The sequence below is a fragment of the Kribbella sp. NPDC049584 genome, assembly GCF_040675555.1.
GTDB lineage: Bacteria > Actinomycetota > Actinomycetes > Propionibacteriales > Kribbellaceae > Kribbella.
In genome coordinates, this window is the sequence record NZ_JBFAPF010000001.1 from 650,835 (window position 1) to 706,450 (window position 55,616).

A 55,616-nucleotide genomic window follows, 5' to 3' on the forward strand; every position below is an offset into this window, starting at 1 on the left:
GAGGTGCGCTGGTCAGCCAACTACTGCCTCGCCCAACACGGATTCGACCACGAGCCCGTCTGGCCGGACAGCGACGCCACCGAGTAGGACGCCCACCTGAAGCCTCCGGGCGAGGCACCTAGAGCCAGGACGGTTCGTACTGGGCTACGTAGGCGCGTGCGCGTTCCGTCGGATCTGCCCAGTACTGGTGTGGCTGTCGATGCACGTGCTTTTCGCAGAACTCCCGAAGGTCACTGGAGATCGTCTCCACCTCACGGACAGGGAGACCCTCGAACTCGCTGTTGACCTGCAGGAGTTCGGACTCAGCGTTCCACCCCGACGCATCGAACGCCCACGTGCCCCACCTCGCATACACATGAAGCGGATGCTCGAAGTCCCCCAAGTACATGGCCGCCAAGTCGATCCCCTGCCCGGGATAGAAATCCCTGCACACCCAGGCCAGCACATGACACGCCCCACTCGAAAAGAACGCCCGATCCGTCCGCTCCCAGGAAACCCGCTGATCCGCCCGCTCAACCGCAGTCCGCCGAAACACCCCAGAAGCCGTCACCGCCACCACCCGATGCTAGCGAAGCGGCTCCCCCTCCCCACTGTCAGGCTCCCCGCACCCGATGCTCGACCTAGACGGCTATTTCTGCCGACAGATGCGCGAGGCCTGTCCGCTCGGCGATCTGCACAGCCGCAAGACACTGATCGCGGCAGATCCGGTCGTTCGACGTGTCCCAGGGGCGGCGAAGTAAGCTTCCGCGTCTGATCGGCAGCTTTACAGCCCTGGTTCAGGGAGACTGAGCCGGTGATCAGATCGAACGGACGTGACTGGAGCATCTCGCGCGAGTTTATTGGACAGGCGCTTCGCGACAAGGCGGCCTGGGTGCATGACCGCCTGCATCTTGCAACCGCGCTCTCTGTGCCGGCCGGTGAAGAGACGATTACCGAGACACTCCTGCTTGATCTGCGGGTTGCGCTTGGCCGTCATCTCGAGATCGAACCGTTCACGAAATACCAGGAGAGCCGGACGACCGGCGCCGATTGGGAATGGTGGTTCTGCGACGGCGTCGGGCAGCGGATGTACGGGATGCGTGTCCAAGCCAAGAAGTTGAAGGTCAAGGCCGGAAAGCCGTACTACGACTTTGCCTATAAGCCACGGCTGAGCACGAAGCGCCAAGTCGACCGGCTCATCAGCGCCGCCGACCGTGATGGGGTCCCGGCGGTCTACGCCCTATACAACGGTCCGGAATTAGACCTGAGCTGTTTTGCATGGCGTTGCTGCACGGAACCCAAAGGGGCTCACGTCTTTGGCGTATCGCTTTTGTCGGGCGAGGCCGCACTTCGCCTCGCCGACTCAGGCGATATGTCGCTCGCGCAGGCTGGTTCGCTCAGTAGGCCATGGTCGTGCGCAGCGCTTTGTCCCATCGCCTTGCGCGTGGATGAAGCTTCTCCCTTCTGGCCTGGCGGTGGACCAGACTCCCTAAGTTTCTACGCAGCAGACCTCGTGACCGACCTGATCGCACAAGAAGCGGAGGCGCGGCAGGAGTCCACAAGGCAGCAGGCTCTCCGAGCCGCGCGCGGCTATCGAAGCTGGGATGAGTCACCGCCATACGTGCGAGAACTCGTACTTCGGGCGAGTGCGTCGCCCGAAGTACGTTCCGAGCGGCTCGACACAACTCGCCTCCCACGCACGCTGGGCGGCGTTGCAGTCTTCGTCGCGCCTCCTCTGTCGGAAGACAGGGAAGGCATCCAATAGCGGGTCGCCGATAGGGGCATCCGCGCGCTGATTGGGCACTCCACAGCCACTCATCACCGGGCTCGCGGCGAACCGACGAATTGCTGGCTGAGAACGGCACGACCGGTCGTCCAGGCGCGCTACGGGACACATAGGCGTCGAGCAACCGTCAACCGCTAGGACGCCTCCTGACCCTTCGCGTCGGCGCAGTCGCTCTGGGTGCACTGGGGGCGGGGCCTCGAGCGCCGGCCGGGGCCGTGCGACTTCCAAATCGCATCCATGTCCTGTCTGGCGATGGCGTCGCGCATGCGGGTCATGGCGTTGTCGGAGTAGCGCGGGTGCTTCTGCGACCCGAACTCGAAGATGTGCAGGCACTCGGAGTCCTTGTCGATGCCGAGGTGCTCACGGAGTGCAGTCGCCCGGGGTCGCGAGATTCTCAGCTTGTCGGCCAGGTCGAAGAGCGACCAGTGGAACTTCTTCTGGAGGTCCACCTCCCGGACCGCTGCGGCGTCCACGGCCTCACCGCCGTCGCCGTCACGCACTAGCCGCACTGGCAGAGCGTCCACCTGCTTAACGATCTTGACCTTGACCGTCAGTCCCTCTCCGCTGATGTCGGCGGCGAGGGAGCTCAGTTTCGGGAACACCTGCTGGCGCGTCTTGCCGGCCTTGATGCCCTTCTCGACGCGGTTCACGTCGGAGTCACTGACCTTCGTGTCCTCGGCGACGTGCGCCTCAAGCGCCAGGAGCGTACGGATCTTGGCGCGTGCCTCCCCGCGGGCTCGCCGGCCCGGTTTAAGCAGCTCGGAGATGTTGGCATACTCGCTGTCCACGAGCGCGAGAATGTCTTGAGGAGGCTCCGTCGAGACCGGAAGCACGCGGTTGGGCAGGTGGTCCGCCAGCCGCTGCTTAAAAGCGCGGAAAAGCAGCTCGTCGAACAGCGTCACCCCAGCCCGGGCGTGGAGGTAGAGCAAGCCCTCGGAGACGTCGTTGAACCAGTGTTGCTCGTCGTCCCGGAGGGCGTCGATGGCCCGAAGTGTCCCGGCCTCGTCCTGGGTCACCTTGAAGCCCGCCAGCTGACAGGACTGGTTGATCGCCGCCTCGAAGCCGATGCTGCGGCCAGACTTCTTGTCGAAGACCTTGGCTCCTCTCTGGAAGAGTGCGGCCTTGAGGAGCATCTCGAACGCGTGCTGAAGATGGAGGAGCACGACCGTGGGTCGGCCGTCGTCGTGCGGGCTGTTGAAGGCGGTCATGGCCGTGCGCATGGAAGACAGCGCCTTCCCGTGCAGCGTCTTGGCGGTGGCCCTCATGTGGACCATGGTGCGTCACGTGACCTGAATGTGCACTAACGTTTCGTGGTGTGCAGCGCGGACGTTAGCCGTCTGTGGCCGGGGCCCGCAGCCGCGCGTCCGGGACGACTGTCGGTGCCCGGAGCGACCTGCCAGCGGCCCGGAGACGTCAGACGGGACGCGGCGGCCCGAAGCAGCTTGACTCCGGACATGTCTTGCGGATCCTTTGGAGGATCACAGCCGACCTAGCTGGTGCGGATTGTTCACCGATTCCGCTGATGTGAGCCGACGACGGCCCCCCCAGAGTGCGACACGTAGGCCTCATGTGCCCGCGAAGCTGTGAACGGCATGAGCACCAGGTCGCGAACTCCCCTAACACGATGCGCCCACCGGACACCCGCTCACCGGCCCATCCAGCCCACAAACGGCGGACCAGCCCACGACGGATGCGGTCACGCGCGATAAGCGCGCAGATAGCGCGATGAGCGCGGGGTGGGTGGGAGCGGCGCGTAGCACGGCGAGGAACGAGTCGCGCGTAGCACCGCGTGGGGACGAACCCCATCCACCCCACACACCGCGGACTTGCGCAAGTACAGAAAAGCTCCCCCGCCAGGTTTCGATCCTGGTCTTCGAGATTCAAAGTCTCGCGGGCTGCCGATTACCCCACGGGGGATCGTGGTTGCCGGGACAGTTTGCCATGAGTGGGGTGGATGACACGCCCAGGGGTTCCTTACCTACGGTTCCGTAGGTTACGGTGGCGTAGGTAAGGAACCCGGACCAGAGGGATGAAACAGCTATGACCCCACCCGTTGCCACGCCGGAAGCGCCCACCCGTATCGCGCCGGTTGTCGAGGATGTGAACACCGGCACGCTCGGCGGTGAGCAGAAGAAGGCCTGGGAGCAGATCGCGCTGGCGTTGTTCATCGGCATTCCGTTCCTGGCGGTGCTGGCGGCGGTGCCGATCGCGTGGGGCGGTTTTCTCGGCTGGCGGGACGTCGTGCTCGCCGTGGTGTTCTACACGGTCGCGGGGCACGGGATCTCGATCGGTTTCCACCGGCTGTTCACGCACAAGTCGTTCAAGCCGAACCGGCCGATGAAGTACGCGCTTGCCATCGCCGGCTCGCTGGCGATCGAGGGGCCGGTGATCCGCTGGGTGGCCGATCACCGCAAGCACCACAAGTTCTCCGACCGCGACGGCGACCCGCACAGCCCGTGGAAGTACGGCAACACCCTCGGGGCGCTGACCAAGGGCTTCTACCACGCTCACGTCGGCTGGCTGTTCGACACCGAGCAGACCCCGCAGCGCCAGTACGCACCGGACCTGCTGAAGGACAAGGACATCGTGCGAGTGTCCCGCATGTTCCCGCTCCTGGTGGCGGTCTCGCTCCTCGCGCCCGCGGTCATCGGCGGCCTGTGGTCCTGGTCGATCTCCGGCGCGCTGACGGCGTTCTTCTGGGCCAGCCTGGTCCGCATCGCGCTGCTGCACCACGTCACCTGGTCGATCAACTCGATCTGCCACACGATCGGCGACCGGCCGTTCAAGAGCCGGGACAAGTCCGGCAACGTGTGGTGGCTGGCGATCCTGAGCCAGGGCGAGTCGTGGCACAACCTGCACCACTCCGACCCGACCTGCGCGCGGCACGGCGTACTGAAGGGTCAGCTGGACACGTCGGCACGCTGCATCTGGTTCTTCGAGCAGCGCGGCTGGGTCTCCGATGTCCGCTGGCCGGTCAAGGAGCGGCTGGAGGCCCGACGTGTGGACTCTTCGGCGCGTACGCTCAAGGCTGCCTGAAAACTCCCAACGGCGCTACCCGAAGTGCGGCATGATGCTGACGTGATCACGACGTGACGGAACCCAAACCGCGGCGGTCCGGCCGGATCCGGATGACCAGTGCCGAACGTCGCGAACAACTCATCACGATTGCCCGCGGCCTGTTCGCGCAGAAGGGGTACGAGGCCACCTCGGTCGAGGAGATCGCGCACCGCGCCGAGGTCTCCAAGCCGGTCGTCTACGAACACTTCGGCGGCAAGGAAGGCCTGTACGCCGTTGTCGTCGACCGCGAGGTCCGCAGCCTGCTGGACGGCGTCACCGGTGCGCTGACGGCCGGTCGCGCGCACGAGCTCGTCGAGCAGGCGGCACTCGCGCTGCTCGACTACATCGAGAAGAACGCCGACGGTTTCCGGATCCTGGTCCGCGACTCGCCGGTCGGATCGTCGACCGGTTCGTTCATCTCGATCCTGAGCGATGTCGCGACCCGGGTCGAGCACATCCTCGCCGAGGAGTTCAAGCGCCGCGGCCTGGACCCGAAGAACGCGCCGATGTACGCCCAGATGCTGGTCGGCATGGTCGCGCTCACCGGCCAGTGGTGGCTGGACGCCCGCAAACCCAAGAAGCCCGACGTCGCCGCCCACCTGGTCAACCTGGCCTGGAACGGCCTGTCCGGCCTCGAGGCCAAGCCCACGCTCTCGACCAGACCGCACAAGTAACAGCCTGAGGTCGTACGGCGAAATCCGCCCGTGGCATGACCTCGGCGCGAAATCAGCCCCGTACCCTGGCTCGCATGACGGGGATGCTGACCGCAAGGCCGCTGCCTGCCCGGAGCAAGGCGTTCGACCTGCTTCTGGCCGGCGGGCTTTGCATGACCTTCGGCTTCCTGTCGCTGGCCCAGGTGCACTGGGGCGGCATCCTCGCGTTCGGGATGCTGGTCCCGCTGATCTGGCGCCGCACCCACCCCGAGCTGACGTTCTTCGCGGTCTGCTCGGTGGCCGCCGTGCAATGGCTGTTCGGCATCGAGTTGCAGGCCGGCAACGTCGGTCTGCTCGTCGCCCTCTACGCGATCGCCGTGTACGGCGACGTGCGGCTGAGCCGGATCGCCCTCGGCATCGGCGGCCTCGGCGTGCTGATGGCGGTCTCGCGGTACTGGTCGAACTCGGACTGGAAGCAGCAGATCACCACGATGGTCGGCCTGGCCGCGGTCGTCTTCGGCGTCTGGGCGTTCGGCGACCGCCGCCGTACCCGTGGTCTGTACGTCGCTCAGCTCGAGGAGCGCGCCGCACAGCTCGAGCGGGACCGCGACCGCGAGTCGAAGCTGGCCGTGAGCAACGAACGGACCCGGATCGCCCGCGAGATCCACGACGTGGTCGCGCACGGCCTGTCGATCATGATCGTCCAGGCCGACGGCGGGCTGTATGCCGCGGACCAGTCCCCCGAGGCGGCGAAGAAGGCGCTGGCCACCATCGGCGACACCGGCCGCGCGAGCCTGACCGAGATGCGCAAGATGCTCGGCCTGCTCAAGCAGGACGAGCAGAACGAGCTCGACCCGAACCAGCCGCGCCCGCAGCCGGGCGTGTCCAGCCTGCCGGAGCTGATCGACAACGTCCGAGAGGCCGGGCTGAATGTCACGTACGACGTCACCGGCCACCCACGCGATCTGCCCGCGCTGCTGGGACTCACGGCGTACCGGATCGTGCAGGAGGGTCTGACCAACACGCTGAAACACGCCGGGCCGGGAGCGCGCACCTCCGTCTCGTTGGACTTCGGGCGCGAGATGCTGACCGTGGTGGTCACCGACGACGGCCGTGGCGCCGGCGTCGCGCCGAGCTCCGACCCTGGTCACGGCCTGGTCGGGATGCGGCAGCGCGCCTCGGTCTCGGGCGGTACGGTGAGCGCCGGACCGAAGGCGGGCGGCGGTTACGAGGTGATCGCCAAACTGCCCTACAACTTGCCGAGTGGAGAGTAATGGACGACGTGATCCGGGTGTTCCTCGTGGACGATCAGGAGCTCGTCAGAGCAGGTTTCACGATGCTCGTGGACTCCCAGCCCGATATGCGCGTGGTCGGCCAGGCGGGCGACGGCGGTGAGGCGGTCGAGAAGATCCAGGTCACCGCGTGCGACGTCGTACTGATGGATGTCCGGATGCCGCGGCTGGACGGGGTCGAGGCGACCCGCCGGCTGCAGTCGTTGCCGGACGCACCGAAAGTGATAGTGCTGACCACGTTCGACCTGGACGAGTACGCGTTCGCGGCGATCAAGGCCGGGGCGGCCGGCTTCCTGCTCAAGAACACCCCGCCGGCCGACCTGCTGTCGGCGATCCGCCAGGTGCACTCCGGCGATGCCGTGGTCTCCCCCAGTACGACGAAGCGCCTCCTCGAGCACTTCGCCGGGGCACTGCCCGATACCGAGACCGAGCGCCCCGACCTGGCGGATCTGACGGCCCGCGAGCGGGAGGTCCTGGTCGAGGTGGCCCGCGGCCTGTCGAACACCGAGATCGCCAAGCTCTTCACGTTGTCCGAGGCAACGGTCAAGACCCACATCGGCCGCATCCTGGCCAAGACCGGCCTGCGCGACCGGGTCGCCCTCGTCGTCCTGGGGTACGAAACGGGTCTGGTCCGACCCACCAAGTAATACCCAGGTAGGACCCGTAGTCCCCACTCTGGTCCGACGTAACCGGGCCGCCGGATCACTAACTTCTTGGACAACATCGGAGTTGAACCAAGGAGTGACATGAGCTTGCAGACCGGAGAGCTTGCGGCCGGGCGGTTGCCGCAGGACGGGGAACCGCGGACCGCGATCCGGGCGCACGAGCTGCGCAAGGTGTACGGACAGGGCGATACCGCGGTCGCCGCTCTGGACGGTGTCTCGGTCGACTTCGGCGTCGGCCAGTTCACCGCGATCATGGGCCCGTCCGGGTCCGGCAAGTCGACGCTGATGCACTGCCTGGCCGGCCTCGACACGCCGACCGGCGGTCAGGTCCTGCTCGGCGAGACCGAGCTGACCCAACTGCCCGACTCGGAGCTGACCAAGATCCGCCGGGACCGGGTCGGCTTCGTGTTCCAGTCGTTCAACCTGCTCCCGATGCTGACGGCCAAGGACAACATCCTGCTGCCGCTCGAGCTCGGCAACCGCAAGCCCGATCAGCAGTGGCTCGACACGCTGATCGACGTACTCGGTCTCGAGGATCGGCTCACGCACCGGCCGTCGGAGCTGTCCGGCGGTCAGCAGCAGCGGGTCGCGGTCGCGCGGGCCCTCGTCGGCCGGCCTGAGGTCGTGTTCGCCGACGAGCCGACCGGCAACCTGGACTCGCGGTCCGGCGCCGAGGTGCTCGGCTTCCTGCGTCGTTCGGTCCGCGAGTTCGGCCAGACCGTGGTGATGGTCACCCACGATCCGCTGGCCGCGTCGTACGCCGACCGCGTCGTGATGCTTGCCGACGGCAAGCTTGCGGGCGAGCTGCGGCAGCCGACCCCGGAGAGCGTCCTCGACGCCCTGCGCCAGCTGGGAGCCTGACGTGCGACGTTCCATCCTCTCCTCGCTGCGCGCCCACGTGGGCCGCCTGGTCGCCGCCTGTCTGGCGATCGTTCTCGGGGTCGGTTTCGGTTCGCTGGCGATGATCGTGCACTCGTCCGCGTCGCACGGTGTCGACGAGACGATCGGCGCGCAGTACAAGGGTGTCGACGCCGTCGTCTACCCGAACCAGGCGTCGATCTCGCCCGCCGACATCGCCAACGTGCAGAAGCTGCCGCAGGCCGCGTCGGTCGTCACGCTGACGACGGCGTACATACAGGTGTCGTACCCGGACCTCGTCCGGCCGACCACGCTCCCGATCGACGCGCTCTACGACACCACTCGCATCGCCGGGCTCGGTACCTCCTCGGGACGGTTGCCAACCACAACGAATGAGATCGCGCTGCCGGCCCGCGCCGCCGCCAAGCACAAGGTCACCGTCGGTCAGACGCTGCGGATCAGCTCGTACGAGGACAAGTCCTGGAACGTCACGGTCGTCGGGCTCCTCGACGACTCGAAGTACGTCGGTACGGCGTCCGCGGTCGCGACTCCGGCCGCGGTGAAGATGTTCGAACCGGGCGCCTTCGTCCGAGGGATCGCGATCGCCGCCAAACCCGGCGTCACGCAGCAGCAGCTGGCCGACGCCGCGGGACCCGTTGTTTCCAAGGGATTGGAGACCTTCACCGGAACGGGATTCATCGAACACGAGGTGAAGAGCTACACCAACGGCATCGACGTGCTCGGCGGTGTGTTCGGGATGTTCGCCGTGATCGCGCTGTTCGTCGCGTGTCTGGTGATCGGCAACACGTTCACGATCGTGATCGCCCAGCGCACCCGCGAGATGGCGCTGCTGCGGTGTGTCGGCGCGTCCCGGCGGCAGGTGTTCTCGTCGGTGATCGCCGAGGCGAGCGTGGTCGGCGTGATCGCGTCGACGGTCGGTGTCGTCTTCGGTGTCGCGCTCTCCGCGCTGGGCCTGGCGCTGTCCCGCGAGTTCGACTGGGGCATCCCGCCGGTGCCGCTGCACCTTGACCTGTCGTCGGTGTTCCTGCCGCTGCTGCTCGGAACCGTGGCGACCCTGATTGCCGCCGTCGTACCGGCTCGTCGGGCGACCAAGGTCGCGCCGCTCGCAGCGCTGCGTCCCGAGGCTGCTCCGGCGGCCGCGTCCAAGGCCGGCGTACTGCGTCTTATCGTGGGTTTCCTGCTCCTTCTCGGCGGTGGCCTGCTGCTGGCGTCCGGAGCGGCAACACACCAGGTCCTGGTCGGTGTCGCGGGCGGTGCGATCTCGTTCCTCGGCATCCTCGCGGTCGGTTCACTGCTCGTGCCTGCGCTGATCCGCGTCATCGGCGCGCTGCCCGCTCGGAGCGGCGGCGTACCCGCGAGGATCGCGGTAGCGAACGCGGTCCGGAATCCGAAGCGTACGGCGGCCACCACGTCCGCGCTGCTCATCGGCGTGACATTGATCAGCCTGACTTGCGTCGGGATCGCCTCGGTGCGGAAGACGTTCGACGTGTCGATGGACGGCCAGTACCCGGTCGACCTGATGGTGACGACGTACAAGGAGAAGATGCCGGCCAACGCCGAGCAGCAACTCCGCAACATCAAGGGCATCACGCAGGTCGTCCCGGTCAGCCAGGTACTGGTGAAGTCCGGCGGCCAAGAGGTCCAGGTGACGGGCATCGACCCGGCGAAGGCAGGCTCGGTCATCCACAACCCGGAGGCGGCCGCGAAGCTCAAGCCGGGTACGGCGTTGTTGGACCGGTCAACGATGATCATGCTGAAGCTCGAGAACGGATCGCCGCTGACGATCGTGTCCGGACAGCACAAGCTGACCGTCACAGCCCAGCAGGCGACCGGGCTCGATCCGATCACCGTGAGCTCGTCCGATCTCGCCAAGCTGGCGCCGACCGCGCCGCTGACCGGGTTCTGGCTGGCCTCGGACCCGAAGGCGGACGGCTCGGACGTGCTCGACGCCGTGGACCAGTCGCTCCCGACCGTGAAGGACCTCTCCGTCACGGGCGGCCTGGCCGAACGGACCAGCTACACGAAGGTCTTCGACGTACTGCTGATCGTCGGCGTCGGTCTGCTCGGGGTCTCGGTGCTGATCGCACTGGTTGGCGTGGGCAACACGCTCAGCCTGTCGGTCCTCGAGCGGACACGGGAGAACGCACTGCTCCGCGCGATGGGCCTGTCCCGCCGCCAGCTGCGCAGGATGCTCGCCGTCGAATCGTTGCTGATGGCACTGGTCGCGGCAGGCCTCGGGATTGTGCTCGGTCTGGTCTACGGCTGGACCGGGACGAGCGCGCTGATGGGCGGCCAGACCGTCGACGGCGGCGTCGAGTACGCCGTACCCGGAACCCTGCTGATCATCATCGCCGCCGTCGCCGCCGTCGCCGGCCTGCTTGCCTCGGTCCTACCCGCGCGACGGGCCGCGAAGGTCGCTCCGGCAGGTGCCCTGGCGACCGAATGAGCCAGCGGCTCGCCCGGCTTGAGGGGGCCGGGCGAGCCGCTTGCACCTCTACCTCGCTTCGCTCGGCTCCGGCGAAGCGGTGCGCGCTGTGCTTTTTGGTTCACTCGCTACGCTCGTTCACAGACAATCTCCACGCGATTCCCGTGGCCGTCGGCGGTGTGAAACCGTCGGCGGCCCGGGATCGTCTCGTTGTCCCAGGTGACCGGATAGCCGAGGTTGGCGAGCTTTGCCGCCAGTCCATCCAGGTCGTCAACAGCCAACGCCGGATGCGCCTTCTTCGCCGGAGTGAACCCCGCCTCCACTCCGACATGGATCTCTGCGTCGCCGGCCTTGAACCAGCATCCGCCACGCGGTTGGAGCAGCTCCGGCTTCTCCACCTCGGTCATCCCGAGCGCCTCGCCGTAGAACGCCCGCGCCACGTCCTCGCCGCCCGGCGGGCACGACACCTGAACATGATCGAGCCGCATGCTCATCCCTTCTTCTGGGCCATCTTCTGGGCAACGGCGAAGATCCGACGGAACGGCAACAACGTCCCGTACGGCTGCTGCGGATAAGCCTCCGCCAACCGAGCGCCGTACTCGGCCTCGAACTGCTTGCGCAGGTCATCCGGCAACGACTGCAGCACCGGGCGCGCACCGGTCCCCTTCACCCATTCCAGTACGGCGTTGTCGCCCGCCAGCACATGGAAGTACGTCGTCTCCCACGCATCCACCACACAGCCTTCCGCGCTGAGCACATCGACGTACTCCGCCGGCCCGGGCACGTCCGGACGCAGCGACGCGTCCTTCGCATACTCGGCGTACGGCTCGGTCTCAGCGAGCTCACGCAGGATCGCGTGCGACGGCGCGTTCCCGTTGCCCGGGATCTGGATCGCCAGCCACCCGCCCGGACGCAACGCCCGCACGAACCCGGGCAGCAGGTCGACCTGCTCCGCGATCCACTGCAGCGTCGCATTCGTGACGATCACGTCGACCGATCCCGGCTCGGCGGCCCATTCGCGAACATCACCCAACTCGAAGCTCAGGTGGTCGTCCGCGTACTCCGCTGCGGCCTCGAGCATCTGCGGTGAGCTGTCGATGCCACGGATCTCGGCCTCCGGCCAGACCTCGCGCAGGGTCGCGGTCAGCGCGCCCGGACCGCAGCCGAGATCGACGACAGTCCGTACGTCGGTCGCGTGCACACGCTCGACCAGGTCCCGGAACGGACGGGCCCGCTCGTCGGCGTACGTGCCGTACTGCACTGGACTCCACACCGGTGACGTCCGCATCGGTCTGCACCTCTCTCCGCGATTTATCTTGACATCGAGATACTCTAGTCCTGCGACTTGTCTTGATGTCAAGAGTCTTGATGGGTAGTCTCGAACCATGGAGGACGAGGTCGATCGGCTGATCGAGGCCTGGCGCCGTGAGCGCCCCGACCTCGACGTGGCGCCGATGGAGGTGCTGTCCCGGGTCAGCCGGCTCGCGCGCCACCTGGATCGCGCCCGCAGTCAAGCGTTCGACACCCACGGCCTGGAGTCGTGGGAGTTCGACGTACTCGCGGCCCTGCGCCGGGCTGGTGCGCCGTACCAACTCTCCCCCGGCAAACTGCTCAAGGAAACCCTGGTCACCTCGGGCACGATGACGAACCGGGTCGACCGGCTCGCCGCGCGCGGCCTGGTCGAGCGCCTGCCGGATCCCTCGGATCGCCGCGGCGTGCTGGTCCAGCTGACCACTGCCGGACGCGACGCGGTCGACGCGGCGATGGCCGACCTGCTCACCCACGAGCGCGCGCTGCTGGGATCGCTCAGCGAGCGCGACCAGCAGAAGATCGCCCGCGTACTGCGCGAACTCGTCCGTCCGTTCGATCTCGAAAAGCACTGACAATAGCCGCACAAACGCGCCGGGGAATTGTGCCGGAATAATCCGAAAAGACGACCCGTCACTTCTGCCCGGCCACGATCGTTGCTAGTTGCAACGAGATCGAGAGATTGCTGTAGCCGACGACTATCGACACTGAGTGAGCGCCCGCACTAGGGTCATCACCGTCGGTGGTTGGCCGACTACAAAACGTCAGATCACGGTGACTTCGGCGGCAAGAGGTGGTCCGCCGAAAGTGGCCGCGCGGTGTCCGGGGCTCGGGGCCCGAACAACGCCGGCCGGCACGGGGCCCGCTCACCCAAGAGCCCGGCGCCCCCTCCGAATCACAGGGGATCGGAGGGGCGCCGCGGCTCAACCCGCGTCTCGGCAGCATCTCCTGCGCCAGCTCGGCAGCGTTTACTGCGCCAGTTCGGCAGCGTCTACTCCGCCAGTTCGGCGGCTTCGAACCAGGCGGTCTCGAGCTCGGTCCGCTCGTCGGCGAGTTTGCGCAGCTCGGTGTCCAGCTCGGCCAGCCGCTCGTAGTCGCTCGCGCTGGCGGCCAGCTGGTCGTGCAGCTTCGCCTCGGTCTCGGTGAGTTTGGCGAGCTGCCGCTCGATCCGGTTCAGCTCTTTCTTCGCCGCCCGCGTCGCTGCCGGGTCAACGGACAAATTGCTGGACATCTCCGCCGCCGGTGTCAGCGCATTTGACGGCGCCCGGCGTGGAATTCCGGCCTCGAGTTCCTCGAGATACTGATCGACACCGCGCGGCAGATGCCGCACCTGGCCGTCACCCATGATCGCGTAAACCATGTCGCTCACGCGTTCGAGGAAGTACCGGTCGTGGGTGACCGTGACGACGACGCCGGGCCAGCTGTCGAGGAAATCCTCCAGCACGGTCAGCGTCTCGACGTCCAGGTCGTTGGTCGGCTCGTCGAGGATCAGCACGTTCGGCTCGTCGAGCAGGATGCGCAGCAGTTGCAGCCGCCGCCGCTCGCCACCGGACAGATCCGAGATCCGCGTCGTCAGCTTGTCCCCGGTGAACCCGAAGCGCTCGAGCAGCTGCGACGACGTCAGCTCACCGCCTCGGCCCGCAAGCGCCGCCGTACGGCGGATCGAGGTGATGTGCTCGAGCACGGTCGCCGCGCCGTCGACCTCGTCGAGGGTCTGGGACAGGTTCGCGACGCGGACCGTCTTGCCCTGTTTGACCACGCCGCGGTCCGGGGCGAGCTGACCGGTGAGGACCCTGAGGAACGTCGTCTTGCCGGCGCCGTTCGGGCCGAGCAGCCCGATCCGGTCGGCCGGGCCGAGGCGGAACGTGACGTGGTTGAGCATCACCCGCTCGCCGAAGCTCAGGCTGACGTCCTCGACATCGAACACGTCCTTGCCGAGCCGGGCCGTCGCCAGCTGCGAGAGCGCCACCTTGTCGCGTGGCGGCGGCTCGTTCTCGATCAGGGCGTTGGCCGCGTCGATGCGGAACTTCGGCTTGGTGGATCGCGCCGGTGCACCACGGCGCAGCCAGGCGAGTTCCTTCTTCAGGAGGTTCTGCCGCTTGGTCTCGGTGACCTGCGCGGAACGGGACCGCTCGGCCTTGGCGAGGACGTACGCGGCGTACCCACCGTCGTACGACGAGACCTGGCCGCCCTGCACCTCCCAGGTGACCGTGCAGACCGCGTCCAGGAACCAGCGGTCGTGGGTGACGACGATGAGGGCGCCGGCGCGGTCGACGACGTGCTCGGCGAGCCAGCTGACGGCCTCGATGTCGAGGTGGTTGGTGGGCTCGTCGAGGACGAGCAGGTCGACCTCGGTCAGCAACAGCCTCGCGAGCGACGCCCGACGGCGCTCGCCGCCGCTCAGGCTGCCGACGAGCGCCTGGTGGTCGACCTCGCCGAGCAAGTGCTCCATCACCGAGCGTGCGCGTGGATCGGCGGCCCAGGTGTAGGTCTCGACATCGCCGAGCACCGCGTGCAGCACGGTCTGCCCGGGATCGAGGTCGTCGCTCTGCCCGAGGTACCCGAGCCGCAGGTCGCGGTTGTGCGTGATCCGGCCGCTGTCGGGCTCCTCACGCCTCGCCAGGACCTGTAGAAGCGTCGATTTGCCGTCGCCGTTCCGCCCGACCACGCCGGCCCGTTCTCCCCGCCCGATCCCGAGAGTGACCGAGTCGAGCAACGTCCGGGTGCCGAAGCCTTTGGAAACAGCTTCCATATTGACCAAGTTAGGTGCCGCCATAACGCGCCCAAGGGTATCCGACCGGGACAGCCGTGCCAGGATCGTCCAGGTGCTGACTCCCGCCTGGCTCGAGGGCCTGTCCCTGGGCGACCCGATCGCGGCCGATCCGCTGGAGGGCGGGTACGCCAGCAAGACCTACCGCGTGCGTACGTCGCTGGGCCGGACGGTGGTCGTGAAGACCCAGGACAACCTGCCGCTCGACCTGTATCCGCTCGAAGCCGATGGCCTCGACGCACTGCGGGTCCCGGGCGGGTTCGCCGTACCAGAGGTGCTCCGGGTCACGTCGTCGTTCATCGTCCTGGCTGACCTCGGTACGACGGCAGCGTCACCGACGTACTGGGAGGATGCGGGGCGGGCGTTGGCGCTGCAGCATCAGCAGACGTCGGACAAGTTCGGGTACCACCGGGACAACTACCTGGGCACGCTTCCGCAGCGGAACCCGTGGACGACCGACGGTCACGCGTTCTTCGCGGAGCAGCGTCTACTCCGGTACCTCGAGGAGCCCAACTGCTTCGGACAGCTCACGTCGGCCGATCGCCACCGGCTGGAACGCCTTACCGGTCGCCTGCCGGAACTGGTCCCGGACCAGCCGCCGTCGCTCCTGCACGGTGACCTCTGGCACGGCAACCTCCTGCCCGGCCCCGACGGGCAGCCCGGCATGATCGATCCCGCCGTCAACTACGGCTGGCCCGAAGCCGACCTGGCCACGCTGCTCGTCTACGGCAACCTGTCCGACGCCTTCTTCTCGGCGTACGAGGAGGTGCACCCGCTGGCCGACGGCTGGCGTGCGCGGATGCCGCTCCTGCACCTGCGTGAACTCCTCTGCATCACGGCCCACTGGCCCGACCGTGCGCAAACCGTCGCCGAGATCCACACGATCCTCAAGAGCTTCGATTGAGGTTGAGCACGTACTCCTTCTGATTGAGGGGGTTGCCGTCGGTCCGCGGCCGGGTGGGAGCCGGGCCGGAGACCGGTTGATAGCTGTGGAACGTGGTGGCGAGGAGGCCTTCGCCGTGACTCAGGGACGGCAGCAGACTCTCGAACGGATGGGTGGCCGCCGCTGGGATCGTGCCCTCCAGGTGGGCCTGCGTCTCGGTCAGGGTGGTCTGGGAGACGAGACCGCGATGTTCGGCGACGTGAGCGAGAACGCGTGACACCGTGTCGGCCGGAACGTCGAGCTCGAAGTGGTTGACCGGCTCCAGGACCGTCGTGCCGGCTCGGGCGATCGCCTCCAGCAGGACGATCGGCACCAGCCGCCGGAAGTCACCGGCCGTCGTGCCGACGCTGTCGTAGGCCGTATGCGTGAGGTCGACCCGGATGTTCGGGATCTCCCAGCCGTACAGGCCTTGATGGAGCGTCAGGCGTACGGTCTCCTCGATCGCGGTATGGAACGCGCGCGGCAGCCCCCCGAGCTCGACCACCAGGTTGTACTCGATGCCCTCGGCAATCGGCGCGACGTGGAATCCGACGCCGGCCAGCCACAAGTTGCCCGGCGCCATCATCTCGCGGATCGCGTCGCCCTCGCCGTCGAGCCGTTCGACGTGGATCGGTGTGGTCTCGCTGAACGTGACGTCGACGCCGTACTCCGTTGCCAGCAAGGACGCGATCACCTCCTTCTGGACCTCGCCGTACAGGCTGACCGTGAGGTCGTCGGCCTTACGGACCCGGATCAGCGGGTCCTGCTCGGCGAGCTGCGTCAACGCCTGGAACAGCTTGACCCGGTCCCGCGCGCTCACGACCGTCTCCAGCGTCGGCGGCGCGAACAACCGTCCGACCTGCTTGGTACGCACACCGAGCTGATCGCCGATCCGGATGCTCTTCAACCCGCGCAACGCCACGATCTGACCGGCCTCGGCCCTGTCAACGGGTCGACCTGACACCTCGATCGCGCTCGGACGAGCCTGGTACTCCGCTCCGTCCACCGGCTGTACGTCGACGTACGAGCGTGCCGTCAAGTTGCCCGCGAACATCCGGGCCAGCGCGATCTTCTGCCCCGCCGCGCCGCGATCGACCTTGAAAACCCTTGCCTGCAAAGGATTCTGCGGTGATCCGGTGGCCCGGGGCAACCATGACCGAATGCCCTCGATGACCTCGGGTACGCCGACACCGGTCATCGCGGAGCCGAAGTACACCGGATGCACCCACGCCTTGGCGACCTGGCGCCGCAGCTCGCCGGCGAGGTCCAGCGCATCGCCGGACAGGTATCGCTCGAGAAAGTCATCGTTGCGCTCGGCAAGCAGCTCCGCCAGCGGCTCGTCGTCGACGGGCGTCAGGCTGGCGGACCGCGTCCCGAGCTCCGTGACTCCGGCCATCGGTACGGCGGCCGGGGTCAGCAAGCGCTTGATATCGGCCAGCAGCTCGTCGTACCGCGCACCGACGCGGTCGATCTTGTTCACGAACAGCAGCGTCGGGATGCGCAGCCGGTCCAGCGTGCGCATCAGCAACCGCGTCTGCGGCTGCACGCCTTCGACCGCGGAGATCACCAGCACCGCGCCGTCGAGCACCGACAGTGCCCGCTCGACCTCGGCGATGAAGTCGGAGTGTCCCGGGGTGTCGATCAGGTTCACCGGCAGGTCACCGAGCGCGAACGACACCACAGCCGAGCGGATCGTGATGCCACGTTTCCGCTCGAGGTCCATCGAGTCGGTCTGGGTGTTCCCGTCGTCGACCCGGCCGACCCGGTCGATGACCCCGGCGGCGTACAGCAGCCGCTCGGTCAGGCTGGTCTTACCGGCGTCGACATGCGCCACAATGCCCATCGTCAGAGAGTTCAAGAGTCCTCGCGAATGCGTCGAAACGATCAGAACCAATGAGGTCGATCGATCCGCGGCGCATCCCGGTCTCCTGTCTCTGCACTAAGGGGCAGTCGGACCGTAACACCACACCCGGTGTGTGGACGAGCGATTTTCAGGCTTTGAGGACTGGTACGTCGTACCGCTGGATCAGTCCGTCGCGAGTCACCAGCGTCAGTTTCTCAACGAGAGCCTGGGCCACCAGCATCCGATCGAAGGGATCCCGATGGATCGCCGGCAACCGCCCCGCGAGGTCGGCATGGGTCGCGGAGATCGGCAACTCGCTGAGACCACCACGCTCGATCCAGTCCAGCAGGTTGTCCGGCAGTTTGATCTTCCCAGCAGCCTGCTTGATCGAGAGTTCCCAGACGGACGCAGCGCTGACATAAACGTCGAGCTCTGTGTCGATCCGGACCCTGAGATCGTCCGAGAGCTCTGGGCTGGCTTGTAACCACCAGATCAGCACATGCGTGTCCAGCAGAAGACGCGCCGCTCCAGACAGTTCCGTCACGAGGGGATGCCGAAGTCATCGGCGATCTGTGCGTTCGTCTGTGGCGAGTCCCAGTCGTCAGCCAGGCTGATCTGGCCTGCCAGCGAGCCCCATCCAGTGCGTCGACGGGCAGTAGGCAGCGGAACTACCTTTGCAACAGGATGGCCGGCACGGCTGATGATGACTTCCTCGCCATGCTCTACCCGCTCGATAATCCGAGACAGCTGCGTCTTCGCTTCATGAATGTTGTACTGCGGGGCAGGCTCGCCCATCATCCCTCCTTAGTCCACTTGGCTAAGTGTACTAGTGAGAGACGATGGCGGGAAGGATTCGGGCGCCGGGGACGGGGCCCTCGGCCTGGCGGACCATTCGGCACAGGCCGGACTCGGCGAGTTCGACGGCCAGGTCTACCGCGCTGCGGCTGTCGGCGGCGAGGAACAGGCAGGTGGGGCCGGATCCGGAGATCTGCGCGGCGAGCGCGCCCTGGTCGAGGCCGAACTGGAGGGTGTCGCCCAGCTCCGGCCGCAACGACAACGCGGCCGCCTGCAGGTCGTTGCTGAGAGCAACAGCGAGGGCGCCGGGCTGACCGGACAGCAGCGCGGACAGCAGTTCAGGGCGGACCTGCGGTGCCTCGACGCGGCGCAGGGGCCGCAGGCGGTCCAGTTCGGCGTACACCTCGGGGGTGGACAGGCCGCCGTCGGCAACCGCGAACACCCAGTGGAACGTGCCGCGGGACATCACCTCGGTGACCTGCTCGCCGCGGCCCTGGCCGAGCGCCGTGTGCCCGACCAGGCAGAACGGCACGTCACTGCCCAGCTCCGCGGCGTGATGCTGCAGCTCGGTCTGCGTGAGCTGCAGACCCCACAGCCGGTTGCACGCCACCAGAGTCGCTGCGGCGTCAGTCGATCCACCGGCCATTCCGCCGGCCACCGGGATCGTCTTGCGGATCGTCAGGTCGACACCCTCGTCGACGTCGTACTCCGCCTGCAGCAGCCGGGCCGCCTTCACCGCGAGGTTCGTCTCGTCGGCCGGTACGTCGTCCGCGAAGTCCCCCACGATCTCGACCGAGACCTCGCCGTCGTCATCACGAACCTGCGCGGTGACGTCGTCGTACAGGGCAACGGCCTGGTACACCGTGGCGACGGGGTGGAACCCGTCCGGGCGCGGCGGACCGACCGACAGACCGAGATTGATCTTGGCCGGCGCTCGCACCGTAACCTCAACAGAAGGTGGCACGTCGCACAGGTTAGTGCCTTACTGAGTCCGACCTGCACCGGCGAGCGCCGCGAACTCGGTGATGCCGAGCATCTCGCCGCGCAACTGCGGGTCGATACCCGTTGCCGCGAGCACCTCGTCCAGCCGTGCACGGTCCGGCATCCAGCGCGCCAGTGCGGAGCGGATCGTCTTACGCCGCTGCGAGAACGCGGCCTCGATCACCGCGAACACCTCCTCGCGGCTCGCCGGCGTCTCCGGCGGATCGCGTCGTTCGAACGCGACCAGCCCGGAGTCCACGTTCGGCGCCGGCCAGAAGACATTCCGCCCGACCGGCCCGGCGCGCCGCACGTCGGCGTACCAGGCTGCCTTGGCGGACGGTACGCCGTACGTCCGCGAGCCGGGGGGAGCGGCCAGGCGGTCCGCGACCTCGGACTGCACCATCACGAGACCGTGGCGTAGCGAGTCGGACACCTGCAGCAGGTGGAGCAGGACGGGCACCGCGACGTTGTACGGGAGATTCGCCACGCAGGCGGTCGGCGTACCGATCTCCGCCGGGGTCACGTCCATCGCGTCGGCCTGGACCACGGTCAACGCGGAGGCCTGCTCGGGCGCGTACGTCGCGATGGTGGACGGGAGCGCCTGCGCGAGCAGCGGGTCGATCTCGACCGCGGTGACCGGGTGGCCCTCCGCGAGCAGCGCCAGGGTCAGTGAGCCGAGCCCGGGGCCGACCTCCAGCACGGTCTCGCCGGCGGACAGGTCGGCGGCGCGCACGATCCTTCGGACCGTGTTCGGGTCGATGACGAAGTTCTGGCCGCGCTGCTTGGTCGGACGAACCCCGAGCGCGGCGGCCAGTGAACGCACCTCCGCCGGACCGAGAAGCCTCGGTCCGGCGGAGGTGGATGAATCAGACGAGCTCACGCCGTCAGTGTGTCAGGCTCAGGCCTTCTTGCCGCACACCGGCCACGCGCCGTAGCCACCGCGGTCGGCCTTGACCTTCTCCGCGATCGCGATCTGCTGCGCCTTCGAGGCACCGTTGGCGTTGTTGGCGTACGCCGTACCGCCGTAGGCCGCCCAGGTTCCGTGGTCGAACTGGAGACCGCCGTAGTACCCGTTGCCGGTGTTCGCGGCCCAGTTGCCACCGGACTCACACGCGGCGATCCGGTCCCACGCGCCACCACTGCTGGTGGGGACCGACGGCTTCTCGTCCGTCGTCGTGGTGGTCGGCTCCGTGGGCTTCGGCTTGGTGCCGACCAGGACCTGCTCGTCGACCGGCGCGGTGACGACCCTCGACGTGACCACCTTCGTGGTCGACAGCTTGCCGTCCAGGTAGGTGTACAGGTACGTGACGGACTTGGATCCGTCGGTGCCCTTGGCCGTGGTCTTCTTCGTGCCCTCGACCAGCGTCGCCGACTTGGTCTCGTCGGTGCCGTGCGCAACCGCCAGGGTCTTGGTGACCTGCTTCTGCAGGACCTGCACGTAGCCGATCTTGTTGATACCGACCTTCAGCGGGGTCGCGGCGGACGGGGTGATCCGGTCGTCGGCGTCCCAACGGATCTTCGCCTCGGTCAGGGCCTCGCCGACAGTGCCGGCCAGCGACTTGATCGTCGCGACCTTGCCCAGGTGGACGATCTGCACGGTCTTCGGGGTCTTCACGACCAGCTCCAGCCCCTGGCGCCCGAGTGGCGCGCTACGGCTGGTGGACAGCTGGGCCCCGTCGTACCGCAGACCGAGGTCGGCGAGCGCTTCGTTCACGCTGTCGGCGGTGGTCCAGTAGGCCTTCTTGGTGCCGTCGGCGTTGACGGTCAGCTCGCGACCGTACTGGACCGAGATCTCCTGGCCGTCCTTGAGCTTGGAGTCCGGACCCGGCGCAACCACGTCGTGGGCACCGATCTGAACTTTCTCGGCCTTCAGGGCGTCTGCCACGGTGGAGCCGAAGGTGTGAACCTTCCGCACCTGGCCGTCGACGGAGAGACTGACCGTCTTGCTCTTCGCGGCATACGCCACGGAGCCGCCCGCGACGGCGAACGCAGCCGTCGCACCGACGGCCACGATGATGGACTTACGCACTAACGCTCCCAGGTAGGGCTACCCGGGCACGGGGTGGGACAGCACAGGCACCGACCGCCGACGCCGGACTGGCTGCCCGGAGCTTATGGTCCCGCCGAGGGGATGTGCTGTCCGGAATCTTCCCCGATCCCGGCCAACATCACGGGACCATAACGAAGATATGCCGGAAGTGCCAATCCTCTGGTCGGCGAGTCGCAAATGGGTGTAACGGGGCCGACACACCTCGTTACGCCAGGTGATTGCCCCACTGGCCGCGATGCACCACTTCGGCGGTCGTCCTGCGACCCCGTTTCAGCGACGGCGAACGCTTGTCCGGGGCCCGGTACCCGACCGACAGCACCCCGACCAGATCGAACCCCTGAGGTACGCCGAACTCCTTCAGCAGTCGGTGCGTTTTGTCCGCGGGAGGCCCGAAAAAGCAGGCTCCCAGGCCTTCGTCGACCACTGTCTGCAGCATCAGCAGCACCGCCATCCCGGTGTCGACGTACCAGTACGGCGCCGTCCAGCGGCCCTCGTCGCGATCGGTCCAGCCCTTGTCCGGTTCGGTATACCGATCGAGGTACGCGTCCTTGTGCGCGAACGCGAGAACGAGCAGCGGCGCGCGCCGCAGGCCTGTGATCCACTCCACATACTTCTCGTCCGGATCCTCGGCCGCGATCCGCCAGTACCGCTCCCGCTCGTCACCCTCGAGCGTCAGGAACGCCCACCCCTGGCTGAAGCCGCCCGAAGGCGCCCGAAGACCGTTCTCCAGGATCCGCTCCCGCACCTCGTCCGGAACCGCCCGATCCGGGTCGTAGTTCCGCACCATCCGCCGCCGCCGAACAACCTCACTGAACTCCATGAGCCCTGTCTATCAGCCGAGCCAGCAGGTACGCCTCGGTCCCGGCCAGTCCGACCGAGCAGAACAGCACGGTCCCGCCCGTCACGTCGCCGCTCAAGGCCGCCCCCAGACTGATCAGCCGATCGTGCTGCGGGGTGCCGGACAGGATGAACGGCGGGTCGTACGCCCGGGTCTGCGCGATCGAGTCCGTGACGACAAGGTCGGCCCGATCGATCAGCTCCGGCCCGAACTCGGCGCGACCGTGCTGCTTCGGACCAAGCGTGGTGACGAAGGCGCCATCCTTGACCCACGCCGGCTCAATCACCGGCGTCGGGCTGTTGGTCGCGAGCACCACAACGTCCGCGCCCTCGACCGCTTGTTGCGCTGAGTCGACCGCGGATACGAGCAGTCCTAGTTCCTCGGAAGCCCTTGCAGCAAAGGCGATTCGCCGTTCGTGGTTGCGGCTGAAGACTCGCACGCTCGACAGTCGCCGTACAGCGGAAATTGCCCAGAGCTGGGTGAAGGCCTGCGTGCCTGTCCCGATCAACGCGAGGGTCTCGGCGCCCGGCTTCGCCAGCGCATCGACGGCCACACCACCGATCGCCCCGACCCGCCGCGGCCCCAGTTCGTTGCCCACAGCAATCGCCCGGACCTCGCCGGTCGTCCAGTCCTGCAACACAACAACCTGCTGCCCTGGATCGACATCGAACGAGTCGTACGACCGATACCCGTACCACTCCCCCTCCAACGCTCCCGTGGTAAACACCAGGCGCCCGGCCCCTAACTCAGTCGCGACCCGAGGCGGCGTCCGCAACCGCCCCTCATGAGCCGCGACAATCGCCTCCCGCATCCAACGAACAGCTTCGTCAGCACGCAACCGAGCCCGAACATCAGCGTCACTCAGGACAGTCACCACGATCCACCTACCGATCCGGCTGCCTGGGACCACCAGGCTGAGACCGCGCCGTCTGTTGCCCCTGCGACGCTTCACCCTGCTCCGCCGACGCATGGTCAGCAGCACCCACCGGTCGCTTAGTCGCGCCAGCAGCGGGCGCTTGCGGCGCAGTCAGGGTCCGCAGCCGTCTGAGATCCGGCGGGAGGTTCTCCTGCGCATGACGAACACCTTGGTTGAGCCGGGACGCCGGCCGCTGCGACTGCTCAAGGGCGCGCTGAGCGTTGTCGATGCGGTACTTGCGTTCGATCCGATTGAGTTCCTCGTCCAGCCCGGCCACAGCTTTCTGAGCTGCCTTGGTCGCCTCACTGGTCTTGTGGTCGCTACCGAGCGAGTCGTCGGCCTCGACCGCCTCCAGCCCGGACAGCGAATCGCGCAAGGGTTCGACCAGCCGTCTCCGCACCTCGGCCCGGTGGACTTCGGGCATCAGGCCCGGCTTCACCAGGCGTTCGTCGATCACCAGGTCGACCGCAGCATTCCAGCGCTGGGCGTCGTCCGACAGCAGCAGCTTCTCGGTCACCTCAGTACTCGTCAGCCCGCTCCGCGCGGCCAGGGCCAGATCAAGTTGCCGGGCGGCAGCCGTGTAGGCCGGGTAGGCGTCGAGGCTCGTTTGAGCCAACACGTCGTCCTGCACGTGCTTCAGCCCGGCGTCAGGGAAAACGTCGCGGATGACGTCGTCGAGATGGACGTGGGTCCAGTGCTCGGTCCGGCCTTCGTTGTCGGCTATCGCTGCGGAGTCGTACGGGTAAGCGTCCGGTGCGGTCTCGTCGCCCATTTCTGCGAGCAGGTGCACGGCTTCGTGGGTCAGCGTCCCCATCGCGTCGCGGAGCTCCCAGGCTTCACCACCGGTCAGCGGTCGATCGAGGTCACGGGCCTTGCGCAACGGCTCGAGCACGTTCTCGATCGAGACCGACATACTGCCGTCGTCACCTGCGGTGCCGAGCAGATCCGGTTCCGGCTCCTCGAACAGCACCCCGTTCCAGTGGGTTCGCGGCGCGGCTGCGGTACCGCCGAACCGCTGGTCGACTGCGTAGATGACCGCGGCCACCAGCCGGTACTCCCATGACTGCGGGGAGATCTCGACGTCAGGCGTCACGATCCGCCGTCCGCTCCTTCGTTCCGGCGGCGGTCGATCAGACGCTTGAGGGTCGAGTTCATCCGCAGGATCGTCCGGGACTCACGCGGCGGGGCTTGCCGGGCCAGTGCGCCGATCTCCCTGATCGCACGCTCTGCGTGCTCGATCTGCTCGGACGGCGAGCTCTCGTTGTTGATCACTTGAGCCATCAGGGTTGACGCACGCCAGTACTCCGGGCTGGTGCCTGGTTTGGGGCCGGTGATCAGGTCGGGGAGTTTTTTGGCTCGGATCAGGGCGTGGCCGCGGGAGCGTTCGTCGGGGATCTGTTCGGCGAGGGCCTTCATGCGGGCGGTCTCGGCGGCGATCGTGGCCTCGTCGGCGCCTCGGAGTGAGTCGGCGAGCTCTAGTAGCTGGGCGTCGAAGGCGTCGTAGTCCACGGGCTCAGCGTAATGGCCGTTCGGTTACCAAGCGCCACCGAAAGCGTTGTCTGCGTTGTTGTTGAGGGCGGTGCAGAGTTCGGGGACGGAGATGTTCAGGACGTCGGCCATTTTGCGGACGGTGTGGGGGATCAGGTACGACGCGTTGGGCTTGCCGCGGTACGGGGACGGGGTCAGGTACGGCGCGTCGGTCTCGACGAGGATGCGGTCGAGGGGGGTGACGGCCAGGGCGTCGCGGAGGGACTGGGCGTTCTTGAAGGTGACGACGCCGGCGAAGCTGAGGAACGCGCCGCGGTTGACGCATTCGCGGGCGAGCTCGGTGTCGCCGGAGAAGCAGTGCATCACGAGGCGGTCCGGTACGCCCTCGCGGTCGAGGATGCGCAGGATGTCCTCGTGGGCGTCCCGGTCGTGGATCATCAACGTCTTGCCGAGGCGCTTCGCGAGTTCGATGTGCGCGGCGAACGACTCGTGTTGCGCCGCACGCCCGTCCTCGCCGGTCCGGAAGTAGTCGAGCCCGGTCTCGCCGATCACGCGGACCTTGTCCGAGCTCGACGCCAGCCGCTCGATCTCCGCGAGCGCGCTGTCCAGTTCGCCGGCTTCCTTCAGCTTCGGCGCCTCGTTCGGGTGCAGGGCGACGCCCGCGATCAGGTTCGGGTACTGCGCTGCCGCCTCGACCGCCCACACCGCACCGGGCAGATCGCACCCGACCTGCACGATCCGCGTCACGCCGACCGACGACGCCAGCTTGATCGCCTCGGCCGGGCTCAACCACGCCCCGTCCTCGCCGTCGGCGATGTCCAGATGACAGTGCGCGTCGACCACACTCATCGGCAACGGATCAGGCACCGCGGGCCGACTGCGGTCCCGCGACCGCCCGTCCTCACCGACAGCAGCCCGTTCCCGGGTCGGGCGGTCAACCTCCACACCATCAGACATACCGCCTAGATTACTGACCGTTCCGAGTCGCTGGCGGGTTGTTTCGCCGATGGCGGCTTACAACCCGTCAGCGGCACCACAAACGGTGATCGACCGCTGTCCACAGGCCGAAAGTCGCGCGCGGCGACAGGTGCGGGTCGGGGCATGTTGTGGGGTATGGACGTGAGACTTGAGGTTGTGGCTGCGAGGCGGGGCGGGTGGTTCTCGCGGCGGCATGCGATCGCGGCTGGGTACTCCGATGCTGACCTCCGTCGGGAGGTGAGGTCGGGGAGGTGGCTGCATCTGACCCGGGGCGCGTACGCCGAGCCGGGAGCCGCGGTCGGGGAGATGCCGGCTTGGGAGCGAGATGCTTGGCTTCATCTGCGTACTGCGAGCGCGGTGTACCACCGGTTGAGGGGTCGGGCCGTGGTCAGCCATCAGTCGGCGTTGCTCCTGCTGGGGGTTCGGGTGTCGGAGCTCGACCTGCGCCGAGTACATGTCACCAGACTGGTCGGCGCAGGTCGGTCAGGCACCGCGGTCTGCCAGCACGCGCCTCGGCCGCCGGTCGACGCGCCGGCCGAGGTTGACGGCGTACGGACGGGCCGGTCCACGAGCCGTCGTAGAAACCGTTCGGGCGACCAGCTATCCCGTTGCGGTCGCCGTCGTGGATCAGGCACTCCGGTTGCGCATAGCAACAGCACCGCAGCTGGCAGCCGCCCTCAAACTATTCACCGGCCGGCCGGGCATCAGCTCGGCGAGGAGGGCGGTTCTCTTCGGTGACGCGCGGTCCGAGTCGGTCGGCGAGTCGCGGCTGCAGGTGCTGCTGGCGGATCTCGGCCTGCCTGCACCGTTGCCTCAGGCAGAGATCCGGGACCCCGGCGGTTCGCTGGTTGCGCGGGTCGACTTCCTGTTCACGCAGTACGGCGTGATCGTCGAGTTCGACGGAGACGTCAAGTACGGCGATGGCGGCGGGCAGGCGCTGATCGCCGAGAAGGTGCGCGAGGACCGCCTGCGCGACCTGGGCTACCAGATCGTCCGCGTCCGCTGGCCCGACGTAGCCCACCCGTCCAATCTTCTCGCCCGCATCCACCGCGCCATTGGCCGCGCACAGCCCGCTTCGATAGCGGGTCATGTGACGGCTATCGCGCAATAACCAGACACTCACCAAACAACCCCTTATCGGGCCTCGGCGGCTTCCTTCACCTTGGTGACGAGCATCTCCCACATGCCCTGCGAGTGCTTGGCCTCTTCTTCGCTGGCGTTGTTGTCCTGGGACAGCTTCAAGTGCGTATCGCCGGTCAGCTCGTAGGTCAGCGTGTGGTAGTTCTCGGGTACGTCGGGTTGGCCCGTGAGCGGACTGTAGTGGGTCAGCTTGAGCAGACGTCCGGGGTCGACGGCGAGGATCTCGCCCTTGTCCTGGTACGGCTTGCCCTCCCATTCACCGCTCCAGGTGATCGGGCTGCCCACCTGCCAGTCAGTCTCGACCTCGGCACCGAACCACAACTCCTTCAGCTTCTCCGGGCTGGTCAGCACCTCCCACACCCGCGCCGCCGGCGCATCGATATCGGTCTCGGCCACTGCCACGTATCCAGTCATCGTCAATCTCCTCTCTCCCCCGACCGTACGGTTCCCGGTCCCCATGCGCTTGTAGAAAAGCGTCAGCCGGATCGTGCAGGAAGTCAGCACCCACGGCCATGTTCGCGGCCCGCGCAGCCCAGTAATTTGCGTCTCGGTTCCGCCCCACCGACAGGAGCAGTCGATGCCCAGAAGGCTCAGCGCAGTTCTCGCCGTACTCAGCCTCGCAATGACAGCGCTACACACCGACACTGCCCCGCCGATCCCCGTGCAGATCCTCAGCCTGACCGACCTGCACGGCTACCTCTCGGAGACCGAGAACCTGACCATCGCCGGTCCGTCCGGCACCCAGCAGGTCGGCGGTGCTGCTTATCTCAAGGCACACCTGGACCAGCTGCGGAAGCCGAACAGCTTCCTGATCGGCTCGGGCGACCAGTTCAGCGGCTGGCCGGACTACACGCAGGCGTTCGCGAACGAGCCGACGATCGAGGTGCTGAACGCGTTCGGGATGGACTTCGACGTCGCCGGGAACCACGAGTTCGACCGCGAGTTCCCTTTCCTGCGCCGGATGCAGACCGGCGCCTGCTACGGCAAGCCCGGGTTCGACAGTTGCTTCAAGGACTCCACCGGCCGGAACTTCCACGGCACCGATTACGCGTACCACGCGGCGAACATCGTCGACCCGCGAACCAAGCGGCCGGTGCTCCCGCCGTACTGGATCGCGAAGGCGGGCTCGCAGCGGATCGGGTTCATCGGGCTGGGCTTCCCGGGTACGCCGACCGAGACCCTGTCGATCGAAGGGTCCGGTTTCGAGTTCCGGGGCGTGGTCGACGCCGCGAACCGGGCCGCCGCCGAACTCAAGGCCCAAGGCGTGAACGCGATCGTCGTCAGCATGCACGAGGGCGGTCAGCAGGGCGGCTTGTACGACGAGTGCAAGAATCCGACCGGTCCTATCTTCGACGCCGCGCGGGCGCTGTCGCCGGACATCGACGTGATCCTCGGCGGCCACTGGCACACCGCGTTCAACTGCATGATTCCGGACCCGAACGGCGTACCGCGTCCGGTGCTCGAGGCAAGCAACCACGGCCGGGTGCTCGGCGAGGTGAACCTGTCGCTCGATCCCGCGACCGGTGAGGTGATCCGGTCCGCGACGACCGCGACCAACCACGCGGTCACCAAGGACGTCACGCCTGATCCGGCGATCCAGAAAATCGTGAAGTACTGGATGGACAAGTGGACGGCCCGGCAGGCGGAGCCGCTGACGAAGCTCGACCGGGATCTCGACTTCGCCACCACGACGGAGAGCCGGACCGGAAACCTGGTCGCGGACCTCTACAAGGCCGAGGCGGACGGCGACTTCGCGCTGGTACCGGCGGACCTCGGCGTCGACGTGATCGCGGCCGGGCTCAAGGCCGGCACGGTGACGTACGGCGAAGCGTGGCCGGTCGCCGGGATCTCGCCGATCACCACGCTCTCGATGAAGGGCGCCACGGTCGAGGCGGTCCTCGAGCAGCAGTGGATCCCGCCCGCGTACGGCTGCAGCCGGCTGTCCGCGCTCGCCACCTCGGCGAACTTCCGCTACACCTATGACCTGGACAGGCCCGTCGGCGACCGGATCGATCCGGCGAAGATCCTGATCAACGGGAAGCCGCTGCAGCTCGACAAGACCTACCGCGTGACGACGAGCGCCGCGATGCCGCTGCACGGAGCGCAGTACGGCTATCCGGGGTTTCAGCAGTACACCCAGCTGACCCGGGCTCCGAAAATGGGCCAGGAGGTCTTCCTCACCTATCTGCGGACCCATCCGTTGCTCAAGGCACCCAGTCTCGGACGCGTCACCGCGATCCCCGGTACGCCGCCGCCGGTCGACGGCCCGTTCGGTCCGCTGAACCTGCTGCCGCAGAGCGAGATGACCGCGACGGCCACCAGCCAGGGCTCGCCCGCCTACAGCGCAGCGTCAGCTATCGACGGCAACTGCACGACGATGTGGCACTCGAACTGGAGTCCGCACGCGCCGCTGCCGCAGTACATCACCCTCGATCTGAAGACGCCGCGTGCGATCGAGGCGCTCGTCTACACCCCGCGCCAGGACGCCGACGTGCCGAACGGCCGGATCTCGTCGTACGACGTCCAGACGAGCCTCGACGGGATCACGTTCACATCGGCGACGACCGGGTCATGGGACGGCAGCGTCGATGCGAAGATCGCCCGACTCCCAGCCGCAACGACGGCCCGTTATGTGCGACTGATCGGACTGGCCGGTGGGGCGGATTACGCGGCGGCGACCGAGCTCAATATAGCTCTAGCTCCGGGTTTCTGATCTTGGTGCGGTGGGCGGTCGGCGAGATGCCGTAGCGGCGGCTGAACTGGCGGCTGAGGTAGTGCGGCGAGTCGAAGCCGACCGCTGCGGCGATCTGCGCGACGGACATGTCGGTCGCGCCGAGAAGCTCGGCCGCGCGTTGCAGGCGGAGTGCGAGTACGACGTTCATGATCGAATCGCCGACCTGCTCCTTGAAGAGATGCGCGAGCCGGGAGACCGACACCTGGGCGAGCCCGGCGAGTGAGGTCAGCGTGTGCGGCCGCGCAGGGTCCGCGGTGATTGCCTCGAGCACCAGCTGCACGCGGGCGTCCAGGTGCTGCGTCTCCCGGCGCAGGCTCGCGACCGCGGTCAGCAGCACCTCCTCGATGCCGTTCATCGTCAGCTCGGTCGCGACACTCTTCTCCAGCAGGTGCAGTTCGGTGTCGCCGGTCGGCGAGAGTCCGGCACGTTGCGCGTCCCGGTGCAACCGGTCGAACGCCGACACCACGCGGTCGGTCTCCGACGACCTGGTCAAGCGCACGTACGACAGCCCGGGCATTGCCTGTGGCAACGACAACCACCCGTGCCACTCACGCCGCGGCTGGAAGTGCGCCCACCACGACTCCCAGTAGGTGCCGACGGTCCCGTAGTCGTGCGGCGTACCCGGGCTGACCAGTACGACGTCCCCGTGGCGCAAGGTCAGCCTGTTCTCGCCGATGAGATACCGGCCCGTTCCGGACGCGGTGTACAGCAGGTACCAGCTGCCCACGCCGTCCGGCCGGACGACGCGATAGTCGCCGCCGCTGTGGAAGTGGCCGGTCACCAGTTTGCTCGGCGGCGGGATCTCGCTGTACAGCTCGATCAGCACCTGGGTAGCAAGATCGTGCTCGAAGTCAGCAGGCTCCGTCATGGTGGATCCCCTCGTGAGGGCCCCAAGATTAGCAAGATCCTGCACCCGACGAATCGAGTCATCCGTGCCCTTCCTACCCGTCGCCGAGCTCGAGTACGACGCCTCCACGCTGGTCTTCGAGCACGGCTGGCAGTCCTGGAGCCCGAGCGGCTGGTACCGGCTCGACGCGTCGCCGCCGCGGCCGACCGCCCCGAACCATCACGTGATGGCGTACCGCCCCGGCGTCGAGGCCGGCCGGTTCCAGGGAGAGGGTCTGCTCGCGGTCGCGACCGCCGGCGAAGTCACCACCGTTACCGCAACGACGCCCGACGCCGTCCCATCGATCCGCGCGGAGATCCACAACGACCGGCTGCTGATCTCCGCGGACGGCGACGTACAACTCACCACCAGCAAGCACGCCAACCCGAACCAGGCGCTCGCGGACTGGGCCGACACCTTCGCCGCCGGTGCACCGCCCGTCCGCGTGTTCGGTCCGTCCTGGTGCAGCTGGTACGCGTACTGGGGCAAGGTCACCGAGCGCGACGTGATGGCCGAGGTCCGCCAGTTCGACCAGCACGAGCTCAGCGTCGACCTGGTCCTGCTCGACGAGGGATACCAGGCGGCGATCGGGGATTGGCTCACGCCGCGCGACGACTTCGGATCGACCGTCCGGCTCGCCGCCGACATCCGCTCGAGTGGTCGCCGCGCCGGCATCTGGGTCGCTCCGTTCCTGGTCGGCAGCGGGAGCGAGACTGCCCGCAAGCATCCGGAGTGGCTGGTCCCCGGGATCAATGCCGGCACGAACTGGGGCCAGGAGCAACTGGTCCTCGACGTCACCCACCCCGGTGCGGCGCAGCACCTCCAGGACGTCTTCACCGAACTGTGCCGGCAGGGGTACGACCACTTCAAGCTCGACTTCGTGTACGCCGGTGCGATCGACGGACCACGCCACGAGCAGCTCGACGGCATCGCGGCGTACCGGCACGGGATGCGGCTGCTGCGCGAGGCCGTCGGACCGAACCGGATCCTGCACGGCTGCGGCGCTCCGATCCTGCCGAGCCTCGGACTGGTCGACTGCATGCGCATCTCGCCCGACACCGATCCGCTGGTCGACCCACCGTCCGGCGACATCAGTCAGCCCGGGCAGCGCGGCGCGCGGTCCACGTCGGTGGCGCGTGAGTTCCTGCACGGTCGGTGGTGGGCCAACGACTCCGACTGCCTGATCGTGCGGCCCGACGTCCAGGAGCGGGAGATCTGGGCACAACACATCGCCGAAGGTCCGGGGCTACGGATGTCGAGCGATCCCATCGGCGAGCTCGATCGCTGGGCGCTCGACCGCACCCGCGAGCTGCTCGTACCGAGTTCGCCTCGGCCGCACCCGTTGAAGGATCCCGATGCTTAGGCCCGCGCCCCGCCGCAGTCGTCGCATCGGCCGGGGCAGACAGACAGCCGCCGCCTATGCCCTGCTCGCACCGAGTCTGATCGGCGTACTCGGCTTCCTGCTGGCACCCGTGGTGATCGTGCTCGTCCTCAGCCTGTTCGACTGGAAGTTGCTGTCGACGCCGGAATTCATTGGGCTCGCCAACTACCGCAAGCTGTTCAGCGACTCCGACGTCTGGCACTCGCTGCTGGTCACGCTGTACTACGTCATCATCTGCGTGCCGGGTACGACGATCCTGTCGCTGCTCCTGGCGCTGCTGGTCGACCGCAAACTCCGCGGCATGAAGTACTTCCGCGCGCTGCTCGTGATCCCGTGGATGGCGACGCCCGTCGCCCTCGGTCTCGTCTGGAGCTGGATTTTCGACCCGGGCCGCGGTGCCCTGAACCAGTTCCTCGGACTGTTCGGCGTCCACGGCCCGGCCTGGCTGTCGTCGCCGGTGCTGGCGATGCCGAGCGTCGCGGCGGTGCACATCTGGCAGTTCGCCGGGTACAACATGCTGTTCTTCCTGGCCGGCCTGCAGAACATCCCGCCGTCGTTGCGCGAGGCATCGTCCCTGGACGGCGCGTCCCCGGTCGCGCACTTCTTCTCGATCACGCTTCCGCTGCTGCGCCCGACGATGCTGTTCGTGCTGATCACGAACGTGATCGGCTCGTTCCAGGCCTTCGACACGATCTTCGTGATGACCGAGGGCGGCCCCGGTGACAGCACCGAGGTGACGACGTACCTGATCTACGACGAGGCGTTCAAGAAGTTCGACTTCGGCTACGCGTCGACGATCTCGGTGCTGCTGTTCGCGGTGGTGCTGATCGCGACGATCTCCCAGTTCGTGTACTTCGAACGCCGTACGACCTACGAGGTGTCCGGATGAAACTGCGCATCTTCGTGTACGCCGTCCTGGTGACCGGCTGCGTGCTCGCGATCTTCCCGTACTTCCTGACCGTGCTCACCGCGTTCAAGGGGCCGGGGCAACTGTCGGAGACGATGCCGTGGGAGCCCGGGGTGCCGCCCAGCACCGCCGCGTTCCACCGGCTGTTCGCCTCCGGTTTCGGCGGCTATCTGGTCAACACGACACTCGTCACGGCCGGGATCACCCTCGGCCAGGTCGTGTTCGCGGTGCTGGCGGCGTACGCGTTCGCGCGGCTGTCGTTCCCCGGCCGGGACGCGTTGTTCTGGGTCTATCTGTCGACCTTGATGGTGCCGCCGGTCGTCACGATGATCCCGCTGTACCTGATGATGCAGAAGCTCGGTCTGGTCGACACCTGGGCCGGCCTGATGCTGCCGACGATGCTCGGTACGCCGTACGCGATCTTCCTGCTCCGCCAGTTCTTCCGCGGCATTCCCGCGGATCTCGAGGACGCCGCCCGGATCGACGGCGCCGGGCGGGTCCGGACGCTGGTGTCGATCGTGCTGCCGTTGTCGAAACCGATCCTGGTCACCGTCACCACGCTCGCCGTGGTGGCCAACTGGAACAGCTTCCTCTGGCCGCTGATCATCACCAGCAGCGAGGACAAGCGGTTGCTGTCGGTCGGGATCGCCTTGTTCAAGGGGGAGATCGGCGTCGACTACAACGCCGTGATGGCCGGCAGCCTGATCGCGCTGGCGCCGCTGCTGGTCCTGTTCATCGTCTTCCAGCGCTTCATCGTCCGCTCGGTCGCAGTTACCGGGCTCAAGTAGTCGGAGGCTCTCATGTCTTTGTCCAGGAGGACTTTTCTGATCGGCGCCGGAAGTGTGCTCGCCCTCGCGGGCTGCGGCTCGTCGAACGACAAGGCGAGCAGTGGCGGCGGCAAGGTCGAGCTCGTCTACCGCCTGTGGGACGAGCAGCAGGAGATCGGCTACAAGACGGTCTTCGCGGAGTTCACGAAGGAGAACCCGGACATCACGGTCCGGATGGAGGTGCTGCCGTGGGACCAGTACTGGACCAAGCTCACCACCGAACTGGCCAGCGGCAAGGCGCCGGACGTGTTCTGGCTGACCGTCGACTACTTCCCGGACTTTGCCGGCAAGGGTGTGCTCGCGCCGCTCGACGACCTGATCTCGAAGGCCGGGCTGAAGCTCGACGCGTACAACCCGAATGTCGTGCAGTCCTACAAGTTCGAGGACAAGCAACTGGGGATGCCCAAGGACATGGGCATCGTCGGACTGCTGTACAACAAGGATTTGTTCAAGAAGGCCGGCGTGACGATGCCGGCCGAGCTGACCTGGGCGCCGGACGGTTCGGGCAGCTTCCTCGAGGTCGCACGCAAGCTGACCGTCGGCACCAAGCAGTGGGGCTTCTGCTCGTGGAACCACAACCAGACGCAGTGGCTGAACTGGATCGCCTCGAACGGCGGTCACGCGATGGACAAGCCGTACGGCACATTCGACTTCGCCGGCCAGAAGTCCGTCGAGGCGCTGCAGTTCGCACGTGACCTGATCTTCAAGTGGAAGGTCTCCCCGGACGGCACGCGGACCAACCCGCCGACCGGACAGGCGACCGAGATGTTCTACCGGGGCGAGGTCGCGATGTTCCCGGCGAACAACGCCCTGCTCCCGTTCGCGCTGCCCGAGGTGAAGTTCCCGATCGGCGTCGCCGCGATGCCGGCCGGACCCGCCGGACGCACGGTGGTGATCAACGGCCTCGCCGAGACGATGTTCGCGAAGACCAAGCACCCGGAGGAGGCCGGCAAGCTGGTCGCCTTCCTCGGCACGGAGAAAGCACAACGCCTGATGGGCGACGCCGGCTACATCATCCCGGCCCTCACCGACGCCGGCGCCGGCTACCAGGCGTTCTGGCAGAAGAAGGGCATCGATGTCCAGCCCTTCCTCGACTCCGCCGCCGGCAGCACGGTCAACCTCCCGATCGCCGACGGCTGGACCTCGAAGTCCACCGAAATCAACAAGGCCGCCAACGACCTCTTCCTCGACAAGACCCCCGTCCAGGACATCGCCGCCACCATGGACAAGATCGGAAACGACAGATGAAGGAACTGACCGACTCGTACGCCGATCGGGCGGACAGCGCCGTACTGCGACAGCGGCTCGGGGCGGATGGCTACCTGTTCTTTCGGGGGTTGTTGCCGGTTGAGGTGGTCACCGATGTGCATGAGCAGCTGACGCGGATCTTGTACGACAGTGACTGGTTGGCGCGGGATGCGGATCCGCGGGAGTTGGTGGCTTCGGGGCGGGCGGTCGAGGAGGGGTCGGCGGGGTTCTTCGGTGCTTATACGGCGATCCAGAGCACGCAGGCGTTCCACGAGCTCGCCGTACGGCCGGAGTTGATCGGGCTCGCCTCGCAGTTGCTGGGTGAGGAGGCGTTCGCGCATCCCGCGCATATCTGCCGGATCGCGCCGCCGTCGCCGGGTGCGAATCCGACGCCGATCCATCAGGACTACCGGTTCATCCAAGGGTGCGTCGACACGCTGACCACCTGGCTCCCGTTGAGCCCGGCGCCGCCGGAGATCGGCGGGCTGCGGGTGTACGCCGGGTCGCCGCGTCTCGGCGTACTGCCGGTGAAGGCGTCCGACGGGCCGGGGATGATGCGGGCCGAGGCCGACGAGAACCATCCGGAGTGGCGTACGACGTCGTACCAGCCGGGCGACGTACTGCTGTTCGGGAGCCTGACCGTGCACGGCGCGATGCCGAACAGGACCAAGCGGCTGCGGCTGTCGGCCGACTTCCGGTACCAGGCACGCAGCGCACCGATGGCCCGCGACCTCCTCGGCACCGGCAAGCCGCACTACCACCCGGACGTGCCAGACTTCCCGACCCTCACCCGCGGCTGGACCTCGACGAAATCCATCGAGGTCCCGCCCGGGGTGACCTTCGTCGATCGCTGGGACCCACGCGTGGACGACGTCCCGACGCCGCAGTCCCGGTTCGCCTACGCCTGAGGCCGTACCCGCACCACTGATCAACCGGCGGCAGCCGTCCGGGTCTACGCCTGAGCCGCGGCGCCGCGCCGCCGTTGTCGCGAGTTGATCAGTGGTGGAGGTCCGCCTATGGAACTACGACGATCTTGCCGCGGGCGTGGCCCGACTCGCTCAGCGCCTGGGCTTTGTTCGCGTCGGCTAGGCTGAAGGTCTTGGCGATTCGGATTGTGAGCTTGCCGTTGGCGGCTGCCTGGAGTTGGGTGTCGAGGGTGGCACGGACCTGCTCAGGGGCGCCTGTGCCGCCCCCGGAGACCTGGATGCCGAGCTCGGCCGCGCCGAAGTCGGCGATGGTGACGATTCGGTCGGTGCCTCCCCGGAGTTCGATCGACTCCTCGAGACCGCCCTTGCCGGCCGTGTCGAACACCGCGTCGACGCCCTGCGGCGCGGCCTCGCGGACCCGCTCGAGCAGGCCGTCGCCGTAGGCCACCGGGATGGCGCCGATCGAGCGCAGGTAGTCGTGGTTCGCAGGGGACGCCGTACCGATCACCGTGAGACCGGCCGCCGCGGCGAGCTGTACGGCGACCGAGCCGACCGCACCCGCCGCACCGTGGATCAGGATCGTCTCACCCGGCTTCACAGCGAGCAGGTCGAGCACCCGCTGCGAGGTCTCGCCGGCCACGGGCACGCCCACCGCCTGCTCCCAACTCAAGCCGCCGGGCTTCAAAGTCACGTTGCCGCCGAGCGCGTATTCGGCGTACGAACCGCCGATCGACCAGCCGACGACCTCGTCGCCGACCGCGAAGGCGGCGCCGTCACCGGCCTCGTCGACCACCCCGGCGACCTCGAACCCCGGGATCGCGGGGAATTTCGCCGGTGCGAAGTCCTTGGTGAAGCCGCGGCGGATCTTCGTGTCGTACGGGTTCACACCGGCTGCCTGCACCTTGATCCGCACCTGCCCGGGGCCCGCGTGCGGCTCCGGCACGTCCCGCACCTTGAGTACCTCGGGGTCGCCGTACTCCTCGAACACCACAGCCCGCATGCGACAGCCTCCTCGACTTGGTTGTTGCTACAAGAAAAGGCTGCGCCGCCGCCCGGCATTCCCGGGCGGCGGCGTCAGTTCGTACCGATCAGTTCTCTTCGAGCCGTGGGAAGAGCGGCTCACCCTTCGTCAGCTTCGAGCCGGCCGGCAGCTGGCCCCAGGTGCCGGCGTCCTGCACCCGCTGGTCCTTGAGCGCGCCCAGCTTCTCCTCGGCGCCGAGCAGCTCCCAGAGCTTCGCGGACGACTTCGGCATCGTCGGGTTGTGCAGTACGGCGACCGCGCGCAGCGTCTCGGCCGCGGAGTACAGGATCGTGGCGAGGCGGTCCCGCTTCGAATCGTCCTTCGCGACCTTCCACGGCTCCTGCTCCGTGACATACCCGTTGACCGCGCCGACGAGGTCGTTGATCGCGGCCAGCGCGTCCTGGAACGCGAGCGTGTCCAGAGCCTTGTCCGCGGTGGCCACGGTCTGCGCGAGCTTGTCCGCCAGCGCCTGCTCGGCCGGCCCGTGGTCGGTCGCCTCCGGCAGCACGCCGTCGAAGTACTTGCCGACCATCGCCGCGATCCGGCTGGCCAGGTTACCCAGACCGTTCGCGAGCTCGGAGGTGTAGACCGCGCTCAGGTGCTCCCAGGAGAACGAGCCGTCCGAACCGAACTGGATCGTGCGCAGGAAGTAGTACCGGAACGCGTCCGAGCCGAAGTGGTCGGTGATCTCGTGCGGCGCGATCGCGGTCAGCTTCGACTTGCTCATCTTCTCGCCGCCGACCAGCAGCCAGCCGTGCGCGAACACCTGACGAGGCACGGCGACCCCGGCAGCCATCAGCATGGCCGGCCAGATCACCGCGTGGAACCGGAGGATGTCCTTGCCGACGAGGTGTACGTCGACCGGCCACAGCTCCTCGAACCGCTTCGGGTCGGTGCCGTAGCCCGCGGCCGTCACGTAGTTGAGCAGCGCGTCGATCCACACATACAGAACGTGGTCCTCGTCCCACGGCACCGGGATGCCCCAGTCGAAGGTCGAGCGGGTGATCGACAGGTCCTGCAGGCCCTGCTTGACGAACGCGATCACCTCGTTGCGGGCGCTGGCCGGCGCCACGAAGTCAGGCTGCGACTCGTACAGCTCGAGCAGCTTGTCGGCGTACGCCGAGAGCCGGAAGAAGTAGTTGGTCTCCGAGACCAACTCCAGCTCGGTGCCGTGGATCATGCACCGCTGCGTGCCGTCCTCGTCGGTCCGGATGTCCGCGGGGAGCTTGAACTCCTCACAGCCGACGCAGTACAGGCCCTCGTACTCGCCCTTGTAGACGTCGCCCTTGTCGTACAGCGTCTGCCAGAACTCGCGGACCCGCTCGGTGTGGCGCTGCTCGGTGGTCCGGATGAAGTCGTCGTACGCGATGTCGACGTCCACCCAGGCCGGCTTCCAGGCCTCCTCGACCAGCTTGTCCGTCCACGCCTGCGGCGTCATGCCCTGCGCCTCGGCGCTGCGCATCACCTTCTCGCCGTGCTCGTCGGTACCCGTCAGGTACCACTTGCGCTCGCCGCGCTGCGCGTGCCAGCGCGTCAGGACGTCCCCGGCCACCGTCGTGTAGGCGCTGCCGATGTGCGGCGGGGCCGTGACGTAGTAGATCGGGGTGGTGACGTAATAGGCCTTCTCGGACATGTCTCAAGCGTAGTGGCGTGCGCGAATGCTATTTACCAGGGTCTCTCGCAGCCAGTACGGCGTCGTACACGGTCCGTTTCGGGACGTTGAAGCGCTTGGCGACGTCAGCGATCGCTTGTTTGCGGTGCGTACCCGCTTCCTCGTCCTTCGCGACCTCCCGGGCGAGGTCCTCACCGGTGACGATCTTGTGCGGGTCGGCGCCGGCCACGACGATCGTGATCTCGCCGCGGACGCCGTCCTTCGACCAGGTCACGAGCTCGTCGAGCGGGCCGCGCTTGACCTCCTCGTACGTCTTGGTCAGCTCCCGGCACACCGCCGTACGCCGATCCGCGCCGAACGCCTCGGCCATCGCCTCCAGGGACGCGGTGATCCGGTGCGGCGCCTCGAAGAAGACCATCGTCCGCGGCTCGTCCTTGAGCTCCTCGAGCCGCCGCCCGCGCTCGCCCGGCTTGCGCGGCAGGAACCCCTCGAACGTGAACCGATCCACCGGCAACCCGCTCAACGCCAGCGCGGTCAACACCGCCGAAGGCCCCGGCACGGCCGTCACGTCGACCTCGGCCTCGATCGCCGCCGCCACCAGCCGATACCCGGGATCCGACACGCTGGGCATCCCCGCGTCGGTCACCACCACCACGGTCTGCCCGTCGACCAACGCCTGCAGCAACTCCGGCGTCCGCTCCCGCTCGTTCCCCTCGAAGTAACTGACGACCCGCCCGCCCAGCTGGATCCCCAGCTCCGACGTCAACCGCCGCAACCGCCGCGTATCCTCCGCAGCCACCACATCCGCGGCCGCCAACACCCGCCCCAACCGCGCCGAAGCATCAGAAACATCCCCGATAGGAGTCCCCGCCAGCACCAATCGCCCGGTCATGGCAGAAGAGTAAGAGCGTCGAGGTGCCGCGGCCGCACGACAGTGAAATGCCGACGGTCCAGCGTGGCGACTTCCCGGGCACCGAGCGCCTCCGCGACGGCTACCACCGAGGCGTCCGCCACCCCGAGCGGTAGGTCGGCATACGTGTGCATCAGATCGGCGATCCGCTCGACTTCAGAATCACACTCAGCAATTGCGAAATCGCCCGCCGCGAGCGACTCCACGAAGTCGGCCTCCACCTTCGCTCCGACCTCGCGTTGGATCAGGTAGCAAACCTCCGGTATGACGAAGCTCGGCACGACCAACTGTTCGCGGTTGAGGTGAGCGGCGGCGAACAGGTCGACGCAGGCGCGGTGATCGGCATCGTTGTACAGCACCGCGGCGACGAGCGGTCCGGTGTCGACGACGATCACTCGCCGCGGCCGAACTCGTCTCGCAGGATCTCCTCGCTCTGCCGGGCGATCTCCGGATGGCTTCCCGCTCCGGCGCCGAACCACGACGGCGGCCACGGCCGGGGCTCAGTCGCTCGGCGGCGGCGCATATCGCGGCGGTGCTTGAGGATCTCCCGCATGTCCGGCACGAGCTCCGCGGCAGCTTCGTCGGGCAGCTCGTCGATCAACGCGTGCAGCTCCTCGCGTGGCGTGCTCATGTGACTGATTGTAGGAGGTTCGGTGCGGGTGGTTCGGGTTATCCACAACCGCGGGGAGGCGGTGGTACCGGGGCGTCCGTACGATGGCGGGCGTGGCTGCTGTGATCGAGGATGGGACTGCGCGGCGTAGCGACGTCGGCGAGGGGCTGGAGACGCTCGGGCGGGACGTGCTCGGTAGACGGCTGCCGCCGCTCAAGGAGCGCCTGTACCCGCCCATGCCGCGGGACTTCGACGGCGGCTGGATCGCCACGCTGGCGATCACGCTGATGGCGGGCATCCTGCGGTTCTGGCACCTCAGTACGCCGGTGAAGTTCGTCTTCGACGAGACGTACTACGCCAAGGACGCGTTCAGCCTGCTCAAGTTCGGGTACGCGCGCCAGTTCATCGACCAGCCCGAGGGCGCCGCCGACAAGGCGATCCTGAGCGGCAACCTGGACGTCTTCAAGCCGTCCCCGAGCCTGACCGTGCACCCCGAGGTCGGCAAGTGGATGATCGCGGCCGGTGAGCAGCTGTTCGGCATGAACACGTTCGGCTGGCGCTTCATGCCGGCCCTGTTCGGCACCCTGACCGTGCTGCTGGTGATCCGGACCGTACGCCGGATGACGCGGTCGACGCTGATCGGCTCGATCGCCGGCCTGCTGCTCGCGGTCGACGGCCTGCATTTCGTCATGTCCCGGGTCGCGCTCCTCGACATCTTCCTCGCGTTCTGGCTGGTTGCGGCGGTCTCCTGTCTGGTCGCTGACCGTGACTGGACACGTCGCCGGCACGCGGACTCCCTCGATACGCCGACCCCCGACGGGCAGCGTCGTACGATCGGCCGCTGGCTGCTCATCCGCCCGTGGCGTATCGCCGCCGGCGTCTGCTTCGGCCTCGCGCTCGGCACGAAGTGGTCCGCGGTCTGGACGCTCGCCGCCTTCGGCGTCCTCGCGTTCGCCTGGGACTTCGGCGCGCGACGTGCGCTCGGCGTACGGTTCGCGTTCGTGAAGTCGGCGCTGGTCGACGGCATCCCGGCGTTCGTCAGCCTGGTGCTCGTCGCCGGCATCACCTACCTCGCGACCTGGACCGGCTGGCTGCTGCACGACAACGCCTACGACCACAACTGGGCGGCGAGCAATCCGGCGCACGGCGTGATGAAGGTCGTGCCTGACGACTTCCGGTCACTGCTGGAGTACCACAAGGAAGTGCTCGCGTTCCACACCGGCGACTACATCAAGCACGCCACCCACCCGTACCAGTCGAACCCGGCCGGCTGGCCGATCATCGCCCGCCCGATCGGCTTCGACGCGGTCAACGACATCAAACCCGGCACGCCGGGCTGCAACGCCCCCGCCGGGACCAACTGCCTGCAGGTGATCTCTGCCCTCGGTACGCCGCTGCTGTGGTGGGGCGGAGCACTTGCGCTGATCGCGGCGCTGGTCTTCTGGATCGGCTCCCGCGACTGGCGGTACGGCGTACCGATCGTGGGCTTCGTGACGTGCTGGGTGCCGTGGTTCGCGTTCGACGACAGACCGATCTTCTTCTTCTACGCCGTCACGATGATCCCGTTCACCGTGATGGCGGTGGCGCTGATCCTCGGCAAGATCCTCGGGCCGGCCCGCGCGGCCGTCGGCACAGCAGTGAGTACGGCGAGTACGGCGATGAGCAGCGCGTCGCCGCGCCGGCTGATCGGCAGCGCGGTGGTCGGCGCGTTCGTCGTCCTCGTCGTGCTGAACTTCGCCTACATCTGGCCGATCCTGACCGACAAGGTTCTCCCCCACCCGGACTGGCTCAGCCGGATGTGGTTCAAGTCCTGGATCTGACCGCGTAGTCGATGTTCTCGAACGGCCAGTCCGCGGCCAGCCAGCCGCTGACGGCTTCGTACAACGGAACGTCCAACTCGGCCCGGTCCGCACTCACCCAGGAACGTACGTCGGTGGCGCCCGGGTTCTTGCGCGACGGGTAGATGTAGACGCATCCGATCACGTCGCCGTCGGTCTCGATCACCGTGAACGTGAAGCCGCGGCGCTGGACGAAATCCTCCGCGTGCCGCTGCAGATCCCCGAGATTCGACTCCAGCGTCATGCCGTCGACCGGCGGCCAGCTGCCGCCGAAGCCCGGCGTCGCGCGGATGTGCTCGATGCTGCTCGTCCACGCGGCATGATCCGGGACGTTGTGCTCCGGGCCGAGCGGTTCCAGCCGGAAGCGCGGTGTGATCAGTTCCCGGGGCACCTCGAAGTCAGCCGGGACGAAGTCGCTCATGCCCGCAGGCTATGAGGCCGTGCCTCGAACCGCACGCGCATTAATGCAGCTCGTGGTGCCCTTTGCCCTTGTTCTTCTTGCCGTGCCGCTTGGCCGACGACTGGCCGCCGACGCCGCCGAACAGCGCGAGTCCCTTCACCACGACGGTCGGAGCGTTCGGGTTCGGATCGTCGCTGCCGCGGGCGCCGAAGCCCCCGAAGATGCCGACGCCCTCATTGCGCACTGTCACGCCCTCAGGCACGGTGATGTCGATCCCGCCGAACACCGCGAACGCGTAGATCGTCACCTCGCGACCCTCGAAGACCGCGTTCGTCATGTCGAGATCGTGTCCGCCGAACACCGCGAACGCGTTCGTACGCCGCTTCACCCGCCAGCGGCCGGTCCGCTCGCCGCCGCCGAAGATCGCCACCATCGTGTCGAAGCTCTGGCTCGGGTCGGCCGGCTCCTCGATCGGGACCGGGCTCTTGGAGACCGACGGCTGCGTCATCGGCAGCGGCATCGGCTGGGCCTGACCCGGTACGACGAGGTCTCGCGTGATCGGCTCGAGCTCGCCCAGCGTCCTGGCCTGCAACGTCTGCTCGAGGCGCTCGGCATGCTCGTCCTGCGACAACCGGCCCGACATCAGGGCATCCCGCAGTACGTCGACGACCTGGTCACGATCGGTGTCGGACGCCCGCAGGTGCGCGTGCGGGTGCGGGCGGTCGGGCAGATTCTCCATAAGACCGAACGATATATCGAGAAGGGCTCGGTGAGGACTCCGGAAAATCCCCGATCCTCACCCCTACTCCTGGGGCTGGACTCTGAGGGCAAGCAGCAGCGCGACGAGCGTGATCGTCGCGAACGTGAGCGCGGTACCCGGGTAGCCGCCCAGTCCGAGGCCCACGCCGCCGATCGCGGCGCCGAGGAAGGTGCCGAGGCTCATGCCGGCCGCGTTGACGCTGAGCGCCGAGCCGCGGAGATCACCGCTGCGACGGACCAGGAGCGTGGTGACACAGGCCGCGACTGTCGCGTGGGCGGCCCCCATGAGGGCTGTGAGCATCAGCGTGAGCGGCAGGGTCGGCGAGAAGTAGAACGCCGAAACCGCGGCCAGAGCGAGGGTGATGCCGCCGAGCAGCAGTCGCTCGGGGCTGATCCACGCGCGATCGGTGACGAGATAACGTCCGGCGAAGAGATTGCCGAGGAAGAACGACGCGCCGCTCAGCGACCACACCAGCGCGAACCAGTCCGGAGCCAGGTCGAACTTGTCGTCGTAGAACGCGGCGAGGTAGGCGAGGTATCCCATGAAGGCCGCGGTCCGCAGCATGGCGACCGCGAGCAGCGGAAGCGCACCGGGCACGCGGGCCAGCTCGCGGTACGTCGCGAGGTAGCTGACCCGCTCATTCCTGCTGCGAGGTGGCTTGCGCCCGTGTCCGCGCCAGAAGAAGGCCGCGGACAAGGCGAGTGAGATCACCGAGGCGGCGAGCAGGTTGCCGCGCCAACCCCAGATCAGTCCTGGTACGGCGAGCACCGGCGCGGCCAGCATCGCCATCGCCGAGGTCGTCGCGGACACGAGCGTCGCCGCCCGACCCGCGGCCGTCGGCGAGCGGAACCTGTCAGCCGCCGCAGCCCCGATCGACGGCGCCAGGATCGACGTCGCCGCACCGATCAGCAAGCAGAACGCAGCCAACGCAAACACGTTGCCTACAGCCCCTAACGCCGCCGAGATCCCGAGCAACGCGAGCCCACCCGCGGCGACCAGCTCCCGCGCCACCCGGTCGATCAACGGCGCCAGCGAGACCCCGACCGCCAGGGCCGCCAGTCCACCGAGGCCGCGCAGCCCGCCGATCTCCGCGACGCTCCCTCCCGCGGCCCTCGCGATCGGCACGAGATACATCCCGAACACCGTGAACGGAATCAGGCTGACCGTCGAGGCGAGCAGGAACGGCCACAACCGCCGGGCCATCCGGAGGTCGCCGGGAACTTCGGCGACGACCTTCTGTGACGCGCTCATTGATCCGTCCTGTAGCGGTAGAGGCTGCTCGGGCGGGAGCTGAACTGGGAGAAGGGGAACGGTTCGGCCGACAGCGCGGTGACGCCCTCACCGAGGAACGCGCGCACGACCGCACTGCCCGTCTGCGCATAGACAGCCAGCGGCTTCGATTGCTCGCGGCAACGAGTGAGGAGTACGTCGAACGTGCCGTTGGACAGAGTCATACCCGTGGCGACAACGGCGTCGGCAGCATCCACGACCTCGATCATGTCCCGCGAGACAGGCAGACCGGAGGCGGTCTCGCGGAGGTTGAAATCGCACGGCAGGCACACGCCACCGCGCTCGGTGATCGCGTCGACGAGCGGGTTGACGACGCCGATCAGCGCGACTTTGGTGCCATCAGCAACATCGAGGAGACCGGCCACGGCTGCGTCGCGGGCGCGCGCCCGGACGTCCGGCGTACCGGCCGGGAGCACGATCTCCTCGGCCTGCTCCGACGTGTGATGCGGCTCGACCGCGGCAAGGTAGGCATCGAGCGCCGCGATCCGCACCGGGAGCGGATCGTCGGACGTGAGTACGTCGGCCAGCGTGCGCCCTGAGGTGTCGGCGCAGTACGACGGGTCCAGCTCCCCCGCCTCGAACGAGCAGGCGCCGAAGACCTCGCCGACCCGCAACAAGACGTAGTAGTTGCGGTAGGTGACGTCGGCGCCCGGAAGCCGGGTGGTGTGATGCAGCCAGAAAGCGCTGGTGATGTTGAAATTCGCCGGCGAAGGCGAACCGGCCAGCACGGCGGCGGTCAGGTCGGTAACGGTCATGGCAGCTCGGCCAGCCTTTCAGGGTGGGAAACTCCTCGCGCCTGACCAATGCCGACGTGTCGGCGGTCCCACGACATGGCCGACCACGGCACCGAGAGCTCGTCGAGCGAGTCGATCTCGAGCGGTCGCATCGACGCCATCGGTCGCGCTTCGGCATGGCGGGCAAAAGCGGACTCGACGTACCGCGTCCCGGTGTCGGCGGCCAGGAACACGTGCTTGCGGCCGCGGTCGCAGCTGTGCTCCCACAACGCCGACAGGTAGGCCGCGCCCGCCGACAGCCCCGCGAACACCCCGGAGGTCCGGAGCAGATCGACGGCCGCAGACATCGCGTAGTCGAACGAGACCCAGTGCAGCCGGTCGTACAACTCGTGCCGCACGTTGCGGAACTCGATCGAGCTCCCGATCCCCGCGATGATCATGTCCGGATCCTGCGTGTGGCCGGCCCCGAACGTGACACTGCCGAACGGTTGCACGCCGACCAGGTTCAGGTCGCGCCCACGTTCGCGCAGGTTCGCCGCGATCGCGCCGGTCGACGCGCCCGTACCCACTCCGCCGACCAGGCAGAGCGGTCCGTCCGGCACGACCTCTTCGACGAGATCCGCGACCGCGCGGTACCCGAGGTAGTGGATGTCGTCGTGATACTGCTGCATCCAGTGGTACGTCGGGTTGTCGCGCAGGATCTCCCCGATCCGGCGTACCCGGAGGTTCTGGTCGAGCTGCAGGTTGTTCGAGGAGGGCACCTGCTCGACGGTCGCGCCGAGGATCTCGAGCTGGATCTTCAGGGTCCGGTCGACCGTCGTCGAGCCGACGATGTGGCAGTTCATCCCGTACCGGTGGCAGGCGAGCGCGAGCGCGTGGGCGTAGATCCCGCTCGAGGAGTCGATCAGCGTGTCACCGCGCCGCACCCGCCCGGTCTCGAGCAGGTGGCGGACGGCGCCGAGCGCGGAGTACACCTTCATGGTCTCGAACCGCAGGCAGATCAGATCGTCCCCTGAGGCGGAACGGATCCGGATCGGATCGGGATCTTTGATGGCCTCCGCCAGGTGGTCGTGCAGTCGCGTCATCGGCGCGGTTCGCTCCTTGTGTCGATGGATAACACGGGCGGAGATTGAGGGTCACCGATCCACGCGGCTGCCACCAGCCGGCGGGTCACTTCGTGGTGTGGTGCGGTCGTGAGGGTTGCCGGCGGGCCTTGCTCGACCACACGGCCGGCGTCGAGGACCAGGACCTGATCCGCGACGGCTGCGACCAGGCCGAGGTCGTGGCCGATCCAGATCAGCGCCGTCCCGCGCGCCTTCAGCTCGGTCAGCAGCTCGAGGACGAGCGCCGTACCGCGATCGTCGAGGGCGGTGGTGATCTCGTCGCAGATGAGTACGTCGGGGTCCGCGAGGACAGCCCGCGCGAGCGCGGCGCGCTGGAGCTCGCCGCCGGAGAGCCGGCTCGGCGGCCGGGCCGCGGTGATCGCGGCGACACCGAGACGCGCGAGCGTGGCCTGTGCTTCCTCCCGGGCTTGGTGTGCCGACAGGCCGCGGAGGCGTTGCGCCGTACGGGCCACCTGCTCGTCAACCGGGCGACGTTCGTCGAAGGAGCCGCGAACCTCCTGCCAGACGTACTGGACGCGACGGTTCTGCTCGCGCGTGCGTTTGCGGAGGACCGGCAGCGGCTCGCCGTCGAGGAGGATGCGGCCGGTATGGCGCTCGTGCAGCCCGGCAAGACAGCGGGCGAGCGTGGTCTTGCCGCTACCGGAACGCCCGACGACGCCGAGACAGGCGCCGGCGCGGATTTCGAGCGCGACCTCACGCAGTACGACGTCGCGACCGCGCGGGCGCAGCGAAGCAGATAGGTTCATTGCCTCTAGCAACGGCCGCCCGACGGTAGAGGTTCCCGTCGCGGGCAGGTCGGGCGAGGACGGCAGTACGTCGGCAACCACTCGGCCCGCGTCCAGCACCACAACCCGGGTTGCAAGCCCCCGTACGAGGTCGAGATCGTGACTGAGCAGCAAGATCCCCAGCCCGGTCCCCGTCAGTTCACGCAGCTCCTCAACCAACTGCAGGCGGGTGAGCGAGTCGAGTCCGGTACTGGGTTCATCGAGGACCAGCACCCGCGGTCTGCACGTCAAGGCCTGTGCCAGTGCGATCCGCTGCCGCTGCCCGCCGGAAAACTGATGCGGAAACCTCTTCAGGATCGCGCGGTCCCCCGGCAACTGCGCGGCGCGGACAGCCTCCTCGGCATCGCCGTCGTGAAGCTTCGCGAGCTCACGCAACGTCGTTCCGATTCTCCTGGCCGGGTTGAGTGCGCTGCCTGGATGTTGCGGCATATACGCAACCACCCGCCCACGCACGTCGGCCCGGGTGGGACCGTTGCTATCGACAACCACCTCACCGCCGACCTCGACCCGTCCGTCGAGCCGTACGCCGTCACCGTGCTCGCCGAGCAACGCCAACGCGGACGTCGTCTTACCCGACCCGGAGGCGCCGACGAGCGCCGTCACCTGACCCGCGACGACCTCGAACGACACTCGGTCCACGAGAATCGCCGACCCCGCCGTCGCTGTCAGGTTCTCGACTCGCGCGACCGTCATACGCCCGCCCTCCGGCGCGACCTGTGCACGAGCCGATCGGCCAGCAGGTTGAAGCCCAGCGTGAAGGAGACGAGGAGAAGGGCCGGCGCGAGCACCGACCACGGCTGAAGCAGCAGGCCTTCGCGGTTGCGGGACACGCTGACCGCCCAGTCCGGCGCCGTCGGGCTCAACCCCAGCCCGAGGAAGTTGACCGAGGCAACCAGGAAGACCGCGAGCGTGATCCGCGTGCCGAGATCCGCAGCCACCGGGCCGAGCACCGAGCGCCCGACGTACCCGATCTGAATTGCGAACCACGACTCACGCTGCATCCGCAACGCCTCGACCACCGACCCACTCGCCGCATCCAGCGCCGCCGCCCGAACGAGCCGCGTGACCGTCGGCACGTTGATCATGGCCACCGCCACCATGATCGCCACCGCCGAAGCGCGCCACCCGACCGCGACCACACTGATCACCAGCAACGAAGGCAACGGCAACAGCACGTCCAGCGGCCGCATCAACCCCTCGTCCAGCCACCGATGCCGCGTCGACGCTGCCACCAAGCCGATCACGCCACCCACGACGTACGCCAACACCACCGCGCCGACAGCCATCCCCAGCGCCGTGCGCCCGCCGACCAGCAACAGCGCGAACACGTCCCGACCCAGCCCGTCCGTCCCCAGCAAGCCCTCGGACGAGTACGGCAACCCTTGCCGCGTGCTGTGCGGCACCAACGGGCCGAGGATTGCAATGCCGACCGGCACGGCAACCAACCCGCCCGCGATCCATCCACGTCGGCTCATCGGAGCAGGGCCGTTCTGGGGACGAGGCGGTTGCAGACGAGGTCTGCCGCCAGGTTGATGAGTAGCGCCGCGACCGCCAGCACCAACGTCAAGCCCTGGACCGTCGGGATGTCTCGGGTTTCGACGCCGTCGACGAGCGCCGTGGCGAAGCCGGGGATGGCGAAGATGGCTTCTACTACGAGGACTCCGCCGAGGAGCGTGTCGCCGGTGCGGGCCAGTTCTTGGACACCTGGTACGGCGGCGTTCGGGAGGACGTGGCGGAGCAGGAGCTGCCGACGCGGGATCCCGAGCCGGCGCGCTTGTACGACGTACTCGGCGTGCAGAGCGTTGATCGTCCCGGCCCGGACCTGGCGTGACAGAAGGCAGACGGTGCGACCGAACAGCACCGCGACCGGCAGGACCAACAGGCCGGGAGCTGCGAGCAGATCCCCGCCGACCCACGTGGCCGGCAACCGACCGAGGCGTAGCGAGAACAACGCAACGAGCACGACCGCGATGACGAAGTCCGGGATCGCCGACAACGCCAGCGTCACCGACGTGATCGCGCGATCGATCCGCCCGTTCTCGTGCGTCCCCATCACGATGCCCAGGGCAACGGCCAGCGGCACGACGACCGCGAGCGTCACCACAGTCAGGACGAGCGTCGCACCGATCGAGGCTCGCACGATGTCGACCACGGGTCCCCCGCTGATCAGCGACGTACCCAGGTCACCTGTCAGCACGTTCCCCAACCAGTGCACGAAGCGCTCCGGCGCCGGCTGATCCAGCCCGAGCTCGCCCCGCAATCGCGCGACCTGGTCCGGAGTCAGCGTCTCGGTGAACCGCAGCTCGGCCGCGTCGCCCGGCAGCAACGACGTCAGCACGAAGACGAGCACCGAGAGCACGACCAGCTGCACAACCGCGACCAGCGCCCGCTGCCCGGCGTACGACCGCATTCAGGCCAGCCACACCTTGTCGAAACGCCCCTGGTCCAACGTGTTCGGCGGCACCGCCTGCACACCCTGCACCTTGGCCGACACCGCGACGAGATAGTCCGGCAGGCCCCACGCCAGGATCCCGCCCTCGTCACGCAATGTCTTCTGCAGTACGCCGTACCTCGCCGACCGCTCCTGCTCGGACGTCACCGCCCGTGCCGCAGCGAATCCCGCGTCGAACGCAGGACGCCGCCAATGCGTAACGTTGAACGGCGAATGTGACAGCAACCGATCCGTGAAGTACTGCGGGATCGGCATCGCGCCGGACCGATGGTTGCCAATAGCACCCTTCGTCAGCAGGTCCCTGGCGTACGTCTGCGGGCTCCCAGTGGTCACCTTCAACCGCACGCCCGCCTCGGCCACCTGCTCCGCGAACAACGTCGCAGCCTCGACGAACCCGGCCGACGCATCCGCGGTGAAGATCTCGACTTCCTTCCCCACCAGCCCGGCCTTCGTCAGCAACGCCTTCGCCCGATCCACATCACGCTCGCGGGCCGGCAGGTCGGCGGGGTAGTACTGATATCCCTTACCGAAAAGGTCGTTCCCGACCTCGCCTCGCCCGGCGAGCACGACGTCGACCAGCCGCTGCCGGTCCGCGAGCAACTTGAACGCGAGCCGTACGTCGGGGTTGTCGAACGGCGGCTGATCGACCTTCATCACGAAGGCCTGCATGGTGCTCGCCTTCGCGGCGACGACCCGCACCGCCTTGCCAGCCGTCCGCGCGAACGTGGCGGTCATGTCGTTCGCGTACTCCGCCTGTCCGCCCTGTACGGCGTTCGCCCGCGCCTCGGAGTCCGCGGACAGGATGTGCAACTCCTCGATCCGTGCAGGCCCGTCCCAATACTCGTCGTACCGCGAAGCGACCATCGACCGGCCCGCGTCGAAGGAGACGAAGCGAAACGGCCCGGTGCCAAGCGGCTTCGTCGGATCGTTGAACCCGTTGCGCACGATCTGCGTGCCGATGCCCGCGAGCAGCGCCGGGAACTCCGCGTTCGGAGCCGTCAACACCAGCTCGACCGTCGACGGCCCCAAAGCCCTGCTGCGTTTGAGATCCAGCGTTGCGAGCGATGACTGCGCGACCCGCTCCGGCACGGCGGGGTCCGCGATCCGCGCCAGACTGAACAACACATCCTCGGCGACCAACTTGGCACCGTCATGGAAGCTCGCATCCTGCAGGCTGAACCGCCACCTCGTTGCCGTCCCGTCGTGCTCCCACTTCGATGCCAGCCGCGGCACCGGCTTCAGATCGGGCCCGAGCTCGACCAGCTTCTCGTAGATCGCCTTGTGTCGCGCGATATCCACGAACAGGCTCTGCACGTGCGGGTCGAGCACTTCCTTCGCGCCACCCCCGGCGTACACAGCGCGCAACCGCCCGCCCTGCTTGGGCTGCGCCGCCGCTTCCCCGTCCGCCCCACATCCGGCCACAGCAGCCAGCCCCGCGGCCCCGGCCACCCCCATGAACCCACGCCTGCTCAACGCCTCGGACACGCGCCACATCCTCACGTTAGTGAAAACGATTGTCAAATCCAGCGCGCATCCGAACCCGACGCGATCATTCTTCCGACCCCCACCCCCGATCGCTCTCCGTGACGGCGTGTCCGGGGCAGACCGGCGCTACTCGTCGCAGTCGGGGGTGGGGCAGGTGGGTGGGAGGGCGGCGGCTATGCGGTTGAGGAGGGTGGTGAGTTGGGCCTGCTCGTCGGCGGTGAGGCGGTTGAAGAAGTACGTGCGGACGGCGTCGACGTGGTCCGGGGCGGCGGCGTCGATGGCTTTGCGGCCGAGGACGGTGAGACGGACCATCGAGCCGCGGGCGTCGGCGGTGCATTCCTCGCGGCAGACCAGGCCGCGTTTCTCCATCCGGCTGACCTGGTGGGACAGGCGGCTGCGTTCCCATCCGACGGAGCGGCCGAGGTCGCGGGTCCGGAGTACGCCGTCCTCCGCCTCCGACAACGGGTGGAGCAGGGCGTAGTCGGCGCCGGACAGGCCCGAATTGCTGATCATCCGCGCCTCGAGCGCGCGCATCAGCTCGCGGTGCGTGTCCCGGTACGACTGCCAGAGCCGCGCCTCACGCTGATCGAGCCACTGCGGTTCACCCATGAACACAGTGTACGGATATCTGTTGACATGTCATCGAGTCAGTTACGGCGTGCGTGACAAGGCAACCGCGAGGCCGATGGTGCCGGCCATCACGAGCAGTTCGAGTACGGCGAGCCGCCGGAACGCGACCGGATCACCCGCCTCCAACTGCGGCAGCGTGCTCTGCCGGTGCAGCTGCCCGATGATGACGAGCGTCGCGAAGGCCAGCGTCTTCCCCAGCACCAAGGCGCCGTACCCGCTCGTGACCCATTGCGTGATCAGACCCCAGCCGTCCTGCCGGCCGCCGAGGTGGATCTCGGCTGTCAGCAGGCCCGTGATCCCCATCGTCACCGCGCACACCACGGCGAGCGTGCTGAACACCTCGACAGCTTGGCGCGAACGGGAATACCGCAGTACGGCGCCCAATCCGCCGACCCACGCGGTCGCGGCGACAACGTGCACGACCAGCGAGGTCGTCGCGAGAACAGACCAGGCGCTCGTCCGATCGAGCGCACCGTGGCCGGTCAGCAGCGGTCCGATCAGAGCGGCGACCGTGAGTACGGCGGCAAGCCGTGCACCGCGCAATGTCTTCACACCGCTCAACACAACAGCCAACACAGCGGTCAGTACGACGGCAGCGGCCAGCGCACGGACTTGCGTGAGCTGACCAGCCGGCTCGGCATGCTCCGCAAGGTGCGACAGCGGTATGCCGAGAATCACCGTCGCGGTGGCAATCAACCCGCCGATGCTTGCCACCGCCCAGATCCCGGCCGCCAACGCTGCGTCCTGGCAGGCCCGAATCGCCTTACTGCCAAGCTTTCCGCCGTCCGCGGGCAGAAACAGCAGTACGGCGAGCACGGCGCCACCGGTAGCCACGGCGGCCGCGTCGGCGACGAACCGCAGTACCGGAACGGCCCAGGACACACCGAGGCCAGCGCCGAGCAGGCCGTCCACGGCCCGCTTCGGCGCACCGCCCGCGGCGTACAGCGCCGCCACCATCACGACGATGCCGGAGGCAACCATCCCGAGGATCAGCCAGCCGGCCCGCCCCGCGGGGCGGACGGTGGCGGGCGGCAGAGGTTCGCTCATCAGGCCGCCGGGCGGCGACGGACGATGACGATCGCGAGCGCAACGACCACCAGCATCACCAGGCACATCGCGACGATCGTGACCACATTGCCGTTGCCCTCGGGGGCCGCCGGCGTGCCGGCCGGTTGCGTCGCCGGATGACCGGCGTGCGTGACCGTGAACGCTCCCGAGATCGTGATCGGGTGCCCGTCGGCCGACACGACGCGGGCCTCGACGGTGTACTTCCCGGCCTCAATCATCGCGCCGACCGGCTGCGTGACCGTGTTGTCGACCACCTCGGCGTCACCGTTCGCGACGTTCGTACCGCTGGGCGATTTGACCTGCACCTGCGTCCCGTTCGACCCGACCGGTTCGTTGAAGGTCAGGATCACCTTCGTCGGCGGCGCGGCCATCGACGACCCGTCCGTCGGCGTCATCGACTCGAGTTTGGCGTGCGCCGCCGCCACGCCGGTGGAAACCACCAGCGTGAACAGCGACGCCACCAGAATTGCGATCAGTCGACGCACGGCTACTGCTTCTCCACAGAGGCCGGACTAGCGGCAGTACGTCGCGGCCGCAGCCCGAAGGCCAGGCCGAGCAGTCCGACGAGCAGCCCGGCGCCGCCGAGCCAGCGCGCCAGCGTGTCCGACGTACCCTCCGACGTCGTCGCCGCCACCGGAGTGAGAGCGGCCGCCAGCTTCAGCGTCGGCGCCGGGTGCTCGGGCTCGTCCGCGCCGTCCTTGGCGACGTCGGCCCACTTCACCACCTCCCCGTCGCTGTAGGTCTGGACGGCGGGGAAGCTCAGCGAGTCGACCCCCTCCGGCAGCTTGCCGACTGACAACGCGAACTCGTCGAAGTCGTTCGCCGGGATGCCGCCCGCGGTCGCGGTCCAGGTGACCGTGCTGATCGCCTTGGTCAGCGTCACGTCGCCGACCTTGACCTCCGCCGGCAGCTTCTCTTCCTTCTTCTCCACCTTCCAGCCGTCCTTCACCTGCGCGCCGACGGACGCGAACGGATGGTCCTTGGGCAGGCTGACGACGAGCTTGGTGGTGCTGGTGTTGTCGGACTCGGTCGGCACGCGGAAGACCAGCTTCGCGTACCCGCCGGGCTTGGCGTCCGGCGAGGACACCGTGACGTGCGCCGACGCCGATCCCGCGGCGCCGATCACGACCAGCGCGGACGCCGCGACGATCGCGCCGGCACGCAGGACGAATCTCTTGGGCATGAGAGAACCTTTCGAGGCATACGAGTAATCCGGCCCGTAGACCGGTTCAGACAGCAGCGATCACTCGTACGCCGGGAGGTCCGCGGCGGGAAACGTTCGACTCGAGCCGGGACGCGGCGAGCCGCACCGGCGCGGACACCACGACGAACCTGCGGCCGCGTCCCGGCACCGGATGCAGAACCGGAAGCCGGGGAAGGAACCGCGCGACGATGCGTACGACGCGCGTGATCCAACGCCGGGCCCGGCTGACCGCGAGTACGCCGGCCAGCAGGACCGAGAGGTGCGTGGCGGACATCATCAAGCTGCTGCCGACACCTGGCGACATCGCCATACCGTCGTGCATGCTCGCCGAGTCCAGCGTGACGTGCACGAACAGCTGCACCGCGGCGAGGACGAGTGCCGTCAGCAACCATTCCCCGGCGAGGTACTCCCCCAGCAGCCAGCACACCCCGGCCAGTGCAGCCAACGGAGGGACGACGCCGAGCGGCACACCACCGCCGCCCACGAGCACGTGACCGACTACCGCCACCGCGACGCTCAGCGCCGCGACCACGGACGTCGTCCTGCTCTCGGTCGGCATGTCGTTCCCCTCGCTCCAGTCACTCTACGGACAGGAACGGGTCCGGGTTCCCTCGGTACTGACCCGCGGACCGTCCACCATGAGAAAGAATTTGCCGGATCGGTGCAACCAGTCGGTGCGCCCACCACGTTAGACCCGGCATGACTGGGGAGAGCCGCGGGTGAGACCGGAGACCGAGCAGGACTACGTCGAGTTCGTCACGCATCAGGCCAACGCTCTGTGCCGGACCGCCTACCTGCTGTGCGGTGACTGGCGCCGGGCCGAGGACGCGACCCAGGAAGCTCTCATCCGGCTGTATCGCGTCTGGGGCCGGATCCAGCGCAAAGGCGCTGTCGGTGCGTACGCGCGGAAGGTCGTGGTCTCGACCACGCTCGACGCGCTGCGCCGCAAGTCCAGCCAGGAGGTCGTCGGTGGTGACGACTACTTCGCCAACGAGACCGACCCCGCCGACCCGCTCGGCGTCCTCGAGGACCGCCTCGTGATCACCAAGGCCCTGGCCGAACTCCCGCCCCGCCAGCGCGCCTGCGTCGTACTGCGGTACTTCGACGAACTGTCCGTCGAGGAGACCGCCGCCGCCCTCGATTGCCGCCCCGGGACGGTCAAGAGCCAGACGCTGCGCGCCTTGGAGAAACTGCGCACGCATCCGGCCCTCGCCGAGCTTTCCGACCTGGCCGTGAAGGGGTTGAGATGACCAGCGAACTGAAGGACCTGCTCGACCAGGCCGTCGACCGGCCCGCGACGTTCACACCGGACGTGGCGGACCTGGTCGCCGCGGGACGGCACCGCATCCACGTCCGCCGCGCGATCATCTCTGCCGCGACGGCAGCGACCGCGGCGACCGTCGTCATCGCCGTCCTGCTCATGGGTCACCTGGGGAACGCCCGGACCGCACCCCAGCCGGCGACCACAACCCAGCCGACGATGGTCACCGATCTGTGCGCCAAGTCCGACGACTTCTTCCGGACCGCGAACGACGACGCATGGCGCCGGCAGGTGGTCAGCAAGTGGACCGACAAGGTCGTCGAGGTGACCGACCCCGACGGCGCGATGACGGTACGACGCTCGCCGGACGGATCGCAGTACGCGTACTGCGTGTCCGGCGTACCGATCCAGGGCAAGGCACTGGGTGGTTTCGGCTCGACGATGCTGAACGTCGGCATCGTCACCCGCCCGTACCAGATCCAGCAGTACTGGAGCACGGGCTGCGGCAATGACTCGGTCGATCGGGAGAACCGGCAGACCTGGTGTATGGGGGTTCGGTACAGCTGGGCGGGCCGGGTGCCGGAGGGAGTCACCCGGATCGTGGTCTCGGGCCTAGGCCAGCATGCGGACGCAACGATCAAGGACGGCTTCTGGGTCGATCGCGTGTACACCGACAACATCACGAAGCGGGACCGTTGGCCGATCGAGATCTACATGTACGACAGGGCAGGGAAGCAGGTGTTCAAGCAGCGGTACTG

The 55,616-nt window shown here is 67.8% G+C and carries 57 protein-coding genes, 1 tRNA gene and 1 pseudogene (2 of these 59 cut by a window edge); 21 read left to right on the top strand and 38 right to left on the bottom strand.

The genetic code is table 11. The features are described 5' to 3' along the window. Positions 1-87, top strand: the 3' end of a protein-coding gene (locus AB0J62_RS03240) for a HEAT repeat domain-containing protein (RefSeq protein ID WP_363863877.1). 378 nt of this gene lie to the left of the window's left edge; the window shows 87 of its 465 coding nt (coding positions 379-465); its start codon lies beyond the left edge, outside the window; the stop codon is at positions 85-87. 31 nt (positions 88-118) lie between these two features. Here the strand turns inward: AB0J62_RS03240 and AB0J62_RS03245 are convergent, their stop codons facing one another. Then, positions 119-556: a hypothetical protein gene (locus AB0J62_RS03245; protein WP_363863879.1), complete on the bottom strand. Its 438-nt coding sequence runs from the start codon at positions 554-556 to the stop codon at positions 119-121. A 237-nt stretch (positions 557-793) separates the two neighbouring features. Here AB0J62_RS03245 and AB0J62_RS03250 point away from each other — a divergent pair, with 237 nt between their 5' ends. Then, entirely contained in the window at positions 794-1,744 is a 951-nt protein-coding gene (locus tag AB0J62_RS03250; protein WP_363863881.1) for a DUF6615 family protein, read from the top strand. Between the two features lie 155 nt (positions 1,745-1,899). Here the strand turns inward: AB0J62_RS03250 and AB0J62_RS03255 are convergent, their stop codons facing one another. Both AB0J62_RS03255 and AB0J62_RS03260 read right to left on the bottom strand, forming a co-directional pair. Then, the gene (locus AB0J62_RS03255) at positions 1,900-3,030 is read right to left on the bottom strand and encodes a DUF3644 domain-containing protein (RefSeq protein WP_363863883.1); all 1,131 of its coding nucleotides are present in this window, start codon (positions 3,028-3,030) and stop codon (positions 1,900-1,902) included. 580 nt (positions 3,031-3,610) lie between these two features. Beyond that, positions 3,611-3,682, bottom strand: a tRNA-Gln gene (locus AB0J62_RS03260). A 123-nt stretch (positions 3,683-3,805) separates the two neighbouring features. Between AB0J62_RS03260 and AB0J62_RS03265 the strand changes: the two genes are divergently transcribed. The 6 genes from AB0J62_RS03265 (at position 3,806) to AB0J62_RS03290 (ending at position 10,757) form a co-directional block, all read left to right on the top strand. After that, positions 3,806-4,801 (top strand): acyl-CoA desaturase, encoded by a 996-nt coding sequence (locus AB0J62_RS03265; RefSeq protein WP_363863885.1) that lies wholly within the window; start codon positions 3,806-3,808, stop codon positions 4,799-4,801. Positions 4,802-4,854: 53 nt separating this feature from the next. Next, on the top strand, positions 4,855-5,496 hold the full coding sequence (locus AB0J62_RS03270) for a TetR/AcrR family transcriptional regulator (protein ID WP_134108052.1): 642 nt from the start codon (positions 4,855-4,857) through the stop codon (positions 5,494-5,496). Between the two features lie 74 nt (positions 5,497-5,570). Further along, positions 5,571-6,749: a sensor histidine kinase gene (locus AB0J62_RS03275; protein ID WP_363863888.1), complete on the top strand. Its 1,179-nt coding sequence runs from the start codon at positions 5,571-5,573 to the stop codon at positions 6,747-6,749. Continuing rightward, entirely contained in the window at positions 6,749-7,414 is a 666-nt protein-coding gene (locus tag AB0J62_RS03280) for a response regulator transcription factor (RefSeq protein ID WP_363863890.1), read from the top strand. Before AB0J62_RS03275 ends, AB0J62_RS03280 begins: the two co-directional genes overlap by 1 nt. Positions 7,415-7,513: 99 nt before the next feature. Beyond that, positions 7,514-8,293 (top strand): ABC transporter ATP-binding protein, encoded by a 780-nt coding sequence (locus tag AB0J62_RS03285; protein ID WP_363863892.1) that lies wholly within the window; start codon positions 7,514-7,516, stop codon positions 8,291-8,293. Position 8,294: 1 nt separating this feature from the next. Then, the gene (locus AB0J62_RS03290) at positions 8,295-10,757 is read left to right on the top strand and encodes an FtsX-like permease family protein (RefSeq protein WP_363863894.1); all 2,463 of its coding nucleotides are present in this window, start codon (positions 8,295-8,297) and stop codon (positions 10,755-10,757) included. A 107-nt stretch (positions 10,758-10,864) separates the two neighbouring features. On the opposite strand, the gene AB0J62_RS03295 is transcribed toward AB0J62_RS03290, so the two are convergent. Continuing rightward, positions 10,865-11,224 carry a VOC family protein gene (locus AB0J62_RS03295; protein ID WP_363863896.1) on the bottom strand — a complete coding sequence of 120 codons (360 nt, stop codon included), beginning with the start codon at positions 11,222-11,224 and terminating at the stop codon, positions 10,865-10,867. A gap of 2 nt (positions 11,225-11,226) precedes the next feature. Then, positions 11,227-12,024 (bottom strand): methyltransferase domain-containing protein, encoded by a 798-nt coding sequence (locus AB0J62_RS03300; protein WP_363863898.1) that lies wholly within the window; start codon positions 12,022-12,024, stop codon positions 11,227-11,229. A 97-nt stretch (positions 12,025-12,121) separates the two neighbouring features. On the opposite strand from AB0J62_RS03300, the gene AB0J62_RS03305 reads away from it, so the two are divergent. Beyond that, on the top strand, positions 12,122-12,619 hold the full coding sequence (locus tag AB0J62_RS03305; RefSeq protein WP_130440594.1) for a MarR family transcriptional regulator: 498 nt from the start codon (positions 12,122-12,124) through the stop codon (positions 12,617-12,619). Between the two features lie 416 nt (positions 12,620-13,035). Here the strand turns inward: AB0J62_RS03305 and AB0J62_RS03310 are convergent, their stop codons facing one another. Continuing rightward, on the bottom strand, positions 13,036-14,820 hold the full coding sequence (locus AB0J62_RS03310) for an ABC-F family ATP-binding cassette domain-containing protein (RefSeq protein WP_363863901.1): 1,785 nt from the start codon (positions 14,818-14,820) through the stop codon (positions 13,036-13,038). 49 nt (positions 14,821-14,869) lie between these two features. Here AB0J62_RS03310 and AB0J62_RS03315 point away from each other — a divergent pair, with 49 nt between their 5' ends. Continuing rightward, positions 14,870-15,718: a fructosamine kinase family protein gene (locus tag AB0J62_RS03315; protein WP_363863903.1), complete on the top strand. Its 849-nt coding sequence runs from the start codon at positions 14,870-14,872 to the stop codon at positions 15,716-15,718. Here the strand turns inward: AB0J62_RS03315 and AB0J62_RS03320 are convergent. The 11 genes from AB0J62_RS03320 to AB0J62_RS03370 form a co-directional block, all read right to left on the bottom strand. Beyond that, positions 15,702-17,579, bottom strand: a complete 1,878-nt coding sequence (locus tag AB0J62_RS03320) for a translation factor GTPase family protein (protein ID WP_363863905.1) — start codon at positions 17,577-17,579, stop codon at positions 15,702-15,704. The two genes, AB0J62_RS03315 and AB0J62_RS03320, sit on opposite strands and share 17 nt — an antisense overlap. A 148-nt stretch (positions 17,580-17,727) precedes the next feature. Next, entirely contained in the window at positions 17,728-18,123 is a 396-nt protein-coding gene (locus tag AB0J62_RS03325) for a type II toxin-antitoxin system VapC family toxin (RefSeq protein ID WP_363863907.1), read from the bottom strand. Beyond that, positions 18,120-18,374: a type II toxin-antitoxin system prevent-host-death family antitoxin gene (locus AB0J62_RS03330; RefSeq protein ID WP_363863909.1), complete on the bottom strand. Its 255-nt coding sequence runs from the start codon at positions 18,372-18,374 to the stop codon at positions 18,120-18,122. The genes AB0J62_RS03325 and AB0J62_RS03330 overlap by 4 nt, the downstream gene beginning before the upstream one ends. 31 nt (positions 18,375-18,405) lie before the next feature. Beyond that, positions 18,406-19,338 (bottom strand): 4-(cytidine 5'-diphospho)-2-C-methyl-D-erythritol kinase, encoded by a 933-nt coding sequence (locus tag AB0J62_RS03335; RefSeq protein WP_202871908.1) that lies wholly within the window; start codon positions 19,336-19,338, stop codon positions 18,406-18,408. Positions 19,339-19,356: 18 nt separating this feature from the next. Further along, a complete protein-coding gene (rsmA, locus tag AB0J62_RS03340; protein ID WP_363863912.1) occupies positions 19,357-20,235 on the bottom strand; it encodes a 16S rRNA (adenine(1518)-N(6)/adenine(1519)-N(6))-dimethyltransferase RsmA in 879 nt (292 codons plus the stop codon). 18 nt (positions 20,236-20,253) lie between these two features. Further along, entirely contained in the window at positions 20,254-21,384 is a 1,131-nt protein-coding gene (locus AB0J62_RS03345; protein ID WP_363863914.1) for a ubiquitin-like domain-containing protein, read from the bottom strand. Between the two features lie 226 nt (positions 21,385-21,610). Continuing rightward, entirely contained in the window at positions 21,611-22,225 is a 615-nt protein-coding gene (locus tag AB0J62_RS03350) for a nitroreductase family protein (RefSeq protein ID WP_363863916.1), read from the bottom strand. Then, on the bottom strand, positions 22,212-23,213 hold the full coding sequence (locus AB0J62_RS03355; RefSeq protein ID WP_363863918.1) for an NAD(P)-binding domain-containing protein: 1,002 nt from the start codon (positions 23,211-23,213) through the stop codon (positions 22,212-22,214). The genes AB0J62_RS03350 and AB0J62_RS03355 overlap by 14 nt, the downstream gene beginning before the upstream one ends. Next, positions 23,128-24,252 carry a hypothetical protein gene (locus AB0J62_RS03360; protein ID WP_363863920.1) on the bottom strand — a complete coding sequence of 375 codons (1,125 nt, stop codon included), beginning with the start codon at positions 24,250-24,252 and terminating at the stop codon, positions 23,128-23,130. Before AB0J62_RS03360 ends, AB0J62_RS03355 begins: the two co-directional genes overlap by 86 nt. Continuing rightward, positions 24,249-24,668: a hypothetical protein gene (locus AB0J62_RS03365; RefSeq protein ID WP_363863922.1), complete on the bottom strand. Its 420-nt coding sequence runs from the start codon at positions 24,666-24,668 to the stop codon at positions 24,249-24,251. The genes AB0J62_RS03360 and AB0J62_RS03365 overlap by 4 nt, the downstream gene beginning before the upstream one ends. A gap of 24 nt (positions 24,669-24,692) precedes the next feature. After that, complete coding sequence (locus AB0J62_RS03370) at positions 24,693-25,604, bottom strand: TatD family hydrolase (protein WP_363863924.1); 912 nt, start codon at positions 25,602-25,604, stop codon at positions 24,693-24,695. Positions 25,605-25,760: 156 nt separating this feature from the next. Between AB0J62_RS03370 and AB0J62_RS03375 the strand changes: the two are divergent. Then, positions 25,761-25,850, top strand: a pseudogene (locus AB0J62_RS03375) (hypothetical protein); the annotation flags it as partial. A gap of 229 nt (positions 25,851-26,079) precedes the next feature. Next, positions 26,080-26,736 carry a hypothetical protein gene (locus AB0J62_RS03380; protein ID WP_363865159.1) on the top strand — a complete coding sequence of 219 codons (657 nt, stop codon included), beginning with the start codon at positions 26,080-26,082 and terminating at the stop codon, positions 26,734-26,736. Between the two features lie 23 nt (positions 26,737-26,759). On the opposite strand, the gene AB0J62_RS03385 is transcribed toward AB0J62_RS03380, so the two are convergent. After that, positions 26,760-27,179 (bottom strand): SRPBCC family protein, encoded by a 420-nt coding sequence (locus AB0J62_RS03385; RefSeq protein WP_363863926.1) that lies wholly within the window; start codon positions 27,177-27,179, stop codon positions 26,760-26,762. A 163-nt stretch (positions 27,180-27,342) separates the two neighbouring features. On the opposite strand from AB0J62_RS03385, the gene AB0J62_RS03390 reads away from it, so the two are divergent. After that, entirely contained in the window at positions 27,343-29,478 is a 2,136-nt protein-coding gene (locus tag AB0J62_RS03390; RefSeq protein ID WP_363863928.1) for a discoidin domain-containing protein, read from the top strand. Here the strand turns inward: AB0J62_RS03390 and AB0J62_RS03395 are convergent. Further along, positions 29,450-30,367 (bottom strand): helix-turn-helix domain-containing protein, encoded by a 918-nt coding sequence (locus AB0J62_RS03395; protein WP_363863930.1) that lies wholly within the window; start codon positions 30,365-30,367, stop codon positions 29,450-29,452. The genes AB0J62_RS03390 and AB0J62_RS03395 overlap by 29 nt on opposite strands. 64 nt (positions 30,368-30,431) lie before the next feature. Here AB0J62_RS03395 and AB0J62_RS03400 point away from each other — a divergent pair, with 64 nt between their 5' ends. The 5 genes from AB0J62_RS03400 to AB0J62_RS03420 are packed head-to-tail and all read left to right on the top strand — an operon-like array spanning position 30,432 to position 35,656. Beyond that, a complete protein-coding gene (locus AB0J62_RS03400) occupies positions 30,432-31,748 on the top strand; it encodes a glycoside hydrolase family 36 protein (protein WP_363863932.1) in 1,317 nt (438 codons plus the stop codon). Then, on the top strand, positions 31,741-32,655 hold the full coding sequence (locus AB0J62_RS03405; RefSeq protein WP_363863934.1) for a sugar ABC transporter permease: 915 nt from the start codon (positions 31,741-31,743) through the stop codon (positions 32,653-32,655). Before AB0J62_RS03400 ends, AB0J62_RS03405 begins: the two co-directional genes overlap by 8 nt. Beyond that, on the top strand, positions 32,652-33,461 hold the full coding sequence (locus tag AB0J62_RS03410) for a carbohydrate ABC transporter permease (RefSeq protein WP_134108003.1): 810 nt from the start codon (positions 32,652-32,654) through the stop codon (positions 33,459-33,461). Before AB0J62_RS03405 ends, AB0J62_RS03410 begins: the two co-directional genes overlap by 4 nt. Positions 33,462-33,473: 12 nt before the next feature. After that, positions 33,474-34,748 (top strand): sugar ABC transporter substrate-binding protein, encoded by a 1,275-nt coding sequence (locus tag AB0J62_RS03415; RefSeq protein ID WP_363863937.1) that lies wholly within the window; start codon positions 33,474-33,476, stop codon positions 34,746-34,748. Then, on the top strand, positions 34,745-35,656 hold the full coding sequence (locus AB0J62_RS03420; RefSeq protein ID WP_363863939.1) for a phytanoyl-CoA dioxygenase family protein: 912 nt from the start codon (positions 34,745-34,747) through the stop codon (positions 35,654-35,656). Before AB0J62_RS03415 ends, AB0J62_RS03420 begins: the two co-directional genes overlap by 4 nt. 106 nt (positions 35,657-35,762) lie before the next feature. Here AB0J62_RS03420 and AB0J62_RS03425 read toward each other — a convergent pair whose 3' ends face one another. The 5 genes from AB0J62_RS03425 to AB0J62_RS03445 all read right to left on the bottom strand — a co-directional run bounded on the left by AB0J62_RS03425 (position 35,763) and on the right by AB0J62_RS03445 (position 39,848). Continuing rightward, positions 35,763-36,674 carry an NADP-dependent oxidoreductase gene (locus AB0J62_RS03425; protein WP_363863941.1) on the bottom strand — a complete coding sequence of 304 codons (912 nt, stop codon included), beginning with the start codon at positions 36,672-36,674 and terminating at the stop codon, positions 35,763-35,765. An 88-nt stretch (positions 36,675-36,762) separates the two neighbouring features. Beyond that, entirely contained in the window at positions 36,763-38,328 is a 1,566-nt protein-coding gene (gene metG / locus AB0J62_RS03430) for a methionine--tRNA ligase (RefSeq protein WP_363863943.1), read from the bottom strand. 28 nt (positions 38,329-38,356) lie between these two features. Continuing rightward, positions 38,357-39,199, bottom strand: a complete 843-nt coding sequence (gene rsmI, locus AB0J62_RS03435; RefSeq protein WP_363863945.1) for a 16S rRNA (cytidine(1402)-2'-O)-methyltransferase — start codon at positions 39,197-39,199, stop codon at positions 38,357-38,359. Next, a complete protein-coding gene (locus AB0J62_RS03440) occupies positions 39,196-39,612 on the bottom strand; it encodes a PIN domain-containing protein (RefSeq protein WP_363863947.1) in 417 nt (138 codons plus the stop codon). Before AB0J62_RS03440 ends, rsmI begins: the two co-directional genes overlap by 4 nt. Next, entirely contained in the window at positions 39,609-39,848 is a 240-nt protein-coding gene (locus tag AB0J62_RS03445; protein ID WP_363863949.1) for a hypothetical protein, read from the bottom strand. Before AB0J62_RS03445 ends, AB0J62_RS03440 begins: the two co-directional genes overlap by 4 nt. 215 nt (positions 39,849-40,063) lie before the next feature. Here AB0J62_RS03445 and AB0J62_RS03450 point away from each other — a divergent pair, with 215 nt between their 5' ends. Then, entirely contained in the window at positions 40,064-41,647 is a 1,584-nt protein-coding gene (locus AB0J62_RS03450; protein WP_363865137.1) for a phospholipid carrier-dependent glycosyltransferase, read from the top strand. On the opposite strand, the gene AB0J62_RS03455 is transcribed toward AB0J62_RS03450, so the two are convergent. The 14 genes from AB0J62_RS03455 to AB0J62_RS03520 form a co-directional block, all read right to left on the bottom strand. After that, positions 41,631-42,086, bottom strand: coding sequence for a hypothetical protein (locus AB0J62_RS03455; protein WP_363863952.1), 456 nt, complete (start codon positions 42,084-42,086; stop codon positions 41,631-41,633). The genes AB0J62_RS03450 and AB0J62_RS03455 overlap by 17 nt on opposite strands. 40 nt (positions 42,087-42,126) lie before the next feature. Further along, positions 42,127-42,804 (bottom strand): DUF1707 domain-containing protein, encoded by a 678-nt coding sequence (locus tag AB0J62_RS03460; protein WP_363863954.1) that lies wholly within the window; start codon positions 42,802-42,804, stop codon positions 42,127-42,129. Between the two features lie 63 nt (positions 42,805-42,867). Next, a complete protein-coding gene (locus tag AB0J62_RS03465) occupies positions 42,868-44,076 on the bottom strand; it encodes an MFS transporter (RefSeq protein ID WP_363863956.1) in 1,209 nt (402 codons plus the stop codon). Beyond that, entirely contained in the window at positions 44,073-44,870 is a 798-nt protein-coding gene (locus tag AB0J62_RS03470) for a DUF364 domain-containing protein (RefSeq protein WP_363863958.1), read from the bottom strand. Before AB0J62_RS03470 ends, AB0J62_RS03465 begins: the two co-directional genes overlap by 4 nt. Further along, positions 44,867-45,934: a pyridoxal-phosphate dependent enzyme gene (locus tag AB0J62_RS03475; RefSeq protein WP_363863960.1), complete on the bottom strand. Its 1,068-nt coding sequence runs from the start codon at positions 45,932-45,934 to the stop codon at positions 44,867-44,869. The genes AB0J62_RS03470 and AB0J62_RS03475 overlap by 4 nt, the downstream gene beginning before the upstream one ends. Continuing rightward, on the bottom strand, positions 45,931-47,451 hold the full coding sequence (locus tag AB0J62_RS03480) for an ATP-binding cassette domain-containing protein (RefSeq protein ID WP_363863962.1): 1,521 nt from the start codon (positions 47,449-47,451) through the stop codon (positions 45,931-45,933). Before AB0J62_RS03480 ends, AB0J62_RS03475 begins: the two co-directional genes overlap by 4 nt. Then, positions 47,448-48,233 (bottom strand): ABC transporter permease subunit, encoded by a 786-nt coding sequence (locus AB0J62_RS03485; protein ID WP_363863964.1) that lies wholly within the window; start codon positions 48,231-48,233, stop codon positions 47,448-47,450. The genes AB0J62_RS03480 and AB0J62_RS03485 overlap by 4 nt, the downstream gene beginning before the upstream one ends. Then, the gene (locus tag AB0J62_RS03490; RefSeq protein ID WP_363863966.1) at positions 48,230-49,168 is read right to left on the bottom strand and encodes an ABC transporter permease; all 939 of its coding nucleotides are present in this window, start codon (positions 49,166-49,168) and stop codon (positions 48,230-48,232) included. Before AB0J62_RS03490 ends, AB0J62_RS03485 begins: the two co-directional genes overlap by 4 nt. Next, positions 49,169-50,695: an ABC transporter substrate-binding protein gene (locus AB0J62_RS03495; protein ID WP_363863968.1), complete on the bottom strand. Its 1,527-nt coding sequence runs from the start codon at positions 50,693-50,695 to the stop codon at positions 49,169-49,171. It lies immediately after the preceding gene. 126 nt (positions 50,696-50,821) lie between these two features. Beyond that, entirely contained in the window at positions 50,822-51,304 is a 483-nt protein-coding gene (locus AB0J62_RS03500; protein ID WP_363863970.1) for a MarR family winged helix-turn-helix transcriptional regulator, read from the bottom strand. Between the two features lie 42 nt (positions 51,305-51,346). Further along, entirely contained in the window at positions 51,347-52,372 is a 1,026-nt protein-coding gene (locus AB0J62_RS03505; RefSeq protein ID WP_363863972.1) for a CopD family protein, read from the bottom strand. Next, a complete protein-coding gene (locus tag AB0J62_RS03510; protein WP_363863974.1) occupies positions 52,372-52,878 on the bottom strand; it encodes a copper resistance CopC family protein in 507 nt (168 codons plus the stop codon). Before AB0J62_RS03510 ends, AB0J62_RS03505 begins: the two co-directional genes overlap by 1 nt. 2 nt (positions 52,879-52,880) lie before the next feature. Next, a complete protein-coding gene (locus AB0J62_RS03515; RefSeq protein WP_363863976.1) occupies positions 52,881-53,576 on the bottom strand; it encodes a YcnI family protein in 696 nt (231 codons plus the stop codon). 46 nt (positions 53,577-53,622) lie between these two features. Continuing rightward, the gene (locus tag AB0J62_RS03520; protein ID WP_363863978.1) at positions 53,623-54,156 is read right to left on the bottom strand and encodes a hypothetical protein; all 534 of its coding nucleotides are present in this window, start codon (positions 54,154-54,156) and stop codon (positions 53,623-53,625) included. Between the two features lie 160 nt (positions 54,157-54,316). Between AB0J62_RS03520 and AB0J62_RS03525 the strand changes: the two genes are divergently transcribed. Together AB0J62_RS03525 and AB0J62_RS03530 are read left to right on the top strand one after the other, a co-directional pair. Then, positions 54,317-54,847, top strand: a complete 531-nt coding sequence (locus AB0J62_RS03525) for a SigE family RNA polymerase sigma factor (protein ID WP_363863980.1) — start codon at positions 54,317-54,319, stop codon at positions 54,845-54,847. After that, positions 54,844-55,616, top strand: the 5' portion of a protein-coding gene (locus AB0J62_RS03530; RefSeq protein WP_363863982.1) for a hypothetical protein. It continues 1 nt past the right edge of the window; only the first 773 of its 774 coding nucleotides appear in the window; the start codon lies at positions 54,844-54,846; the stop codon is cut by the window's right edge — 2 of its three bases fall inside, at positions 55,615-55,616. The genes AB0J62_RS03525 and AB0J62_RS03530 overlap by 4 nt, the downstream gene beginning before the upstream one ends.

Excerpts from the sequence above, each read along its gene's own strand:
- AB0J62_RS03255 (WP_363863883.1), bottom strand. The coding sequence starts at position 3,030 with ATGAGGGCCACCGCCAAGACGCTGCACGGGAAGGCGCTGTCTTCCATG.
- AB0J62_RS03275 (WP_363863888.1), top strand. The coding sequence starts at position 5,571 with ATGACGGGGATGCTGACCGCAAGGCCGCTGCCTGCCCGGAGCAAGGCG.
- AB0J62_RS03385 (WP_363863926.1), bottom strand. The coding sequence starts at position 27,179 with ATGACTGGATACGTGGCAGTGGCCGAGACCGATATCGATGCGCCGGCG.
- AB0J62_RS03330 (WP_363863909.1), bottom strand. The coding sequence starts at position 18,374 with ATGGGCGAGCCTGCCCCGCAGTACAACATTCATGAAGCGAAGACGCAG.
- AB0J62_RS03300 (WP_363863898.1), bottom strand. The coding sequence starts at position 12,024 with ATGCGGACGTCACCGGTGTGGAGTCCAGTGCAGTACGGCACGTACGCC.
- AB0J62_RS03350 (WP_363863916.1), bottom strand. The coding sequence starts at position 22,225 with ATGGAGTTCAGTGAGGTTGTTCGGCGGCGGCGGATGGTGCGGAACTAC.
- AB0J62_RS03380 (WP_363865159.1), top strand. The coding sequence starts at position 26,080 with ATGTCACCAGACTGGTCGGCGCAGGTCGGTCAGGCACCGCGGTCTGCC.
- AB0J62_RS03505 (WP_363863972.1), bottom strand. The coding sequence starts at position 52,372 with ATGAGCGAACCTCTGCCGCCCGCCACCGTCCGCCCCGCGGGGCGGGCC.
- AB0J62_RS03450 (WP_363865137.1), top strand. The coding sequence starts at position 40,064 with ATGCCGCGGGACTTCGACGGCGGCTGGATCGCCACGCTGGCGATCACG.
- metG (WP_363863943.1), bottom strand. The coding sequence starts at position 38,328 with ATGTCCGAGAAGGCCTATTACGTCACCACCCCGATCTACTACGTCACG.
- AB0J62_RS03485 (WP_363863964.1), bottom strand. The coding sequence starts at position 48,233 with ATGAGCCGACGTGGATGGATCGCGGGCGGGTTGGTTGCCGTGCCGGTC.
- AB0J62_RS03405 (WP_363863934.1), top strand. The coding sequence starts at position 31,741 with ATGCTTAGGCCCGCGCCCCGCCGCAGTCGTCGCATCGGCCGGGGCAGA.
- AB0J62_RS03355 (WP_363863918.1), bottom strand. The coding sequence starts at position 23,213 with ATGCGTCGGCGGAGCAGGGTGAAGCGTCGCAGGGGCAACAGACGGCGC.
- AB0J62_RS03410 (WP_134108003.1), top strand. The coding sequence starts at position 32,652 with ATGAAACTGCGCATCTTCGTGTACGCCGTCCTGGTGACCGGCTGCGTG.
- AB0J62_RS03475 (WP_363863960.1), bottom strand. The coding sequence starts at position 45,934 with ATGACGCGACTGCACGACCACCTGGCGGAGGCCATCAAAGATCCCGAT.
- AB0J62_RS03460 (WP_363863954.1), bottom strand. The coding sequence starts at position 42,804 with ATGGAGAATCTGCCCGACCGCCCGCACCCGCACGCGCACCTGCGGGCG.
- AB0J62_RS03465 (WP_363863956.1), bottom strand. The coding sequence starts at position 44,076 with ATGAGCGCGTCACAGAAGGTCGTCGCCGAAGTTCCCGGCGACCTCCGG.
- AB0J62_RS03480 (WP_363863962.1), bottom strand. The coding sequence starts at position 47,451 with ATGACGGTCGCGCGAGTCGAGAACCTGACAGCGACGGCGGGGTCGGCG.
- AB0J62_RS03515 (WP_363863976.1), bottom strand. The coding sequence starts at position 53,576 with ATGCCCAAGAGATTCGTCCTGCGTGCCGGCGCGATCGTCGCGGCGTCC.
- AB0J62_RS03305 (WP_130440594.1), top strand. The coding sequence starts at position 12,122 with ATGGAGGACGAGGTCGATCGGCTGATCGAGGCCTGGCGCCGTGAGCGC.
- AB0J62_RS03390 (WP_363863928.1), top strand. The coding sequence starts at position 27,343 with ATGCCCAGAAGGCTCAGCGCAGTTCTCGCCGTACTCAGCCTCGCAATG.
- AB0J62_RS03280 (WP_363863890.1), top strand. The coding sequence starts at position 6,749 with ATGGACGACGTGATCCGGGTGTTCCTCGTGGACGATCAGGAGCTCGTC.
- AB0J62_RS03295 (WP_363863896.1), bottom strand. The coding sequence starts at position 11,224 with ATGCGGCTCGATCATGTTCAGGTGTCGTGCCCGCCGGGCGGCGAGGAC.
- AB0J62_RS03470 (WP_363863958.1), bottom strand. The coding sequence starts at position 44,870 with ATGACCGTTACCGACCTGACCGCCGCCGTGCTGGCCGGTTCGCCTTCG.
- AB0J62_RS03415 (WP_363863937.1), top strand. The coding sequence starts at position 33,474 with ATGTCTTTGTCCAGGAGGACTTTTCTGATCGGCGCCGGAAGTGTGCTC.
- AB0J62_RS03455 (WP_363863952.1), bottom strand. The coding sequence starts at position 42,086 with ATGAGCGACTTCGTCCCGGCTGACTTCGAGGTGCCCCGGGAACTGATC.
- AB0J62_RS03520 (WP_363863978.1), bottom strand. The coding sequence starts at position 54,156 with ATGCCGACCGAGAGCAGGACGACGTCCGTGGTCGCGGCGCTGAGCGTC.
- AB0J62_RS03265 (WP_363863885.1), top strand. The coding sequence starts at position 3,806 with ATGACCCCACCCGTTGCCACGCCGGAAGCGCCCACCCGTATCGCGCCG.
- AB0J62_RS03420 (WP_363863939.1), top strand. The coding sequence starts at position 34,745 with ATGAAGGAACTGACCGACTCGTACGCCGATCGGGCGGACAGCGCCGTA.
- AB0J62_RS03285 (WP_363863892.1), top strand. The coding sequence starts at position 7,514 with ATGAGCTTGCAGACCGGAGAGCTTGCGGCCGGGCGGTTGCCGCAGGAC.
- AB0J62_RS03310 (WP_363863901.1), bottom strand. The coding sequence starts at position 14,820 with ATGGCGGCACCTAACTTGGTCAATATGGAAGCTGTTTCCAAAGGCTTC.
- rsmI (WP_363863945.1), bottom strand. The coding sequence starts at position 39,199 with ATGACCGGGCGATTGGTGCTGGCGGGGACTCCTATCGGGGATGTTTCT.
- AB0J62_RS03425 (WP_363863941.1), bottom strand. The coding sequence starts at position 36,674 with ATGCGGGCTGTGGTGTTCGAGGAGTACGGCGACCCCGAGGTACTCAAG.
- AB0J62_RS03320 (WP_363863905.1), bottom strand. The coding sequence starts at position 17,579 with ATGGGCATTGTGGCGCATGTCGACGCCGGTAAGACCAGCCTGACCGAG.
- AB0J62_RS03490 (WP_363863966.1), bottom strand. The coding sequence starts at position 49,168 with ATGCGGTCGTACGCCGGGCAGCGGGCGCTGGTCGCGGTTGTGCAGCTG.
- AB0J62_RS03395 (WP_363863930.1), bottom strand. The coding sequence starts at position 30,367 with ATGACGGAGCCTGCTGACTTCGAGCACGATCTTGCTACCCAGGTGCTG.
- AB0J62_RS03500 (WP_363863970.1), bottom strand. The coding sequence starts at position 51,304 with ATGGGTGAACCGCAGTGGCTCGATCAGCGTGAGGCGCGGCTCTGGCAG.
- AB0J62_RS03370 (WP_363863924.1), bottom strand. The coding sequence starts at position 25,604 with ATGTCTGATGGTGTGGAGGTTGACCGCCCGACCCGGGAACGGGCTGCT.
- AB0J62_RS03445 (WP_363863949.1), bottom strand. The coding sequence starts at position 39,848 with ATGAGCACGCCACGCGAGGAGCTGCACGCGTTGATCGACGAGCTGCCC.